This is a genomic window from Rhizobium sophorae, from assembly GCF_013087515.1.
In the GTDB taxonomy this organism is placed as follows: domain Bacteria; phylum Pseudomonadota; class Alphaproteobacteria; order Rhizobiales; family Rhizobiaceae; genus Rhizobium; species Rhizobium sophorae.
This window is the reverse complement of record NZ_JABFCN010000012.1, coordinates 1-57,671: the sequence shown is the minus strand read 5'-3', so window position 1 is coordinate 57,671 and position 57,671 is coordinate 1. Positions and strand designations below refer to the sequence as shown.

At 60.0% G+C, this 57,671-nt stretch carries 50 protein-coding genes and 4 pseudogenes (1 of these 54 running past the window's edge); 28 read left to right on the top strand and 26 right to left on the bottom strand.

Features of this window, described 5'->3' with window-relative positions; all coding sequences use genetic code 11:
* From G9X64_RS07450 to G9X64_RS07435, 4 genes are all read left to right on the top strand, one after another.
* A protein-coding gene (locus G9X64_RS07450; RefSeq protein WP_168315114.1) for a GNAT family N-acetyltransferase crosses the window boundary here: on the top strand, positions 1-397 show its 3' portion. 137 nt of this gene lie to the left of the window's left edge; 397 of the gene's 534 nt are visible here — the last part of the coding sequence; its start codon lies beyond the left edge, outside the window; the stop codon is at positions 395-397.
* A 256-nt stretch (positions 398-653) separates the two neighbouring features.
* Positions 654-1,538: a DUF1206 domain-containing protein gene (locus G9X64_RS07445; protein ID WP_171376286.1), complete on the top strand. Its 885-nt coding sequence runs from the start codon at positions 654-656 to the stop codon at positions 1,536-1,538.
* A gap of 113 nt (positions 1,539-1,651) precedes the next feature.
* Entirely contained in the window at positions 1,652-2,578 is a 927-nt protein-coding gene (locus tag G9X64_RS07440) for a TIGR02587 family membrane protein (protein ID WP_171376285.1), read from the top strand.
* A 6-nt stretch (positions 2,579-2,584) separates the two neighbouring features.
* Positions 2,585-2,995 carry a TIGR02588 family protein gene (locus G9X64_RS07435; RefSeq protein WP_168313088.1) on the top strand — a complete coding sequence of 137 codons (411 nt, stop codon included), beginning with the start codon at positions 2,585-2,587 and terminating at the stop codon, positions 2,993-2,995.
* Between the two features lie 142 nt (positions 2,996-3,137).
* Here the strand turns inward: G9X64_RS07435 and G9X64_RS07430 are convergent, their stop codons facing one another.
* The gene (locus G9X64_RS07430; RefSeq protein WP_018483477.1) at positions 3,138-3,356 is read right to left on the bottom strand and encodes a hypothetical protein; all 219 of its coding nucleotides are present in this window, start codon (positions 3,354-3,356) and stop codon (positions 3,138-3,140) included.
* A gap of 60 nt (positions 3,357-3,416) precedes the next feature.
* Positions 3,417-4,262, bottom strand: coding sequence for a pirin family protein (locus G9X64_RS07425; protein WP_171376284.1), 846 nt, complete (start codon positions 4,260-4,262; stop codon positions 3,417-3,419).
* 230 nt (positions 4,263-4,492) lie between these two features.
* Between G9X64_RS07425 and G9X64_RS07420 the strand changes: the two genes are divergently transcribed.
* Together G9X64_RS07420 and G9X64_RS07415 are read left to right on the top strand one after the other, a co-directional pair.
* Positions 4,493-4,975, top strand: coding sequence for a DMT family transporter (locus G9X64_RS07420; protein WP_171376283.1), 483 nt, complete (start codon positions 4,493-4,495; stop codon positions 4,973-4,975).
* Positions 4,972-5,412, top strand: coding sequence for a DMT family transporter (locus G9X64_RS07415; RefSeq protein WP_171376282.1), 441 nt, complete (start codon positions 4,972-4,974; stop codon positions 5,410-5,412). Before G9X64_RS07420 ends, G9X64_RS07415 begins: the two co-directional genes overlap by 4 nt.
* A gap of 126 nt (positions 5,413-5,538) precedes the next feature.
* Here G9X64_RS07415 and yghX read toward each other — a convergent pair whose 3' ends face one another.
* Positions 5,539-6,426 carry a YghX family hydrolase gene (gene yghX, locus G9X64_RS07410; RefSeq protein WP_171376281.1) on the bottom strand — a complete coding sequence of 296 codons (888 nt, stop codon included), beginning with the start codon at positions 6,424-6,426 and terminating at the stop codon, positions 5,539-5,541.
* Positions 6,427-6,746: 320 nt separating this feature from the next.
* On the opposite strand from yghX, the gene G9X64_RS07405 reads away from it, so the two are divergent.
* The 5 genes from G9X64_RS07405 (at position 6,747) to G9X64_RS07385 (ending at position 12,161) form a co-directional block, all read left to right on the top strand.
* A complete protein-coding gene (locus G9X64_RS07405; RefSeq protein WP_171376280.1) occupies positions 6,747-7,904 on the top strand; it encodes a Gfo/Idh/MocA family protein in 1,158 nt (385 codons plus the stop codon).
* 13 nt (positions 7,905-7,917) lie between these two features.
* A complete protein-coding gene (locus G9X64_RS07400) occupies positions 7,918-8,802 on the top strand; it encodes a carbohydrate ABC transporter permease (protein ID WP_168313094.1) in 885 nt (294 codons plus the stop codon).
* Entirely contained in the window at positions 8,799-9,656 is an 858-nt protein-coding gene (locus G9X64_RS07395; protein WP_171376279.1) for a carbohydrate ABC transporter permease, read from the top strand. Before G9X64_RS07400 ends, G9X64_RS07395 begins: the two co-directional genes overlap by 4 nt.
* 73 nt (positions 9,657-9,729) lie before the next feature.
* Entirely contained in the window at positions 9,730-10,935 is a 1,206-nt protein-coding gene (locus G9X64_RS07390; RefSeq protein ID WP_168313103.1) for an ABC transporter substrate-binding protein, read from the top strand.
* A 92-nt stretch (positions 10,936-11,027) separates the two neighbouring features.
* Complete coding sequence (locus tag G9X64_RS07385; RefSeq protein WP_171376278.1) at positions 11,028-12,161, top strand: ABC transporter ATP-binding protein; 1,134 nt, start codon at positions 11,028-11,030, stop codon at positions 12,159-12,161.
* A gap of 80 nt (positions 12,162-12,241) precedes the next feature.
* On the opposite strand, the pseudogene G9X64_RS07380 reads toward G9X64_RS07385, so the two are convergent.
* Positions 12,242-12,786, bottom strand: a pseudogene (locus tag G9X64_RS07380) (transposase); the annotation flags it as partial.
* A 329-nt stretch (positions 12,787-13,115) separates the two neighbouring features.
* On the opposite strand from G9X64_RS07380, the gene G9X64_RS07375 reads away from it, so the two are divergent.
* The 4 genes from G9X64_RS07375 (at position 13,116) to G9X64_RS07360 (ending at position 19,131) form a co-directional block, all read left to right on the top strand.
* Positions 13,116-16,262, top strand: coding sequence for an ATP-binding protein (locus G9X64_RS07375; protein ID WP_171376277.1), 3,147 nt, complete (start codon positions 13,116-13,118; stop codon positions 16,260-16,262).
* 187 nt (positions 16,263-16,449) lie between these two features.
* Positions 16,450-16,824, top strand: a complete 375-nt coding sequence (locus G9X64_RS07370; protein ID WP_171376276.1) for a hypothetical protein — start codon at positions 16,450-16,452, stop codon at positions 16,822-16,824.
* A 54-nt stretch (positions 16,825-16,878) separates the two neighbouring features.
* Positions 16,879-17,136: a hypothetical protein gene (locus G9X64_RS07365; RefSeq protein ID WP_210259633.1), complete on the top strand. Its 258-nt coding sequence runs from the start codon at positions 16,879-16,881 to the stop codon at positions 17,134-17,136.
* A 171-nt stretch (positions 17,137-17,307) separates the two neighbouring features.
* Positions 17,308-19,131: a peroxidase family protein gene (locus G9X64_RS07360; protein WP_171376275.1), complete on the top strand. Its 1,824-nt coding sequence runs from the start codon at positions 17,308-17,310 to the stop codon at positions 19,129-19,131.
* A 455-nt stretch (positions 19,132-19,586) separates the two neighbouring features.
* Here the strand turns inward: G9X64_RS07360 and G9X64_RS07355 are convergent, their stop codons facing one another.
* A complete protein-coding gene (locus tag G9X64_RS07355; protein WP_376766390.1) occupies positions 19,587-21,089 on the bottom strand; it encodes an ABC transporter substrate-binding protein in 1,503 nt (500 codons plus the stop codon).
* Positions 21,090-21,226: 137 nt separating this feature from the next.
* Positions 21,227-21,874, bottom strand: a pseudogene (locus tag G9X64_RS07350) (proline iminopeptidase-family hydrolase); the annotation flags it as partial.
* Between the two features lie 218 nt (positions 21,875-22,092).
* On the opposite strand from G9X64_RS07350, the gene G9X64_RS07345 reads away from it, so the two are divergent.
* Positions 22,093-22,392 (top strand): hypothetical protein, encoded by a 300-nt coding sequence (locus G9X64_RS07345; RefSeq protein ID WP_168313101.1) that lies wholly within the window; start codon positions 22,093-22,095, stop codon positions 22,390-22,392.
* Positions 22,393-23,184: 792 nt separating this feature from the next.
* Here the strand turns inward: G9X64_RS07345 and G9X64_RS07340 are convergent.
* The 3 genes from G9X64_RS07340 to G9X64_RS07330 are packed head-to-tail and all read right to left on the bottom strand — an operon-like array spanning position 23,185 to position 26,274.
* Positions 23,185-24,285: a D-TA family PLP-dependent enzyme gene (locus tag G9X64_RS07340; protein ID WP_171376273.1), complete on the bottom strand. Its 1,101-nt coding sequence runs from the start codon at positions 24,283-24,285 to the stop codon at positions 23,185-23,187.
* A complete protein-coding gene (locus tag G9X64_RS07335) occupies positions 24,286-25,761 on the bottom strand; it encodes a M81 family metallopeptidase (protein ID WP_171376272.1) in 1,476 nt (491 codons plus the stop codon). It abuts the gene before it with no gap.
* A gap of 30 nt (positions 25,762-25,791) precedes the next feature.
* On the bottom strand, positions 25,792-26,274 hold the full coding sequence (locus tag G9X64_RS07330; protein WP_027665498.1) for a hypothetical protein: 483 nt from the start codon (positions 26,272-26,274) through the stop codon (positions 25,792-25,794).
* Between the two features lie 111 nt (positions 26,275-26,385).
* Between G9X64_RS07330 and G9X64_RS07325 the strand changes: the two genes are divergently transcribed.
* The 5 genes from G9X64_RS07325 to G9X64_RS07305 all read left to right on the top strand — a co-directional run bounded on the left by G9X64_RS07325 (position 26,386) and on the right by G9X64_RS07305 (position 30,976).
* Positions 26,386-26,775, top strand: a complete 390-nt coding sequence (locus G9X64_RS07325; RefSeq protein ID WP_027687538.1) for a RidA family protein — start codon at positions 26,386-26,388, stop codon at positions 26,773-26,775.
* Positions 26,776-26,796: 21 nt separating this feature from the next.
* Positions 26,797-27,660: a MurR/RpiR family transcriptional regulator gene (locus G9X64_RS07320; protein WP_168313590.1), complete on the top strand. Its 864-nt coding sequence runs from the start codon at positions 26,797-26,799 to the stop codon at positions 27,658-27,660.
* A 25-nt stretch (positions 27,661-27,685) separates the two neighbouring features.
* Entirely contained in the window at positions 27,686-28,462 is a 777-nt protein-coding gene (locus tag G9X64_RS07315; RefSeq protein ID WP_168315126.1) for an SDR family oxidoreductase, read from the top strand.
* A 15-nt stretch (positions 28,463-28,477) separates the two neighbouring features.
* Positions 28,478-29,677 carry an MFS transporter gene (locus G9X64_RS07310; RefSeq protein ID WP_168315127.1) on the top strand — a complete coding sequence of 400 codons (1,200 nt, stop codon included), beginning with the start codon at positions 28,478-28,480 and terminating at the stop codon, positions 29,675-29,677.
* A gap of 96 nt (positions 29,678-29,773) precedes the next feature.
* Positions 29,774-30,976, top strand: coding sequence for an ROK family transcriptional regulator (locus G9X64_RS07305; protein ID WP_168313593.1), 1,203 nt, complete (start codon positions 29,774-29,776; stop codon positions 30,974-30,976).
* Between the two features lie 15 nt (positions 30,977-30,991).
* Here the strand turns inward: G9X64_RS07305 and G9X64_RS07300 are convergent, their stop codons facing one another.
* Positions 30,992-31,906, bottom strand: coding sequence for a DMT family transporter (locus tag G9X64_RS07300; protein ID WP_171376271.1), 915 nt, complete (start codon positions 31,904-31,906; stop codon positions 30,992-30,994).
* 154 nt (positions 31,907-32,060) lie between these two features.
* Between G9X64_RS07300 and G9X64_RS07295 the strand changes: the two genes are divergently transcribed.
* Positions 32,061-32,924, top strand: a complete 864-nt coding sequence (locus G9X64_RS07295; protein ID WP_512700251.1) for a helix-turn-helix domain-containing protein — start codon at positions 32,061-32,063, stop codon at positions 32,922-32,924.
* A 206-nt stretch (positions 32,925-33,130) separates the two neighbouring features.
* Here G9X64_RS07295 and G9X64_RS07290 read toward each other — a convergent pair whose 3' ends face one another.
* Positions 33,131-34,132, bottom strand: coding sequence for an NADP-dependent oxidoreductase (locus G9X64_RS07290; RefSeq protein WP_171376270.1), 1,002 nt, complete (start codon positions 34,130-34,132; stop codon positions 33,131-33,133).
* A 48-nt stretch (positions 34,133-34,180) separates the two neighbouring features.
* The gene (locus G9X64_RS07285; protein WP_171376269.1) at positions 34,181-34,996 is read right to left on the bottom strand and encodes an oxidoreductase; all 816 of its coding nucleotides are present in this window, start codon (positions 34,994-34,996) and stop codon (positions 34,181-34,183) included.
* A 90-nt stretch (positions 34,997-35,086) separates the two neighbouring features.
* Here G9X64_RS07285 and G9X64_RS07280 point away from each other — a divergent pair, with 90 nt between their 5' ends.
* A complete protein-coding gene (locus G9X64_RS07280) occupies positions 35,087-35,563 on the top strand; it encodes a winged helix-turn-helix transcriptional regulator (RefSeq protein WP_171376268.1) in 477 nt (158 codons plus the stop codon).
* An 86-nt stretch (positions 35,564-35,649) separates the two neighbouring features.
* Here G9X64_RS07280 and G9X64_RS07275 read toward each other — a convergent pair whose 3' ends face one another.
* Together G9X64_RS07275 and G9X64_RS07270 are read right to left on the bottom strand one after the other, a co-directional pair.
* The gene (locus G9X64_RS07275) at positions 35,650-37,671 is read right to left on the bottom strand and encodes a beta-N-acetylhexosaminidase (RefSeq protein WP_171376267.1); all 2,022 of its coding nucleotides are present in this window, start codon (positions 37,669-37,671) and stop codon (positions 35,650-35,652) included.
* 54 nt (positions 37,672-37,725) lie between these two features.
* Positions 37,726-37,884 carry a hypothetical protein gene (locus tag G9X64_RS07270; RefSeq protein WP_246270929.1) on the bottom strand — a complete coding sequence of 53 codons (159 nt, stop codon included), beginning with the start codon at positions 37,882-37,884 and terminating at the stop codon, positions 37,726-37,728.
* A 406-nt stretch (positions 37,885-38,290) separates the two neighbouring features.
* Here G9X64_RS07270 and G9X64_RS07265 point away from each other — a divergent pair, with 406 nt between their 5' ends.
* Both G9X64_RS07265 and G9X64_RS07260 read left to right on the top strand, forming a co-directional pair.
* Positions 38,291-39,199, top strand: coding sequence for a flagellin N-terminal helical domain-containing protein (locus G9X64_RS07265; RefSeq protein ID WP_168312548.1), 909 nt, complete (start codon positions 38,291-38,293; stop codon positions 39,197-39,199).
* Between the two features lie 286 nt (positions 39,200-39,485).
* A complete protein-coding gene (locus tag G9X64_RS07260) occupies positions 39,486-41,027 on the top strand; it encodes a DHA2 family efflux MFS transporter permease subunit (RefSeq protein ID WP_171376266.1) in 1,542 nt (513 codons plus the stop codon).
* Between the two features lie 179 nt (positions 41,028-41,206).
* On the opposite strand, the pseudogene G9X64_RS07255 reads toward G9X64_RS07260, so the two are convergent.
* The 4 genes and pseudogenes from G9X64_RS07255 to G9X64_RS07240 form a co-directional block, all read right to left on the bottom strand.
* Positions 41,207-42,519 (bottom strand): annotated as a pseudogene (locus G9X64_RS07255) (MFS transporter).
* Positions 42,520-42,841: 322 nt separating this feature from the next.
* On the bottom strand, positions 42,842-43,102 hold the full coding sequence (locus G9X64_RS07250; protein ID WP_168315135.1) for a hypothetical protein: 261 nt from the start codon (positions 43,100-43,102) through the stop codon (positions 42,842-42,844).
* Between the two features lie 47 nt (positions 43,103-43,149).
* Positions 43,150-43,938, bottom strand: coding sequence for a DNA polymerase III subunit epsilon (locus G9X64_RS07245; protein WP_168312544.1), 789 nt, complete (start codon positions 43,936-43,938; stop codon positions 43,150-43,152).
* 407 nt (positions 43,939-44,345) lie between these two features.
* On the bottom strand, positions 44,346-45,014 hold the full coding sequence (locus G9X64_RS07240) for a hypothetical protein (RefSeq protein ID WP_168312543.1): 669 nt from the start codon (positions 45,012-45,014) through the stop codon (positions 44,346-44,348).
* A gap of 342 nt (positions 45,015-45,356) precedes the next feature.
* Here G9X64_RS07240 and G9X64_RS07235 point away from each other — a divergent pair, with 342 nt between their 5' ends.
* Positions 45,357-48,644, top strand: a complete 3,288-nt coding sequence (locus G9X64_RS07235; protein WP_171376265.1) for a GH36-type glycosyl hydrolase domain-containing protein — start codon at positions 45,357-45,359, stop codon at positions 48,642-48,644.
* Between the two features lie 21 nt (positions 48,645-48,665).
* Here the strand turns inward: G9X64_RS07235 and G9X64_RS07230 are convergent, their stop codons facing one another.
* The 8 genes from G9X64_RS07230 to G9X64_RS07195 form a co-directional block, all read right to left on the bottom strand.
* Positions 48,666-49,406, bottom strand: coding sequence for a FadR/GntR family transcriptional regulator (locus G9X64_RS07230; protein ID WP_168312541.1), 741 nt, complete (start codon positions 49,404-49,406; stop codon positions 48,666-48,668).
* A 42-nt stretch (positions 49,407-49,448) separates the two neighbouring features.
* Positions 49,449-50,213, bottom strand: a complete 765-nt coding sequence (gene kduD / locus G9X64_RS07225) for a 2-dehydro-3-deoxy-D-gluconate 5-dehydrogenase KduD (RefSeq protein WP_312864031.1) — start codon at positions 50,211-50,213, stop codon at positions 49,449-49,451.
* Positions 50,210-51,046 (bottom strand): 5-dehydro-4-deoxy-D-glucuronate isomerase, encoded by an 837-nt coding sequence (gene kduI, locus G9X64_RS07220; protein ID WP_168315138.1) that lies wholly within the window; start codon positions 51,044-51,046, stop codon positions 50,210-50,212. The genes kduD and kduI overlap by 4 nt, the downstream gene beginning before the upstream one ends.
* A 621-nt stretch (positions 51,047-51,667) precedes the next feature.
* Positions 51,668-51,814, bottom strand: a complete 147-nt coding sequence (locus tag G9X64_RS07215; RefSeq protein WP_003548073.1) for a DUF1127 domain-containing protein — start codon at positions 51,812-51,814, stop codon at positions 51,668-51,670.
* A 160-nt stretch (positions 51,815-51,974) separates the two neighbouring features.
* Positions 51,975-52,955, bottom strand: coding sequence for a 3'-5' exonuclease (locus G9X64_RS07210; RefSeq protein ID WP_171376264.1), 981 nt, complete (start codon positions 52,953-52,955; stop codon positions 51,975-51,977).
* A 12-nt stretch (positions 52,956-52,967) separates the two neighbouring features.
* Complete coding sequence (locus tag G9X64_RS07205; RefSeq protein ID WP_171376263.1) at positions 52,968-54,368, bottom strand: sensor histidine kinase; 1,401 nt, start codon at positions 54,366-54,368, stop codon at positions 52,968-52,970.
* A complete protein-coding gene (locus G9X64_RS07200; RefSeq protein ID WP_011655266.1) occupies positions 54,365-55,039 on the bottom strand; it encodes a response regulator transcription factor in 675 nt (224 codons plus the stop codon). The genes G9X64_RS07205 and G9X64_RS07200 overlap by 4 nt, the downstream gene beginning before the upstream one ends.
* A 138-nt stretch (positions 55,040-55,177) precedes the next feature.
* Positions 55,178-55,777 carry a class I SAM-dependent methyltransferase gene (locus tag G9X64_RS07195; RefSeq protein ID WP_168312536.1) on the bottom strand — a complete coding sequence of 200 codons (600 nt, stop codon included), beginning with the start codon at positions 55,775-55,777 and terminating at the stop codon, positions 55,178-55,180.
* A 256-nt stretch (positions 55,778-56,033) separates the two neighbouring features.
* Here G9X64_RS07195 and G9X64_RS07190 point away from each other — a divergent pair, with 256 nt between their 5' ends.
* Together G9X64_RS07190 and G9X64_RS07185 are read left to right on the top strand one after the other, a co-directional pair.
* Complete coding sequence (locus G9X64_RS07190; protein ID WP_171376262.1) at positions 56,034-57,290, top strand: flavin monoamine oxidase family protein; 1,257 nt, start codon at positions 56,034-56,036, stop codon at positions 57,288-57,290.
* A 238-nt stretch (positions 57,291-57,528) separates the two neighbouring features.
* Positions 57,529-57,671: pseudogene (locus G9X64_RS07185) on the top strand (aldo/keto reductase); the annotation flags it as partial.

Below are 57,671 nucleotides of genomic sequence, written 5' to 3'. Positions count from 1 at the left end.
CGACCGCATCGACCGGCACTTCGAGGATCATGGTTGGGGATTCTGGGCGCTGGAGGAGAAGGCAAGCGGCCAGTTGATCGGCATGTGCGGCCTCGCCAAGGTTTCAGCTACTTTGCCATTTGCCCCGGCAGTCGAAATCGGTTGGCGGCTCTCAGCGTCGCGGCACGGTGCCGGCTATGCGCGCGAGGCCGCGGGGCGGGCCCTCGACTTTGCATTCAACGAGCTGAAGCTTGACCGCATCGTCAGCTTCACAGTGCCCGCAAACAGCAATTCCTGGGGTTTGATGAGGCGACTGGGGATGAACCGGATCGGTGAGTTCAATCATCCCAATTTCGCCGAGGGGCATCCATTGCGTCATCACGTGCTCTACGAGCTGCGATCACCAAACGGTATTTGACCCTCCCACACATCGGCTTAAGCCTAGAGGTGGTGAATTAATAACTAAGCAATTTATGATTGTAAAAGTGGCGTAATCTATCTTATGGAACTGACAAAGATTTAGCCGCGTTTCTGGCTCAGCACACTTCTGCTTCGTCGCTTCATGCTGTTTCTCGTGGCGGCCATCCGGGCGACCTTCGTACTCTCGAATTTGCAGGCTGCGGTGGGCGTCCGACAATCAAAATTGCGATAAAAAGTTCGAGGCGCTTGCCTCGTTGCAGACATTCATCGCGGAGAAGTCGGAACTGTTTTGCTGGGCGCTCGTTAAATCCGCGGCGGGGGAACCAGAGATGACCAGGTCGAAGTTTGAATGGCTTGCGCGGGCTGGATATAGCGCCCGAGGCATTGTGTTTTTGCTCATTGCTGCGCTGGCAGTTTTTTCGAGCTTCGGCGGAAAGGCCGATACCAAATCAGCGCTCGACGCTGTCTTGGAACAGCCATTGGGCCGGGTGTGGCTGGGCTTGATAGGGCTCGGGCTACTCGGCTTTGTAGCATGGCGGCTTGCCCAGTCCATCGCGAACGCGGATAACCATGACCACAGTGTGAAAAGCTACCTGATCCGTGCAGCCCTTCTCGGGAGCGCCGTGACGTACATGGGGTTGGCGATATACGCCTTTCAGGGCGCCCTTGGTTTTGGATCCGGTGGCGACGGCGGAGAAAAGGGCTTGGCAGCCTTGGCCATGTCGCAACCGTTTGGTCGATTTCTGGCTGGTGCGATTGGTCTCGGGTTTGTCGTTGGTGGTGCTGTTACCGCGCTGAAAGGTATCACACGGCGATTTGAGCGATATCTCACGCTCGGTCAAAGCCGACCTCTGCTATTGATTTGCGTCTATGGCCTGGTTTCCCGTGGGGTCGTTTTCGTGATCGTCGGCATCTTCTTTTGCTATGCGGCCTTCACCGTCGATCCGGGCCAGGCGGGAAGCATAAGTGATGCCTTGACCTTCGTGAGACAGCTTCCTTTCGGAGCTGTTCTCTACCTCGTGGTGGCTATCGGCTTGGCGGCGTTCGGGATCTATAATTTGGTCGAGGCACGATATCGAACCGTGTCGACACCAAAACTGTCGCAGGTACGGTCGGAACTGCCACTATCTCGCAACTGAGAAGCATTTGAGAAAAGTCATGTCAACCTTGATGTCCATGACGGCTTTCGCTTCGGCGGCGCTGGTGCTCATGCGCCCAACCCGCGCTTCTGCAGCGAGCGCGTGCGCTTTGAATGCCGCTGCCTCGGTTTACGGGTGGTGGCACTTTTTCATTTAGGGGGAGATCTAACTTGAGTGTCGCGACCACACGCAAGGATTTCGACAGCAGCAGATTTCTTGCAGGGATTGCACGCGGTATTGCTGGAGCATTGCTTTTCGCGCTGCCCATGTTCATGACCATGGAAATGTGGGAGCTCGGCTTCTACATGGACCGCAGCCGCCTGTTTTTCTTGCTGATCGTCAATATTCCCCTCCTCGTTATTCTCTCGGACCGGATCGGATTTGAGCGGACGTCCACCTGGCGACAAGCGATCCGTGACGCAAGCATTGCCTACGGCCTTGGGGTTCTGGGCAGTGCACTGATCCTCATGGCCATGGGGGTTCTGAAATACGACCAATCTCCGCACGAGATTATCGGAATCATCGCCATCCAAGCCATACCTGCCAGCATTGGTGCGATGCTAGGTAGGAGCCAGCTCGGCGGACAATCGGACGGTGGTGACGATGCCAAGGAAGGCGACAGTGATGACCCAGTCCACGAACGGGAAACGAGCTACGCCGGTGAACTATTCCTGATGGCGGTCGGCGCCCTGTTCCTCAACCTCAACGTCGCGCCCACCGAGGAAATGATCTTGCTCTCGTACAAGATGACGCCGTGGCATGGCCTGCTCATGATCGCAGCCTCGCTGGCAGTCATGCATGGGTTCGTTTACGCCCTTTCTTTCAAGGGGAGCCACGATCTCGCCGAGGGTATGCCAAGCTGGCACGCTTTCCTTCGCTTCACCCTGCCGGGCTACGTGATTGCCGGTCTGATCAGTGCCTATTGCCTCTGGACGTTCCACAGAACCGATGACATCGGGTCGACCCAAATCCTTATGGCCGTTGTCGTTCTGAGCTTTCCCGGTGCCATTGGCGCGGCAGCAGCGCGCCTGATCCTGTGAGGCACCATGACAAAAATCTTCAACGACAAAAATGTGGAAGCAGGCGAACCGCATTGGATTGAATGGGCAACGGGCGTCGTCTCGGCCGTAATTGTCCTTGGCGTGATTGCTTGGATTGGCAAGGATGCATTGGTAGACCGTGACTCTTCGCCGAACCTGGTCGGGGTCGTGCTGCAGACCGAAAAGCGCGACGGCGGCTTTCAGGTCCTGTTCGAAATCCGAAACGATTCAAGCGCGACCGCGTCGCAGGTAACCGTCCAGGGCGAGATACGAGAACAGGGTGCGGTGCTTGAAAACGTCGAGACCGTCTTGGACTATGTCCCAGGACACTCGAAAGCCAAAGGTGGGCTGATATTCCAGCAAGACCCCGCCGGGAAAACGTTGACGGTCAGAGCGTCCTCATTTGATGAGCCATAGTCGATTTGTTAGGTTTCGACTTTCATTCAGCGCCCGCGATATCTCCGTAGCCGCCATGCTAGTCAGCACGCCGCGCGACACCGTTCAGTAACTGATAGTCGGCATTCCGACAGGAGACGTCGATTATTCTCGGAGTTTTCGGTCAGTCCGTTCGTCCAAGGGTGGAAAGTGCATCCTGTAGTCTAAGCGCCGCCAACGCCTCGGTTGCCTCATCCGAAGACCATCCCGCTTCCAGCGCCGCAGACAGGACCAGCGACTCCGTTTGAAGCTCAAGCTTTTCATAAAGAGGCTCGATGGCTTCGCGGGCTGTTACAACATGCTGGTCTGGCGGGGTGATGGGTGTGGCGGCAACCGTAGGCATGAAATGCTCCTCCTATTGAACGCTAAGGTTCGAAACCCATTAAGGGCATCCTTGTTCCATTCATATTGCCCTTTTGGCCTTCGAGCGGCGATGCGAAAGATGACGACGCCACATATAACGAAATTTCCTCCACCTCAGAAACGCGCGAATGATGATTGCCGGCGGGATCGTCTTGTGGTCGCCAACAGTCCCCTGCCTGGTGATCGGTGCGTTCGGGTCGAGCAGAAACGCGACCAACGTGCTTGCACTCTGCGCCACTACTTCGAGCTTGTCATCCGATAAATGCAGCCCCTGCTCCCCTTCTGCGAACGTCTGGGTATCGACGACAACGGAACCGCTAAAGACGTAGAAATAGAGGTCTCGGCCTTGTTTCTGCGGGAATTCCACCCGTACCCCAGCGTCTAGCCGTATGTCGAAGAAGTCGATCGCGCTGCGGACATAGAAGGGCGCGCCCTCCCCTTCCGGCCCGACCAGGTGTCGCCAGACGTTTGCCGCGGCAGCCGGCACAGCTCCGTACTGGATCTTCGGCTCGAGATCGACGGTACGAGGGCGAACGAGGATCTGCAGCATTCGCAGGGGCGGATCGGATGCCAGCGTCTCTTCGGAATGCCAGAAGCTGACCCCGGCATTCATCACCATCAGATGATCGGGGTCGATCACCAACCGGCCTGCGGCCCTGTCGTCGTGACGCATGACACCTTCTGGCACCCAGGAAATGATCTCGTCGTTCCGGTGCTCATGCATCGCAACCAGGCGGCCAGGGTCGAGCATGGATTCAACGACCATAGCGAGAGGGCCTTGGCCGTGATCGGTCGGCTTCGGCTTCAACCAGCCCGGCATGTTGACATGCGCGACGAAGCCTCCGGCATCCCGCACCACGAAAGTTCGTGCGCCCTTGATCAGCATCGCATCCTCCATGCTTGCAAGGCAGTGACGGCACCAGACTATTAGCCATCTGCTGGAAGGGCGCGTCAATGGAACAGAGTTTGGCGGACTACGATTGATGCCAGGCGGGAAATCCGATGCGACGTAAGACGCAGACACACAGTGCTATCTCTTGCTGAAAATGCCGATGAATGGCCTTAGTGGCAATTTGAAAAATATCGGGCGCAATCGATTCTTTGACAGGATCTGCAATGACCACCGAGGCACGTAATTCGCATCCCATCTACTTCGTCGGAGCTTTTGCCACGGGCGGGCTCCTGACTTTCATGGTGCACCTCAACGGGGAATTGGCCCGTTATGGCAATCCCCTGTTCTCATCTTGGACCGCACACGGCACCGGCATCATCGCAGCTGTCATTCTTCTTTTGGTGGTCCACCGCCGGCGCAGGCCGACGGTAGGAAAAACCCCCAACGCGCCGTGGTGGGCCTATTTCGGCGGGATATCCGGCGCGGCAACGGTCATTCTGACCTCGACGGCGGTCAACTCGCCGCTCGGGCTCTCCGGCACCTTGGCTTTGGGTTTGGCAGGCCAGGTCGTCTTCAGCGTCGCGGCCGACAGCTGGGGATTGTTCGGTCTGCCAAAGCGGCGCCCAGATAGACGAGACATCGCCGCGCTCGGCTTGGTCGTCACCGGGGCTGCACTCATTATACTGTTTGGGCGAGGTGCGGCGTGACGGTGTTCATTTTCTCTGCGTGCCTGGGCGGTGTGCTCGTTGGCCTCAGTCGTCAGCTCAACGGGCGGCTGAGCATATCGACGACGCCGCTGATCGCATCCTTCTGGAATCATGCCATAGGCTTTGCTGCCCTCACCTGCCTTGGTCTCTTTGTCGGAGGTCTGCTTCCTGCGGGCGTTGCCGAGGCGCCTTGGTATGCCTATTTGGGTGGTCCGATCGGCGTCATCTTCGTGGCGGCGGGCAGTTGGGTCATTGCTCGAATAGGAGCGGTGAATTCGGCTCTGCTGATCATCGGTGGACAGATGGTGACAGGGGTAGCGTTTGATTATATCAGCGCCGTTCCAACGTCGTTTTGGGCGAACGCGACCGGGATCGTTCTCATCGTCGGCGGCATGATGGTCAGCCGGAGACGACGCAAAGGTGACGGCACGCAATAGCTAAGCGCCGTGCCGCGATTCCGGTGCCATTGCTGACCGGGCAATTTCATCGGCCGGACGAAAGCCACGGGGACAGATAGGCGGCGGGAATGGCTCCCCGCCGCGGTTCGTTCAAGTCCGGCCTTCTCAGGCGAGGTATTTCGTAAACCAGTCGACCGTTCGCTGCCAGGCGAGCTTGGCTGCCGCTTCGTCGTAGCGGGGCGTGGAATCATTGTGAAAGCCGTGATTGACGTCAGGATAGACGTAGGCCTCGAATGTTTTTCCGGATGACTTCAGCGCAGCCTCATAGGCCGGCCAGCCTTCGTTGATCCCCTTGTCCAGCCCGGCATAATGGAGAAGCAGCGGCGCCTTGATCTTCGGTACGTCTTCGGCGCGCGGCTGCCGGCCGTAGAAGGGCACGGCTGCGGCAAGCTCCGGATAAGCGACCGCCGCAGCGTTGGCGACGCCGCCGCCATAGCAGAAACCGGTGATGCCGACCTTGCCGGTGGTGAGATCGCTGTGCATCAAAAATTCGACCGCCGCGAAGAAGTCGTTCATCAGCTTTTCCGGGTCGACCTTCTGCTGGAGTTCCCGCCCCTTTTCGTCGTTGCCGGGGTAGCCGCCGACCGAGGTCAGGCCATCCGGCGCAAGTGCGATGAAACCCGCCTTTGCCACGCGCCGCGCCACATCCTCGATATAGGGGTTCAGACCTCTGTTTTCGTGAACGACCACCACGGCCGCGACTTTGCCGGCGGCTTTTGCGGGGCGGACGAGATAGGCGCGGACATCGCCATTTCCCTTTGGCGAGGGATAGGTGATGTATTCGGCTGATATATCGGGATCGGTGAACTCGACCTGGGTCGCCAGCGCATAGTCAGGGCTCAGCGACGAAAGAATGGCGGCTGCCGTCACGCCGCCGACGGCGAATTTGCCGGCCCGGTCGAGAAACTCACGCTTGGTAATTCTCCCGTGGGCGTAATAGTCGTAGAGTTCGAGAAGTTCCTGAGGGAAATCCTTGGCTGTCATACGCGTCATGATGGCTCCTCCTTGCCTCTTTTGTTCTCACACCATCCTACACAGGTAAGCTCGCGACTCTTTTCAATATTTCGAGAGTTTCGCGTGAGCTTGCCGGCTGGGGCAACCGGCGCTGAGCGACTGCCTTGGCTTCGGGAGCATACGCGCTGCGTCCATCCGGCGAACCGCGTCCGGCCAGTCGCTGTAAGCAATCGGTCGCCAGCTATCGATCTATGAAAATTAATTTCATGCTCGTGCTTCGATGCCCGTTTTCTATTGACGCCTCCCGATTTTTGTCCCAACTTAAAGAAAATAAATTACTAAATGGGAACTTGATCGGCATGAAAGTGGGAATCATCGGGCTAGGATTCCGGCTCGGCTACCTCGGCTATGTTTTCAAGGCAATCGATAGCAGCTTCGACATTGTCGGCTATGTGGATCCGGAACCCGCCGGACTTCCCGGATTGACGGAAAAGGGAATTTCAGTCGGCAAGGCCTATGGTTCGCCGGAAGAGCTCCTCGCCTCCGAAAAACTCGATCTGCTGATGATCGGCTCTCCCAATCACCTGCATCTCGACCATATCAGGCTCGGGCTTCAGGCCGGACTCAAGGTCTTCTGCGAAAAGCCGATCGTCACGACCATCGCCGAAAGCATCGAACTTGCCCATCTGATGGCAAAATTCGGCCATGAGCGACTGATGGTCGGTCTCGTGTTGCGCTATTCTCCTCTTTATAAGGATCTCCGCGCCATCCAGGCCGAGGGTAAGCTTGGTCAGATCGTGTCGATCGAGGCCTCCGAACATATCGAGCCTTATCACGGCGCCTTCTTCATGCGCGACTGGCGCCGCTATGAGCGTTATTCCGGCAGCTTCATGCTGGAGAAATGCTGCCACGACCTCGATCTTTACAATGGCGTCGCCGGCGCACGGCCGGAGCGCGTCGCAAGTTTCGGCGGCCGCAAGAGCTTCATTCCGGCAAACGACCCGGCGCGCGAGGGCATCAACGACCTCGAGCTCTTCCACCGCAAGCCGAGCGGATGGATGGGATCGGACAAGGTCTTCGATAGTGATGCCGATATCATCGACTATCAGGTCGCGATCGTCGAATATGCCAATGGCGTCGGCATGAACTTCCACACCAACCTGAACGTGCCCGACCAGTTCCGCCGTTTTGCCATCATGGGGTCGCGCGGCATGGCCGAAGGCGATTTCGTGCGCGGTTATCTCGACGTTCACGAGCAACTGACCGGCAACAAGATCGTCGAAAACAAATATGCCGCCACTGAGCTCTCCCAGCATTACGGCGCCGATGAACAGATGGCGAGCGACCTGCTTGAAAGCGTACGCAGCGGGCTCGAACTTCCTGTTTCCACGCTGAATGCGCTCGAAGCCGGCATTCTCGCTTTGGCGATGGACGAAGCGAGGATGAAGAAAACCGTCGTCGATCTCAGACCGATCTGGGACCGCTTCGACGAAGCCCTTCACGCAAGAGCGGCTTGAGGAGAGCGGCAAGATGAGTGTTCAAAGAAGCACGGTCATCTTCGCCTGGATCCTTCTTCTCCCGGCTGTCCTCTATGTCCTGGCGATCGTCGCCTATCCGTTGGTCGATACGTTCATTCTCTCCTTCACCGATGCGTCTCTCAGGAAGACCACCAATTGGGTCGGCTGGATCAATTACGAGAAGATCTTCAATGAGCGGTTTGCGGAAGTCATCTTCCGGACCTTCATCTGGACGTTCTTCTCGGTCGCCCTGAAAATGGTGATCGGCACCTTCGGCGCATGCATGCTGAATGCCGCCGTACCCGGCCGCTCCTTGTTCCGGCTTTTGACGATGCCGCCATGGATCGTGCCGATGGCCATCGGCATCTTCATGTGGGGCTGGATGTATAATGGCCAGTTCGGCATGATATCAGGCATGCTGCAGCGCTTCGGTCTCGCCGACGGCCCTGTCGCCTTCCTCGCCTATGGAAACACCGCCTTCTGGGCAACGATCATCACCGACGTGTGGATCGGCGTGCCGCTGGTGACGATCTACTTCCTGGCGGCGATCCAATCCATTCCGAAGGATCTCTACGAGGCTGCCTGGACAGACGGCGCCGGCCGCTGGTACCGCTTCCGCCGCATCACCCTGCCACTGATGGTTCCGGCGATCATCACCATGTCGATGCTGTCGCTGATCGCCACCTTCAACTCGTTCGACATCATCTGGATCCTGACGCAAGGCGGACCGAGCGGCGAGACGACGACGATGATCATCGATACCTATCAGACCGCGATCGGCTCGAAGAAATACGGTGAAGGTGCAGCGCGCGCCGTCCTCATCTGCATCTTCCTGTCGCTCTTCTGCTTCGCCTATTTCCGCGTCACCCGCCGCCTCAATCCGGAGAAGCGCGCATGAGCAATGCAGCCATGATCGACCGTTACCGCTGGTGGGAAATCATCCTGATCTATTGTGGCATTGCGATGTTTCTTTTCTTCGTGCTGTCGCCCTTCGTCGAAGGTTTCCTGGTTTCACTGAAGCCGCTCAGCCAGCTCTTCTCCTCGCCCTATCGCTTCTGGCCGGAGAACGGCTCGTTCGAAGCCTACCGGACGATGTGGATCAGCGTGCCGGGCTTCGGGCGCTATATCTTCAATTCGTTTTTCATCTCGACCGTGGTCACGCTGATCGTGCTCTGCCTCGTCATTCCGGCGGCCTATGCCTTCGCGAAGTTCGAATTCAGGGGCATGGGCATCCTGCTCGGTGCCTTCCTGACGGTGAACATGTTCTCCGGCGCCGTGCTTTTGATCCCGCTCTTCCGGCTGATGCGCAGCATGGGCGTGCTCAACACCTATCTCGCCATGATCGTGCCGGGTGTCGCCTTCCTGATCCCCTCGGCGATCTGGCTGCTGCGTACTTACATGATCCGTATTCCGCAGGAACTCAACGAAGCGGCCTACATGGATGGCGCCAGCCATTTCTACACGCTGCGCCGGGTCATCCTGCCCATTGCGATGCCGGGGATCATCGTCGTCGCCATCACCACCTTCATCGGCGCTTACGCCCAGCAATTCATCTTCGCGCTGACGTTCAACTCGAAGACCGAATACATGCCCTTGCCGGTGGGGCTCTTTGCTTACTTCGGCAAGCAGGAGGTCATCTGGAACGAACTGATGGCGGCTTCCTTCGTCGGTATCGCGCCGGCGATGGTCGTCATCTTCTTCCTTCAGCGCTACCTTGTCGGCGGGCTGACCGCCGGTGCGGTGAAACAATAAGACCAAAAAACGAGTGAACAGCTAACACAAGAATGGGAGTCACGACGTGAGCATATCAATCAAGACAGGCCTGATGGCCCTCGCCTTGCTCGGTTCGACGGCATTGACCGCAGTCACTGCCCAGGCGGCCGACAAGGAAATCAGCTGGATCTATTGCGGCGACACGATCGACCCGGTCCACACCAAATATATCAAGCAGTGGGAAGAAAAGAACACCGGCTGGAAGATCGCCCCCGAGGTCGTCGGCTGGGCGCAGTGCCAGGACAAGGCAACGACACTCGCCGCCGCCGGCACGCCGGTCGCGATGGCCTATGTCGGCTCGCGCACGCTGAAGGAATTCGCCCAGAACGACCTGATCGTTCCGGTGCCGATGACGGATGACGAGAAGAAGACCTATTATCCGAACATCGTCGACACGGTGACCTTCGAGGGCACGCAGTGGGGTGTTCCGATCGCCTTCTCCACCAAGGCGCTCTATTGGAACAAGGATCTTTTCAAGCAGGCCGGCCTCGATCCCGAGAAGCCGCCGAAGACCTGGGCTGAAGAAATCGAGATGGCAAAGACCATCAAGGAAAAGACCGGCATCCCGGGCTATGGTCTCCCTGCCAAGACCTTCGACAACACGATGCACCAGTTCATGCATTGGGTTTACACCAACAACGGTAAGGTGATCGATGCCGACGGCAAGGTCACGCTCGACAGCCCTGAGATTCTCGCTGCGCTGAAGGCTTATAAGGACATCGTCCCCTACTCCGAAGAAGGCCCGACGGCCTACGAGCAGAACGAAGTCCGCGCCATCTTCCTCGACGGCAAGGTCGCGATGATCCAGGCAGGCTCTGGCGCAGCCGACCGCCTGAAGGCGACGAAGATCAGCTGGGGCATCACGACGCTGCCGCTCGGCCCCGACGCCAAGGGCCCCGGCACGCTGCTGATCACCGACAGCCTGGCGATCTTCAAGGGTTCGGGGGTCGAGGACAAGGCGACGGAATTCGCCAAGTTCATCACCTCGCCCGATGTGCAGTCGGAATACGAGCTGCAGGGCGGGGCCGGCCTGACGCCGCTGCGTCCCTCCTCCAAGGTCGATGAATTCGTCGCCAAGGATCCTTACTGGAAGCCGCTCATCGAGGGTATCAGCTACGGTGGTCCCGAGCCGCTCTTCACCGACTACAAGGGCTTCCAGAACTCGATGATCGAGATGGTCCAGTCCGTGGTGACGGGCAAGGCCGAGCCGGAAGCCGCACTTAAGAAGGCTGCCGGCGAAATCGAAGCGTTCAAGTAAACCGCTTTGGACTCTTTGGGGTCGCGGGTGCAACAGCCCGCGATCCCTCCCCGATCGAATGTGCGACGAAGGCCGCCGGTGGAGACAGATTTTTGGGACAGCTCTTTCTCAACAAAGTTCAGAAATTCTATGGCGACTACGAAGTTCTGAAGGGCGTGCAGCTCGAGGTAAAGAACGGCGAGTTCGTCGTCTTCGTCGGCCCGTCAGGCTGCGGCAAATCCACCCTGCTGCGCATGATCGCCGGTCTCGACGCGACGAGCGCGGGCGACATCGTCATCGATGGTATCAGGGTCAATGATCTGCCGCCGGTCAAGCGCGGCATCGCCATGGTGTTTCAGTCCTACGCGCTCTACCCCCACATGACCGTCTTCGAAAACATTGCCTTCCCGCTTCGCGTCGAAAGGATGGAAGAGGAAAAGCTCAAGGCCAAGGTGGAAAATGCCGCACGCATCCTTCACCTCGAACAGCGGCTGCAGCAGAAACCCGGCATGTTGTCCGGCGGCCAGCGCCAGCGCGTCGCGATCGGCCGCGCCATCGTGCGCGAACCGAAGATTTTTCTGTTCGACGAGCCGCTTTCCAACCTCGACGCGGCGTTGCGCGCCGACATGCGCATCGAGCTTGCCAAGCTGCACAGGCAGTTGAAGGCGACGATGATCTATGTGACGCACGACCAGGTCGAGGCGATGACGATGGCGGATCGTATCGTCGTGCTGGATTCCGGCGATATCTCCCAGACGGGGGCACCGCTGGAGCTTTATCACAAGCCTGCAAACCAGTTTGTCGCCGGCTTCATCGGCAATCCGAAAATGAATTTTCTTCCTGTGACTTGCAAGGGCGTCGGCGCCAATGGCGTCGAGGTTGATTATCAAGGCCAGACAGCCGTTCTTCCCGTGACGCCGCGCGACGGCATCGCCGGCAAGGCTTTGACGCTCGGCATCCGACCGGAGCATATCCAGCTTGGCGGCGGCGATATCGTCTTCAAGGTGACGCCGACTGTCATCGAGCGCCTCGGAGCAAATACGGTCGCTTACGCCTCGCTCAACGGAGAGTCCGAGAATTTCTGCGCCATGCTGCCGGGCAGCGTCGGGATCCGTGCGGATGCGCCGGTTGCGACCGGCATCAATGCCGCGGATTGCCATCTCTTCGATGAGGCGGGTATTGCCTTCGAGCGGCGCGTCGAGCTGACCGAAATCGATATGAACGTGATCAATCCGACGGCGGCTTGAACCGACTGGCTCCGTGTCGAGGTTCGTCCTATCAGGGATCGGGTCCGGGGGCGACATGACGCGCGAAGCGATTGCGGCCGCCGGAGCTGGAGGTCCATCTCCTTGTAAAGCCGATAGATTCGCTTCGGATTGACGGGCCACCCGTCGCGCTTGAGCAGGACATGAACGCGACGATAACCGTAACGCACTCGCGTCTGGCAGATGTCCCTGATCTTCAGCTTCAACTCGGCCTGCTCGCCGCGCCTGGACTTGTAGACATACAGCGACCGATCGATCTTCAAAACGGAACATGCACGCCGGATCGAGACCTTCCAGTCCACCTTGACCGTGTCGACAAGCTTGCGCTTGCGGGCAGGCCTCAGAGCTTTTTTGACAGCACGTCCTGAAGCATGGCCTTGTCCAGTGACAGGTCCGCGACGATCCGCTTCAGCTTGGCATTCTCCTCTTCGAGCTGCCGCAGCCGCTTCATCTCCGACGGCATCAGCCCAGCGTATTTTTTGCGCCAGTTGTAAAACGTCGCGTCCGAAATTCCCGCCTTGCGGCAGACTTCGCCGATCGGCGTTCCATCTTCCGCTTGCTTCAGCACGAATGCGATCTGCGCTTCCGAAAACTTCGAGGCCTTCATCGAATTCTCCTCTTCTTCCCACCAGGGATCATAAGTGGAAAATTCCAGTTCCAAATGGCCTAATTTATTGGGGGCACGTCAAACCGGACTGGCTCTCCTGCACCGGTCAAGTACTCTCGTCCACAGGAGGGTAGAACGCAGCCTCTTTGTCCCACGGCGATCGTCGCTGGAGTGCGCCTGGAACGGATGTTACTATCGTTTGCACCTGTACTTGACCGGGTGGCAAGCCTGCACGGTGTGCAACACCCTTGTGAAGTCGCTGAGTTGGGGGAATGTATATCGATCATGCATTCAAGCGCGAAGTGTAACCAGAGACGAAAGCGATGGGGATGGCCGAGGAGCCAGAGCGACAGCCGGCACAAGACGTTCGTAAGACCGTCACATTTCTCTTCGCCGATGTCGTAGATTCGTCACGCCTTAGTCTTACCCTTGATCCAGAGACGCTCCACAACCTGTTTGCCCGATACTTTGACAGAATGAACTCTGCTATCCACCGGCACGGTGGAAATGTAGAAAAGTTCATTGGCGACGAGATCATGGCCGTTTTCGGCGAGCCTATGCGTCGCGAGGATGATGCCCTGCGGGCGGTGCGCGCGGCAGTTGAAATGCGCGAAGCGCTCGCTAAGCTGAACAGTGAGCTTGAAGCAAGTTGGGGTGTTCAGCTGGCGCATCGGGTCGGCATCAACACCGGGGAGGTCATTACCGGTGACGACAACCAAGGGCAACGCTTTCTCACCGGCGAGGCTGTGCGCGTGGCGAAGCGTCTCGAAGAGGCCGCGGCGCCTGACGAGATCCTTATTGGAGAGTCGACCCATAAGCTGGTACGCGATGCCGTCTTCGCGAAGATGAGCGGCCCGCGCGCGCTCAAGCACGGCGAAAAATTCCATGCCTTCACAGTGATAAGCATCGCCGCGCATGCCCCCGGCATTCGACGTCGATTCGAGGCGCCGTTCGTCGGACGCGGGCGCGAGCGGGAAATGATCCACACCATTTTTCGCGACGTGATCAGGCACAGAGCCTGTCGCCTATTGACCATCTTGGGCGATGCGGGGGTTGGAAAATCGCGGCTTGTTCTGGAAATCACCGCAAGTCTTCCGAGCGACACACTTGTCGCGCGGGGGCGCTGCCTTCCCTACGGCGAGGGCATTACATATCGACCGCTCGCAGACATTTTCCGAGAGATCACCAACGCCGAGGGCCTGGACCTCGGCAAGCAGTCCGTGGCAAAGATCGCAGAGAACCTTGCTGGGGACAAAAAGGCTGGGCTCATCGCTGAGACCGTGGCTGAACTGCTCGGCTTTGGTGGTGGAAAGCCAGGGAGAGGCGAGGAGACTTTCTGGGCCGTTCGACGTCTGTTGGAGTCACTGGCGCGAGAACGACCGCTCGTGATCGTGGTGGATGATCTCCACTGGGCCGAGTCGATGTTCCTCGACCTGATCGAGCATCTCGTCGATTTGTCGCACGGTTTCCCCATATTGATAGTCGCTATTGCACGACCAGAACTACTTGATACACGCCCCGATTGGGGAAGCGGAAGGTCAAATGCGTCGACGGTCGTGCTTGAACCGCTGAGTGAAGCGGAATCCCGCGAAATGCTTTCAAATCTGCTCGACCATGTGCCGCTACAGCCTTCGGTGGTGTCAACAATTACTGACGCCGCGGACGGCAATCCGCTTTTTGCGGAAGAGTTTGTGGCAATGCTCGTCGATGAGAAGCTGCTTACCCGTGAGAAAGATACTTGGGTCGCGCGCGGCGATCTCTCCGATCCGCCGCGAGTCCCCGCGACAATCGACGCGCTTCTGGGCGCGCGTCTTGACCGCCTTCCAGAGCACGAACGAGCGATCCTTACGATGGCTGCCATCGAAGGCGTGGTGTTTCATCGCAGTGCGGTCGTCGAGCTTGCTCGCCCGGTGCCCAATTCGGTGGTTCATGATGGGCTGCTCGCGCTTGTCCGCCGGGACCTGATCCGTCCGGGTTCGCCGGACTTCTCCGGGGAGGAGGCCTACCACTTCCGACACGTTCTAATCCGCGATGCCGCGTATCGCTCATTGTCGAAACACTTGCGGGCCGAGTTGCATGAACGCTTCGCCGCCTGGCTCGAGATGAAGTCAGAAGGACATCTAAGGGAATTTGATGAGATCGTTGGCTACCACTTCGAGCAGGCTTTTCAGTATCGCGTCGCGCTTGACTCCCAGGATCCTCTCGCCGCTTCGCTAGCGGCCCAGGCAGCCCCGCGGCTCGAGGCGGCAGCTCGGCGGGCACTCGGCCGCAGCCACCTATCCTCGGCCATTACGCTATTGGAGCGGTTGTGCGTAGCGGTACCTCACCTGCTCCTCAAGGACGATTCCCGGCGAAGAACGCTGCTCGCGGAACTAGGCCGCGCACTGATAGAGTGTGGGCGGCTGTCCGAGGCCGAGCGCATACTGCAGGACGCGGAGCGACTTGCTACCATAGCAAACGACGAGCTCGTTGCGTCGCACGTGCTCGTTGAGCAGCACTTTCTCCGACTGCTACGTGTCGAGGAGGGCGGAACCGAGGAAGCCGCGCGGGCGACGACCTTGGTGATGCCGGTATTCGATCGCTACAAAGACAATCTCGGCCTATGCAGAGCAAGGCGGCTCGAGGCATTGCTCTATTGGAACGAAGCACGCGCCGAGGCGGCAGCAGAGGCGTGGAAGCGTGCGGCCGCTCACGCGCGGATCGCCGGCGATCAGCATTTGTACAACGAGATTCAGACGTGGATAGCATCGTCACTTTGGTTCGGTCCGACGCCGGCCAGCATTGGCATCCGCCGCTGCAAGGCAATGCTCAAGGAAGTGCACAACAGTCCCGAATCCGACGCTGCGATCCTCCGTCACCTTGCGGGCTTGTACGGCATGGTTGGCCAATTTGAGCTCGCGCGCGAACTGCTTGCGACGAGCAACGCCGCCTATGCCGAGCTAGGTTTTAAGCTCGACGCGGCAATGTCCCAGAACGAAGCCGTCGTCGAACTTCTCGCTGGTAACCCGGCCGCAGCAGAGGAAAGCCTGCGCACGGGGTATCGCGCGCTCGAGGAGATGGGCGAGAGGATGTTCCGCTCCACGACCGCTGCGTTCCTCGCGCGCGCAGTCCTGGAACAGGGGCGCGACGGGGAGGCCGAGGAGTTCGCCGAGGTGAGCGCCCAGCTGGCTGCAAAGGGCGACCTGCTTTCGCAGATCCTCTGGCGCGGCGTTCGTGCGCGGGTGCTAGCAAGGCGGGCGCAGTATCGGGAAGCCGAGGTTCTGGCTCGCGAGGCCGCGGCGCTCGCCCAGAGGACCGATTTCGTCAACCACCGGGCGGACGCGCTCATGGACTTGGCCGAGGTGCTCAAAGCGTCACTGCGCGTTGACGAGGCCGTTGTTGTCGCCTCCGAGGCGTTCCGTCTCTATGGGCTCAAGGGCAATAACGTCTCCGCGTTCACGACGCAGTCGTGGTTGGCGCAAGTCAAGGACGGCTGATATTGCAAGCAACTCGACTTCGCCGGACCCCCGACATTCGGGCGGCGCCAATCTCCATCAAGAACTTTTACAGTTTTGATAGAAAGTATCCTGCATCCAAATCTTCCTTTCTTTCCTGAGCGGCGGTGGTATTGTATTTCTGCGGCTCCAAGAGTCGTCCTCGGAGAGTAATTTGGAGGGGAAAATCATGGCAGGAGGAAAATTCAACCAGACGGCAAAGCTTAATACAACAAACTATTGGGTCGAATGGCCAGAGGGGCCGCTTTTTCCAAAATTCGACGACAAGATAGACCGCGTCGAGGTATGGCTAATGCAGAAATCCACCGGCGCTATCCAAATGACTTACCAGACCGCGGGTTTCGGACCGAACAGTTGGAGGGCGAATCGGATTTGGTGGCCACGTGTTCAGGTGGCGGGTCAATGGGTTTGGGATGGGGATGGACGTTTCAGGCCAGGGCCGGCGATGGGGTCGGCCGTTCTAATTGCAACATCTTTGTTTGGTTTTGGTAAGCAGAGTTACTTCTGGTGGTCCGAGGAAGTCGAAATTGTTATTGTTCCGTAGCCGGACGACGCATAAGGGACTGACAATCCACTATTTTCTTATGGAGATGATGGAATGAACTCGCAAACGAACGATCCCATTCTCGAATGGAGAAGCAAAGATTTCGTTGGACTTCCGCGAGATGCGGCTCAACAGATCATAGTCACTGCATGGGACGAGAAGAACCGTACTTACCAATACAACATTGTCGCCTATCACGCGCCAATGGAACTTTGGTACGGCGGCCCCGGCATCCTGGTGACGGAGGATGAGGTGCAATACTGGGCCAAGATACCAGGACCTCCCGAACCAACCGTTGATCCAGATGATTGAGAGAACGTCTGGGTTGCAGTCTCTTCAGTATACCGTATCGGGGTTGTAAAAGCAGTCGATCCGCCGTGAATGTGTGCCTAATGCAAGGGAATTCTTGCGCGAAGGGCCCGATCTCTGTCGTCTGCATTTTTGCTTCCGCTGAAACTTTGACTCCATCGACAGGACGGGCAGATGGCGAGCAAGTCTCGAGCCCCCAGCAAAACACCACGTGCGGCAAAACCAAAGAGTGTTCCGGCCTTTACGGTGAACGGCATTGAAAGTCCGCAGCCGTTTCTCGCGGTCCAGCTCTCGGACCCCGCCACTCCGTCCGGCGCCGCGAGAAAGGCCGCGATGTCGCCCGAGGAAGTGTCGGCGCGCGTCCGCGAGTTCAACCTGAAGCCGACGGTCAGCGAGGAGCAACTGTGTGACGCGGTGAACAGCATCAGCGACGCGGCGGTTCCGATCGTCGAATTGCCGGAAGACATCCGCGAGACCATCGCCACCCTCAAGCCGGCACTACGCAGCTTCCACGGCGCGAAGATGTCCCTTGCCTGGTTCACGCTTCTGCCGCTTGCCTCGCCGTGTGCGGACAAGTTCGGTTATATGTCGTCCTGGTTGACGAGGGCGGCAACGCGGCTGCAATTTACGCCGGCTAACCAGGCGCTTCTCGACACCTTGGGCGACTTGATGGCCGACCCAGGCCGCGAGACATCGCCGGATTCGGTCAATCCGGCAGGCTTCACATACGTCGGGCAGTTCATTGATCACGACATTACGCTTGATGTGTCCTCCCCCCTCGACGCCGAGACCGACGCCGAGACCATTCACAACATGCGGACGCCGGCGCTAGACCTCGATTCGCTGTACGGAGACGGACCAGCGTTGCAGCCATTCCTCTACGTCTTTCCCTCGTCCGGTCCCTCGACGGCAATCAAATTTGAGCTCGGCACGAACCGCAACGCCGGGCCAGGCGGTCCGGCCGGCAACGTAGGCGATCAAAGCGGCATGCAAGTGCAAACGGACTTCGACGTGCCACGTGTCCACAATCCGCTGAATCCCGGGGCATCTTCTAACACGGCGATCATCGGCGACCCCCGCAACGATGAGAACCTCATCGTTACGCAGTTCCATCACGCAATGCTTCGGTTCCACAATCAGGTCGTTGATTTACTTGTCGCCGCGAACTTCGGCGGAGACATCTTCACCGAAGCCAAGCGGCTCGTGACACATCATTATCAGTGGGCTGTGGTTTACGACTTCCTAACGCGGATTTGCGGCAGCGCGACGGTGACAAATGCAATCAACACCGTGAACGCGCCGATCAACAGCCCTTTCCGCATGCCTGTCGAGTTTGCCGTGGCGGCCTATCGATTCGGCCACAGTATGGTCCGTGACAATTACTGGGTGAGCTTCCGATTCCCGAACGCCACTATGGCCCAAGTGTTTAAGTTTGCGCGAAATCCGAACTTGCCAGTGCTGTCAAATTGGGTCGTGGACTTCAACGCGTTCTTCGACACAGGAGTACCCGTGCCGGTGAACAACAAGGCCCGCCGAATCGACAGCGTGCTCGCGTCCGAACTCGAGAATCTGCCCGGCTTTGCCGGGATCATGAAGGTCCTCGCACGGCGCAACCTGCAGCGCGGACTGGCGCTCGGCTTGCCGAGCGGTCAGGGCATGGCGAAACACTTTCGAGTTCAACCAATGACATCGGCGCAGCTCACGCAGGGTCTACCGGCCAACGAAATCGCTGCGCTGAATGCAGGCGGCCAAGTGTTGCTCAAGAAGACGCCGCTCTGGTACTACGTCCTGCGTGAGGCCGCAGTGCTTGGCGGCGGCGACCACCTCGGGCCAGTCGGCGGTCGCATCGTAGCACGGACATTCGTCCGGATGCTGAAGCGGGACGGCAACTCGTTCCTGAATGTGATTGGCGGATTCAAGCCAATCCTTCCGTCGAAGGTGTCAGGGACGTTTACGTTTGCAGACTTGCTTATCTTTGCAGGTGTCACGCAGCCTTGAAATGATATCAAACTTGGGAACTGCGACTAGGGAAGTCTGAAGTCTGAGATTTCGAAAGTATCCTTTGCGTCGAGTGTGGCCGCACTTTGCGCCAGTACCAAACAGCCTAACTCGCGCCATCTCCCGCGCAACGTCCGACATCAGGCGCATGGCTGGCGTGCTGCGTGCCACAATAAGCACGGGATCGAGCTGTGCCCAGCCCGGACTTATCCTTGGAGTCGGCTGAGACGGGAGCGGAGGCTGAGTGCGCGCGTGATGCCTTTGAGGCGACCGGTAGAAAGATAGAAGATAGCGCAGGTTCTGTTTTAGTTTAGGCTAAGCGGCCGCGCGACGCGCTCCCGCAGTGTTCCGCAATTGGCGTCACACTTATAGGCCAACACCCCGCTGCGATTTCTTCCGCTTCTAGCCAAGGCCGCTGCGGCGGGAATGGAACCGCCGCGCAGCAGGATGCAATCTCAGTTCTTGACCGTGTCTTCCAGGAAGAAGCGGCCGAGTGGATTCTGATAGAAGTTCTCGATGTTCTTGCGCGTTACGTTGATGAAGGGGCTGTAATAGAGGTCGATCCAGTGCACGTCGGCCTTGGCCGTCTTCTGCATTTCCATGTACATTGCCTCGCGCTTGGCCGGGTCCATCTCGAGGCGGGCATCGACAACAAGCTTCTTGACCCTCTCGTTCTGATAGCGCGTCATGTAGTTCATGTTGGAATCGTGGCCCAGCACGAAGGTAGTTTTCTGGTCCGGGTCGATGACGTCGTAGGTCCAGTACATGACCGAGAGGTCGTAATCGCCCGCGACCAGCATGTCCCAGCTCTGGCTCGCATCGACCTTCTGCAGGTTCGCCGTAACGCCGGCTTTCGCAAGCTGCTGCTGCAACAGGACCGCGATCTGCTCGTCGACCTCGTTGCCGGCGTTCACGACATAGTTCAATACCAGGTCCGCGGCACCGGCATCTGCGAGCATCTGCTTGGCCTTCCCCGGATCATAAGGGCGCTGAAGCGCCTTGTCGTCGTGATAGAGGGCGCCATTGGGGATATAGGAGTTAGCGATCTCGCCCAGGCCGAAGGTAACCGTGTCGACGATCGCTTGCTTGTCGATTGCCATATCGAGGGCCTCGCGCACCTCCTTTTTGGCTAGCGGGCCATGCTCGTGATTGATGAGCAAGTGATCTTCGCGCGTCGAAGTATCCTGCGTGACCACCAGCTCCGGATCCTTCTTCAGTTCGGCCACGCGGGAGAACGGCACGAACAGCGCGGCGTCCAGCTGTCCCGCCTGCACGTTCAGCATGCGCGTATTGTCGTCTGGCACCGAGATCCACTCCACGCCGTCAAGCTTGACGCGATTGGCCTCCCAGAAATTGGGGTTCTTCTCAAGGATGACCCGATCGCCGCGGCGCCACTCCTTGAGCTTGAAAGCGCCCGAAGCGATCGGGTTCTCGGCATAGGCTTCGGCCCCTATGGATTCGAGTCCCTTCTTTGACAGGATCGAAGCGCCTGGCATGGCAAGCGAGGCCACAAACGGTGCCGACAGCGTCTTCAGTTTTACCACCAGAGTACGCGCGTCCTCACCTTGGGTCGCGGTATCGATCACTTGGTAGGATTCACTCCAAACAGAGCCTTCATCATCGCGGATGCGCAGCAGGCTGTAGGCTGCGTCTTCGGCGGTGATGGGTGAGCCGTCCGAGAACTTGGCATCGCGGAGCTTGAAAGTGTAGGTCGTTCCGTCCGGTGAGACCGACCAGCTTTCTGCCAGTCCCGGTTCCAGCAACTTGCCGGACTTGTCGACGCGGATCAGCACATCGTAGACGTTGGAAAACACCCAAAAATCAATGTTCTGGGCCGTCTTGATCGGATCGAAGGTTGTCGAGTCCTCGCGCCGACCAATGGTCAGCACACCCGCCGCCTCTGCGATGCTCGTTCCAATCGACATGCCGGCGATCATGGCCACCAAGCCTACTTTCATCCATTTGTTCTTCATTGCTTTTTCCCCTTTTCGTCTCTGGCTTTGACTGCTTGCCGCTATGCAATTTCCCGAGCGGCTTGCGGCAGAAGTGGCTTGTCCGGGTCGATGTCGGGAATGGCATCGCCGAGGGCGTCGCAGAGAAACTCGTACGGCCCCTGCATGGCCACGTACGGCCCCATGTTCCAATCATCCAACGAGCGCTGCACGGGTGCAGGCCACTCGGGCAAGCGGCCCACGTGACGGTAGTTGAGCAATGTGACAGCCGCCATGTATTCCAGGTGATCCAGCGCACCTTCGGCCTCATGCTTCTGCATCATGGCGACGGTTTCAGAGCCGAGCGCGGCACGCAGCCGCTCAAGTTCGGAGGCCAAGTGAGGTATGCACGCGACCGTATCGGCGAGGATGAGCGAGGCAAGGTTTTCGGGATGCGTCAGCGCATAGTCGATAGCAAGCCATCCGCCCCAGGAGTGCCCCAAGATGTGCACCTTGCCGAGGCCAAGCTCACGCCGCACGATCTCGGTTTCGGCGACATAGCGGTCGATCGTCCAGAGCGAGACGTCATCCGGCCGATCCGACGCACCAGTACCTAATTGGTCGAAGGCAACGACACGACAGCCTTGATCGACCAGGCATAAATGGGCTTCACGCAGATAGTCACAAGGAAGGCCTGGCCCGCCATTGAGGCACAAAACTGTGTTCACACCCTTGCCGAAGCCGTAAGCCCTGATCCTATAGCCATCGACAGCGATGTCGACCTGATCGTCGGGGCTGATATCACGCCACATGGTTTACCCCCATTTCATGAAAGACGCATTGTATCCGCCGACGGACCGCCACGTTCGGCAGTTTATTCCAAAGCTACCCTTTCGCCAGCTATAAGAAGTGATTAAGTTGAGGTGACGACCTGCCCGATAAGTTCAAGGGTCCGGGCGGCGACGTGGCCGACGGCTAAGTGCTAGCTACGCAGACATAGGGATATTCCGACCTGGTGAGCGGCCAAGCGATGACGACGGCCACCCGGCTACCGATCTGCTCGATCAGCCAAGTGTTCACGTGCGGCCTTCTTCTGGATCTTGAGGGTGACACTGCTCGCGTCGACGACTGTCAGGGGGAGTTTCCGCCACGCCTCGAGGGCCGGTTGCCGCCGCTGGCGGACTTCTGCAACTTGCGATCGGGCCTGCGGGACTACTCGACGCTGACCGTCGTGCATGGCGGACAGCCCGAAGGCGTCTTGGGCCGCGACAAGCAATTTCCGCATCCCGTCCGACCTGCTGGAAGATTTCGCGGGCCGTTCGCTGGCTGAGCTTTACGCCGACCGATTGTGTGGACCTGCGGGCATGCAAACCGCGCTTCTGGCTGCTGACACTAGTGAGCCTGTGCATGGCATGATTGGCTACGAAGGCCCCAACTAGGTCGGCTTCTTTCGCCCGCCAAGTCGGTGCCCCGCGCTGCAGGTAAAGGCTGTCACCGAACTGCTGATAGAGTTTCTCAAATAAGCTTTGCACTTTGCGGGCGTCGGTCGCTGAAAGCATGCGACACAATAGATCATCGGCCAATGTGCGCGATCGACCATCATTTGAACGAGCGACCGCTTTCGGAATCTACAGGCAACATGCTAAGACTTGAGGACGTTAAGCGGCCGTTGAAGGCATAGATCGCAAATGTCCGCAATGGGCCGATACTGTTGAAAAACTCTGGAAGAGGCTTTGCCGCGCGCAGCCCCCGAAATGGAATTGCGGAGAGCAGCATTCATCGCTTACCCAAACGCAAGTGGGTTTCACGAAGTGGCCGTAAATGGAATTCCATTCCCAGTCATACGTCCAAAAATCACGTCGAATGCCTTGCGCTAGAGTTTTTCAACACTATCGGCCAATCCCAGACCTTGGCGGCAAGAACTCTAATGTCCGTTTTTCGTGTCGGGCGTCCTCACAGCGGACGGTCGGCCATCGGCCCCAAAGCGGACACTCGCCCGTAGAGACTATGTCTGCCATTGGCGCAACGAAGTCATCCGCCGTGTGCACATCTTGCGATACTAGCGATTACAGCCGCGGCCATCGGCGATCAAGGCCATTTCGCCCTCAATCGGAAGCGGCTCCTACCAAACGAGACCGCGGGCCGCGACATCCTCGACGCGGGTGACGATGCCGCCCCGATGGAAGACCATCGTGTCGAACAGATTGGAGATCACGCAGGTGTGGTTGGGAATGATGAAGAGCTTCTCGCCGATCTGAGGCCGGGGGCCGGTGCAATTCGAAAGATCGATCACGCCGTGTTCTTCCGAGAGGCTGCTAATCCGTGCCTCGGGATAACCGACGATCAGCCCGTAATCGCTGAAACCCTGAAGGTCCGATGTCAGAGCCTTCGACCCGGCATCGATGACGGCGCGGTCGGCGTTTGGCCGTGACACGACGGTCGCCAGCACGTGCATCGCGCAATCGTTCTCGGTGCAATGGCCCATGCGCACCATCTGGCGATCATTATAGATATAGGTGCCAGCGCGGTGTTCCGTGGCCGAGGTGACGAAATGCGCCTCGAAGAGGCTGGGCGTCCCGCCATTGCTGACGATCGGGCAGGTCATGCCTTCCGATGTCAGCTGCTCGAGCGCCTCTGTGATGAAGGCTTCCACGGCGGCGGCCGATTGCGGCTTCGGATAGGTCACGATGCCGCCGAAGGTGAGGCCGTCGGCAGCGGCGATGCGCTTGGCGAGCGATGCCGCCTCCCCCGGTGTCTGCACGCCGCAGCGGCCGCCGCCGGTATCGCATTCGACCAGCACATTCAGCGGCTTGTGGCCGGAGAAATGCGCTGCGAGCCCGTCGACCGTCACTTCGCTGTCGGCGACGACCTTGAGGGCCGAAATCCTCTCATTCAACCTGGCCAGGCGCTCGAGCTTCTGTGGGCCCAGGATGTTGAAGGTGATCAGGATGTCCTCGAAGCCGGCTTCGGCAAAGACTTCGGCCTCCGTCACCTTCTGGCAATTGATGCCCTTGGCGCCTGCGGCAACCTGCGCGACGGCCAAGGCCGGGATCTTGTGCGTCTTGATATGCGGGCGGAAATTCAGCCCGTGCTGATCCATATAGGATTGAACGCGGTCGATGTTTGCAGCCAGCCTGTCTTCGTCGATCACAGGACGCGGCGTCGAGAGATCGGCGATCCTGTCGCCTGCCCTGGCGATGACGGCAAACCGGTTGTCATGCATCTAGGCGGCTCCGCGTTCTGGTCCATGTGGATCGGCGATGATCGGCCATATGGTCTTCGGTGCTCGCCGGTACGGCGTCGTCGCCGGATTATTGGGATAGGGCGTTCCGGCGGAGCAGTAAAGGATCTCGGCCGCGATCTTCGAGAAGGACGCGAAGAAGTGGTTGGTGGATTTGATCACCAGGATCTTCTGCCGGGCGGGGTCGATGCCCATCGCCGAAAAAAGGCTCGGATCGAAGCTTTGAGCGCGTGTCGAATTGAGGATGATGTCGATGCCGTCAAGCACGATATGTGCGGCATCGCCGAAAGGTGCGAGACTCTCGCCGAACTGCATCTCGGCATTCTTCACCAGCTTGACGACCTTGACGGTGCCGTCAACAGGATTGCCGGTTCCGGGCGCCGACTTGGCGCCGAAGCGCAGCGGAATTTCTGCCCCCTCGCCCGCTGCAAAACAAATCTGGACGGCCACCGGATCCCAGATGGTGCCGATCGCGGCACTCGTGACGCCGCGGGCGATCAACTCCCCGAGGATAACCGTCGCATCCCCCGCCGTGCCGCCGCCCGGATTGTCCCAGACGTCGGCAATGACAACAGGCCATCCGGTGGCGGTCATCGCGCGCGAGACGGCTTCCTTCTCGTCGATCTGCGGGACCATGAAGGTGCCGCGCTTCGAAAAGAGCTCGAGGCCAAGTTCGCGCGCCAAAGCCGCGCCCTTTTCCGGCTTATTATCCGTCACGACAAGCAGCTTCGTTCCCATTTCGGGAACGTCGCCCACCATGAAACCGTGGATCACCGAGATCGACAGGACGTCCGGATCATCCTTCTCGATCTGCATGATCTTGTCGACGAAGGAACGCATGGGTTCGCGCGATGTCGGAAAGACGTCGATCATCCGGCAGTCGAACACTGACATATCAGGCTTGATCCGGCCTTCGAGCGTCTCGACCGCAATGCGCCAGAGATCCTCGGCGCGGTCGACGAAGTCCGTATGCGGAAATTCTTTGAAATAGACGGCGAAATTGAGCGCAGCGACACGTTTTGCCGTGAGATGGCTGTGCGGATCAAGCTCGGCACAGATGAGGACATCGGGCCCGACGATCTCGCGGATGCGCGACAGGAGATCGCCTTCGGTATCCTCGTATCCGGCGGCCACCATGGCGCCGTGCAGGCCCATGACAACGGCGTCGACAGGCATTGCCGCGCTGAGTTGGCCGAGGATTTCGTCACGCAATTCCTCGTAGGTCACCCGGTTGACGAGGCCTGCGGGGTCGGCCCAGGTGGCGGTTCCCTCAATCAGTTCCCAACCCTTTTCTCGGGTGACGCGCCTGCCAACGGTGATCGGCGCGGTGCAGAGCGTTGGTGTTTCGGGATGCTGGCCGGGCGGGGCATAGAGAGAGGCTTCGAATGCGCGACGATCCACGCAGATCGGGGAAAAGGTGTTGGTCTCCGTCGCCAATGCTGCCGTGAAAATGCGCAAGAAAGTGGCCTTCGTGTTGTCGGCCCCGCGTCAACCCATCGGGTTTGGCAGGTAGCCGGTGAAACCTGAGATTTTCCAGCGTCCTTGGTGAAGCCTGCAGTAATAGAGCGTCTGCCATTGCAGGACGTCCCGTGTATCGTCGCTCTTGGTAATGCCGCCGTCGAATTTCTTGCGAACGAGGGCCATTTCGCCCTCGATTTCGATGTCCTCAAGCGTCGTCGTGGTGAAGATCGCCGTGCGCGCATCTTCTGCGAAACTCTGCTCGGCGAAATCCTTTGCCTGCCTCAGCCATTCCTGGCGGTAGGCCGACAGCGTCGGAAATGCCAGACGCCACCTGTCGGGGCTGACCTGCTTCTGGGCATCGATACCGATAAAGCCCTCTTCGACGAAGTCATGTTCCACCATCGACCAATCGGCCGCCAGAAACGCATCGATATCGCGCGGAACGAGCATTTCCCAGATGGCATGCCGGGCGCTGTCTGACGGAAAAGGATTCTGGAAAGGATCGCGCATATCAGTCCCGGATTGAAATTCTTTTCATAAATCGCGTTTTTCACTGGTCAAATTCTGCTTTCTATGGTCACTTGTCAACTTATCAAGAAAATAATTTGCAAGGACTTCAGCATGCCGATCAAGCGCTATGGCACTGTTCAAACGGGCGCCGGCGGCAAGGCGCTGCCTTTCGCACGTGCGGTCGAAGCCGACGGATGGCTGTATGTTTCCGGGCAGGTTGCGATGGAAGATGGCGAAATCATCGACGGTAACATCATTGCCCAGACCCACAAGACGATCGCCAATGTCCTGGCGATCCTCGATGAAGCCGGATATGGCGTCGAGGACGTCGTGCGTGTCGGCGTCTGGCTCGATGACCCGCGCGATTTCTGGACCTTCAACAAAATCTATCAGGAGTATTTCGGCGAACATCCGCCGGCACGCGCCTGTGTGCAATCGTCGATGATGGTTGATTGCAAGGTTGAGATCGACTGCGTGGCCTATAAGAAGAAGGATAGATAGAGAACTATCGGGGGGACGGGCTTGGATATCTTTTCGACGCTGCAGGAAGACAAGAGCAGGCTCTCTCCCTCCGAGAGCCGCATCGCGGAGATTATCGTCAACGACTTCGAGTTCGCCGTGAACGCCTCGATCATCGAGCTTGCCGAACGGGCCGAGGTATCACCGCCGACCGTCACGCGCTTTTGCCGGCGGCTCGGTTGCGAGAGTTTCTCCGACTTCAAGGTGCAGCTTGCCCGCACCGCCCATATCGGCGTTCGTTATCTGAAACCGGAATCGAAAAGCACCGATCCGGCCGATGTCGCCCAGGATATCATCACCAAGGCCCAGAACGCGCTCTTTCTCCTGCATCGGTCGCTCGATCTTGCCGCGATCGAAGCCGCCGTTTCGCATATCGCCAAGGCCGATATGATTTATGCGTTCGGGTCGGGCGGCAATTCGTCGATGATCGCCGACGAGCTCCAGAACCGGCTCTTCCGTCTCGGACTTCGCATCACAGCGAGTTCCGACCACAGCATGCAGCTGATGATGGCTGCCGCGGCAAGGCCCGGCGACGTGTTGATCGGCTCGTCCTTCTCAGGGCGCAATACGGAGTTGGTGCGCGCCTTCGAGCTTGCCCGCCAGGCCAAGGTGAAGACGATCGCGCTGACCCAGACGGCCAGCCCGGTTGCCAAGGCCGCCGAAATCGTCGTGGCGATCGACCTTCCCGAGGGCCACAATATCTATCGCCCGACCTCGACGCGCATCGCCTACATCGCGACGATCGATATCTTGTCGAGCCTGGTCGCCTATGCCGTTCAGCCGAAGGCGACGACCACGCTTCGGCGCATCAAGCAACAGCTGGTCATTCACCGTGACGGCGACGACCGGCAATTGCTTGGAGATTGAGGTTCATGAACGGGAGCGACAGGAAATGACGCAGTCGATAGCCATCGTTACCGGCGCTGCAGGCGATATCGGCGCGGCGATCGCCGCACGGCTCGCCGATGACCACGACGTCGTGTTGCTCGCCGATATTGACGGTGCGGCTGCGGCTGCCGTGGCATTGAAGCTCGGGCCGGATAATCGCTTCGTCGCCATCCAATGCGATGTAACCAGCGAGACGAGCATAGCGGAATTGGCAAGACGCGCCGCCGACGTCGGCGTGGTTCGAACCCTGGTCAACAATGCGGGTGCCGCCCGCGCGACCAGCCTGCACGACACGACGCCCGAGATCTGGCGGGCGGACAATGCGCTCAATCTCGAGGCGGCATTCTTATGTTTCCGCGCGTTCGAGCCCATGCTGACGGTTTCGAAGGGTTCCGTCGTCAACATTGCCTCGGTCAACGGCATGCATGTCTTCGGACACCCGGCCTATAGCGCCGCCAAGGCAGGTCTTCTGCATTTCACCCGGCTGGTCGCCGTCGAATACGGCAAGTTCGGCATTCGGTCCAACGCCGTTGCACCCGGCACGGTGAAGACGCAAGCCTGGGAAGCACGCGCGGCCGCCAATCCAAATGTTTTCGAGGAAGCGCGCCGCTGGTATCCGCTGCAGCGGGTCGTCGATCCGAAGGATGTTGCCAATGCCGTGGCCTTCCTCGCCGGCCCCCAGGCCGCCTCCATCACCGGTGTCTGCCTGCCTGTCGATTGCGGCCTCACGGCAGGCCAGGCCGAACTTGCGCGGACCTTCTCGCAATCGGAACATTACTGACATTCAGATGACCGCATGAGCCGCCTTTTCCCCGACGTCTTTCGCAATCCGGCGATCCGCGCCAGCATGATCGCCATTTTCACCTTCGGAATGGCGGGGGCGATGACGGCACCCTATCGTTCGGTCGTGGGTATCCGCGAATTGGGCTTGAGCGACGGCCTCTATTCGTTCCTGAGTTTCGTCTCGGCGGCGGTGAACGTCGTCATCAGCATCCTGCTCGGCAATCTCGCCGACCGGCTTGGCGAGTACCGGTCGACGATGATCGGCGCCTGCCTGTTCGGCATTTTCGGCTACGGCATGGTCTACGCTTTTCCTACAGCGGCCATATTCGTCATCAGCGGGTTGCTGCCCCTGCCGATTTACGGAGCGCTGAACTCGCTGCTGTTTGCCAATGCACGTGCGGCGATGCACGGCATGAACCGAAGCGACATGGTGACGGCCAACTCCGGCGTGCGTGCCATGATCTCGCTGTCCTGGGTGCTGATCCCCGGGATAACCGGCCTGCTGCTGTCTGGCGCATCGAGCATGCTGCCGGCCTACCTCTTTGCCAGCATCTCATGCCTGCTCTGCCAGGGGATCATCGTCTTCGCCCTGCCGAAGCGAGCAGGCACGGAGATGGCAGCAGTTCATCATCTCAGCTATCTTGGCGCGCTTCGCCAGGTGGTTTCGCCACGGATCTCGGCGCATATTTGCGGGGTGGCGCTGATCACCAGCACGCTGCATCTCAATGACGCCCTGCTGCCGTTGATCGCCACCGGTGCTGCGCATGGCAGGCTGAGCGATGTCGGCATTCTGGTCGGCATCGTCGCATTGCTGGAGGTCGTCTTCATCATCGTCTGGTCGCGGATCGCGCGGAAGGCCGGCCAGATGACGGCGCTTGCCGCCGGCACCATTATCTATGCCGTCTTCCTCAGCCTCCTCGGCTTTGCCTCCGAGCCGTGGCACCTCTATGCGCTCACCTTGCTCGCCGGAATCGGAGCGTCGGCGATCATCAGCATTCCGATCACCTATCTGCAGGATCTGATCGCCGATCGGCCGGGGCTCGGCAGCGCCCTGATCTCCGTCAATATCTTTGCGAGCGCCGGGATCGGCGCGCTGGTTTTTGCCGCCGGCACCTATGTGACGGGCTATTCGGGAACCGCGATCCTGAGCGCCGTCACCGGATTGGCGGGGATAGCGATCATCGGCCTCCTGCATAGAGGCAAAGTCCATTAGCCGACGCCATTGGCAAATAGGACGTGAAGAAGAATGGAGCTTTCATCGGTGTACGTCTTGTGACAAGGGTGACGCACCATTTCCTTTGAAGGCGACATGAAGGCGATCTCCGGCACGAATCTCGAGCAGGCCAAGTCTCACAACCGGCGTGTGGTGATCGAGGCTGTCCGCACGAACGGTCCCTTGTCGCGCGCGGCAATCGCCCGGATGACGGCGCTGACTGCCCAGACCGTGTCGAATATCGTCGAGGAACTGGAGAGATCGCACCTTCTCGTTCCATCCGAGGCGCAGAAGCTGGCGCGCGGCCAGCCGATCATCCCCTATTCCATCAATCCGCGCGGCGCCTATTCGATCGGCCTCGAACTTAGCCGCCAGCGCGCAAGCGGGGTCCTGACGGATCTCTCCGGAGCCGTCTGCGCGCGGATCGAGCGGCACGTCGAACATCCGGATCCACAAAGGGCGATGCCGGCTCTCCAAGCAATGGTCGAGGATCTTCAGCAGGCCTTCACATTCGACCGGAACAGGCTGCTCGGCGTCGGGATGGCCCTGCCCGGCCGCTATGCCGATGGCGGCACCACGTCGCTCAGCCCGCAGAGCCTCCCCGACTGGCAGGATTTTCCCGTCGGGCATGAGCTCGAACAGCGGGTCAGGGTGCCGGTGCTGGTCGAGAACGATGCGACGGCAGCGGCAATCGGCGAGCGTCTTCATGGCGTTGCCCGCGGGTTCGGCAGCTTCGTCTATCTGTTTCTCGCCGGCGGGGGTGGCATCGGTGCCGGAATGTTCCTCGACGGCCACCTCTACAAGGGCAGCCGCAACAATGCCGGCGAGATTGGGCATATCATCGTCGAACCGCATGGCAAGCTCTGCAGCTGCGGCAAGCGCGGCTGTCTGGATCGCTATATCTCGCCGGCCGTCGCTTACGAATACATGGGCATTGCCAATGCCGAGGAGCTGTCGCCTGACGAGCTCGACGCGCTAATCGCCCGGGGCGGCGAAGGTCTCGACGCCTGGCTGGATCAGGCCGTCCAGCCGCTGCGGCAGACCGTCGATTTTCTGGAACTTGCCTTCGATCCGCAGACGATCGTGCTCGGCGGCAGCATATCGACATCGCTGATGCTTCGGCTTGCAGAGCGGCTGGAGCCGCTGCACACCCCAATTGATCCCAACCAGAAGCGGACGGTACCTCGGGTGATGATCGGCATGACCGGCAAGGATACGGCAATCCTCGGCGCCGCCGCCCTGCCGATCTTTTCCGAAACTAATCCGCGCTTCGACGTCCTGCAAAAGCCGCTCGGCTAGCAGACACCGCGGCTCTCATCCGCCGGCCGGCAGCCTCGCATCTGACTGCGGCTGGCGACGGGCCAGAGGTCGCGCAAAGATGACGACGTTGCCGAGAAGCGTCAGCGCCAGGCCGATCAGGCCCAGACCGCTCCAGTGGTAGCCCTCGAAGACCGTCGACAACGACAGGGCGACGATCGGGAACAGGACGGTGGCATAGGCAGCGCGTGAGGAGCCGATGCGGGACACCAACATGAGGTAGGTGGTGAAGCCGATCACCGATCCGATTGCCGCGAGATAGAGCAGGGCTGCAAGATAGCTGATGTTGGGCGGTGCCACGATCGGCGTTTGCGTCACGGCAATCAGGAAGAGGAGGATGATCGCGCCATAGGTCATGCCCCAGGCATTGGCGGTCAGCGGTGAGATTCCGACCGCGCTGTTTCGACGCGATGCCATATTGCCCAGCGAGAAGAACAGCGTGCCGAGCGCTGCGAGCCCGATCCCTTTCAGCGTGCCCATATCGAAATCGACGATAACGTCCTGTCCGAAAAGGAGGAGGAGGCCGGTTGCTCCGAGTGCTGCTGCGAGAAGCGTGCGGCCTGTAATGCGGTCGCCGAAGAAGAGGCGCGCATTGATGGCATTGTAGATCGTTGCGAGCGAGAAGATCACGGAGATTAGCCCGGATGGGATAGAGGCGGCAGCGTAGTAGAAACAGATGAAATTGAGGCTGAACAGGCAGAGCGCTTGCGCAAGGATGAAAGGTTGATCGCGCAAGGCAGGGAGCTTGAGCTGCCGCATGACAGCCAGGATGGCGACGAGGATCACGGCTGCGACCGCAAATCTGTAAAAGACAGAGACCAGGACCGGCACGGGGCCGACCTGCATCGCAATGGCGATCCAGGTCGTCCCCCATATGAGGACGGTCGCGATGAAGAGAGCGGCATTTGCCATGGAGTGATCCTCGTTTTCCCGACCAATAGGCAAACCGCGCGCAGCTCTCTTGCAGATTCTTGCTGTTAAATCGATTTCCCCGGACTTCCTGCTCGCCATGCGGGTCGTCCACCAGTATTGTTCGCAAGGCGTGGCCGGGCATGGGGAAGAATTGGTGAAAGATAGCCGCCTTTCGGTTTTCAGGTTTTTGTCGGCATCTCCCCATGCGCGGATGTCGCAATCCATCGATTTGGGTTTCGGGCGATCAGCTGCCATCTGGAGCAATGCACACGACAGGATGAGCTATGAGCGGCCGAACGGTCATACGTTCAGCCTCTATCTCAGAGGTGGCGCCGGAACGCGTCGTCTGGATGGCATCTCCGCCGCGTGCGGCCGTCCCGGAGTCCTGTGCATCATGCCACAGGGGCACTCGTCCGAATGGGAAATCACCGACTTCTTCGAATTCGTCCATCTGTATGTTCCCGACGATCAGATGCGCCGGATGTTTGCCGAGACGTTTGACCGCGATGCTCGGCTCATGGCTCTTCCCGAAGTGACCTTCGCAGATGCACCCGCCCTGGCACACACGCTTCGGCGGATGACGAAAGCGATGTTGGCGGGCGGTCATCTGCTGGCTGAAGAAGCGATGACGCAGGCGATCAACGATTTTTTCGTCGATCCGCGTTTTGGAGGAATGCGTCCCTGCGCGATCAGCGGCGGGCTCGCTCCTCATGTGCGGCGCCGGAGTCTGGAGTATATCGAGGCCCATCTCGGTGGGACAATCCGCTTGCAGGATCTGGCGGCGATCGGGCAGCTTAGCGCGTTTCATTTTCAGCGGATGTTCCGGGCAAGCTACGGCGTGTCCCCGCATGGCTGGGTGGCCCACCGGCGCGTCGAGCGCGCCAAATCGATGTTATCAGGCATGGACCCAATCGCGCAGATCGCTTCGGCCTGCGGCTTCAGCAGCCAGAGCCACATGACGCGGGCATTCAAGTTGGGTACAGGCATCACGCCCTCTGCCTACCGGCAACGACAGTGAAGCCCCTTCGTTCGACCGCACTTGTCTTTTCCGAAACCAATCCGCGCATCGACGTTCTGCAAAAGCCGCTCGGCTAGAGCATTTCCGTTTTTCTTCGAATCACGAAAATGCTCTATCTCTTTGTTTTCACGCAATTCCGAACGCAAAACCGCTGCACACTTTTGCTGGAATTGCTCTCAACCGAGGGCTCTTCGGTCTTCCAGACCTCACTTCACCGCGATGACGACCTTGCCCTTGACGCGTCCCTTTTCCAAATAGTCCAGCGCCTCGTTGGTCTTCTCGAACGGGAAGGCCCGGTCGATGACGGGGCGGATGGCGCCCGCCTCGATAAGCGCGGTGATCTTGCCGAGTTGCGCGCCGTTTGCCGTCATGAAGAGGAAGGAATAGCTGATCCCCCGGCGTTTCGATTTCCGCCTGATGCCGAAGCTCAAGAAGCGCATGACCTGTTGCATCAGCCAGCCGAAACCGTTTTCCCTGGCGAAATCGGGATCGGGCGGACCTGATATCGAGATCAGTTTGCCGCCCGGCTTCAGGACGGCGAGCGATTTCTCCAGCGTCTCCTTGCCGAGGCTGTTCAGCACGACGTCATAACCCTTCAGAACCTTTTCGAAATCGTCCTTCTTGTAATCGACCACCGCGTCGGCGCCGAGGCTTTTCACCAGATCGATATTTGCCGTGCTTGCCGTTGTCGCCACGTGGGCGCCGAGATGTTTGGCAAGCTGGATCGCGATGGTGCCGACGCCGCCGGAGCCCGCATGGATCAGCACCCTCTGCCCCTTCTGCAGCTTGGCGCGCTCGACCAGCGCCTGCCATGCGGTCAGCGCCACAAGCGGAATGGATGCGGCCTCTTCCATGGTGAGATTGGCGGGCTTCAGCGCAACATCGGCAGCGTCGATGGCGATATACTCGGCGAAGGTGCCGATGCGATCCTGGTCAGGACGCGCATAGACCTCGTCACCGGGTTTGAATTGCCGGACATTGGCGCCCACCCGGACCACGACACCAGCGACATCATTGCCGAGCACCAAGGGAAGCCGGTAAGGCAAAATCAGCTTGAACTCTCCGTCCCGGATCTTGGCATCCAGCGGGTTCACGCCAGCGGCATGGATCTCGACCATGACGTCATTCTCGCGCAGCTGCGGTTCAGGGCTCTGGCCGAGCCTGAGGGCGCCGCCCTTCTTGTAGCGATCGATCAGGAATGCTTTCATGAGGGCGAACTTTCGTGTTGCGATGAGCCGACAATGCGGCAGGCAGGATCAATCGGGAAGTTTGTTGAATTTCCGGAGGCTCTTGTCGACGAAGGACTCGGGCAGAAAGCGGCGGATGAAACGCACCTGTCCTGCGGCCTTCCCCGCTGTGTAGCGTCGCTTGGGCGAGGCCGCATTCGCAGCCCGGATGACGGTTGCGGCGACCACCTCGGGCGCGTCGCCTTTTGAGACGATCTCGCGCATCAGCTTCTCCGCGTCGGCGCGCACCGCATCATAGACGGCAAGCGGTCGGTCGGGGCGCGTGATGTTTTCCTCGAAGGAGGTGCGGGTGACGCCTGGTTCGACGAGCACGACGCGGATGCCCTGTGTGCGCACTTCATGATCGAGGGATTCCGAATACCCTTCGATCGCGTGTTTGGTCGCTGCGTAGAGCGCGTTGAAGGGCGCCGGGATCAGCCCGAGGATCGAGCTCAGGTTGACGATCCGGCCGCTCCGCTGCCGCCGCATCACCGGCAACACTGCATTGGTCATGCGCATCGTGCCGAAGACGTTAACGTCGAACACGGCTTTGGCCTGCGCCGTCGTCGATTCCTCGGCGCCGCCGAGCAGGCCGATCCCGGCATTGTTGACGAGAAGATCGATCCGTCCCGTGCGTTTCAGCACCGCGTCGACGACGCCCTGCACGGATTGATCGTCGATGACGTCGCAGACCAGCATGGTGATCCCATCGGCAGTGTCGGCCATCGGCTTTCGGCTGGTGCCGAACACCCGGTAACCGTCGCGCCGCAGCGCCTTCGCCGTCACCAGCCCGATGCCGGAGGAAGCCCCGGTGACCAGGGCAATACCGCGTTCTCTCTTGCTCATTGACGTCTGCCTTCGTTTTTGTCGTGGAACATCGATGCGCATTCTGTTACTATCAAATCGATAGCGAGTCACTACTAAAAAGATATCGACATGAAGAATCTTTCCGAACAGCCCTGCCTGATCGCCCGCAGCCTGGCGCTCGTCGGCGATGCGTGGAGCATGCTGATCATGCGCGACGCCCATGCGGGGCTGACCCGCTTCGATGAATTTCGGAAAAGCCTCGGCATCGTCCCGACAATGCTGACGGGGCGGCTGTCATCGCTGACCGAGGAAGGATTGCTGGAAAAGCGTCGCTATTCAGAGCGTCCGCCGCGCGACGAATATGTGTTGACGGAAGCTGGCCGCGACTTTCTGCCGGTGCTGTTTGCAATCGGCGCCTGGGGCCGCAAGCACCGCGGCGGCGGTGCGGTCACCCGCTTCTTCGACGCTGAGACCGGTACGGAGATTGATCCTGTCACCATCGACCGCGAGACCGGCGCGCCGATTGGAACACGTCCTATTCGTATCGCCGCACCCGAATGCGAGCTGCCCGCGGCAGATGAAGCGGCACCTGATAACGCCCTTTGAAAGCGATGTCAGTATCCCCCGCCATCACCGTCTCCGGCGATGGCAAGGGTAATCCTCAAATCAAAACCCGTGGCCCAATCCGGGCGCTACGACTGCTGCAGCCCGTAGAGCAGCGGCATCAGTCCTGCGAGCGCCCTGAAACGCTCCCACGACTTGGACGAAGGCTTCGTCCAGCCCGTTTCGGCAAGCGCGGAAAGGCGCGGGAAGACGAGGCGGTCGAAAACCGCACGATCCGTCATCGGCTCGGACCAGATGCAGGCCTGGATGCCGAGGAGTTTCTGTTTCTGGCTCGCCGTCCAGCCACCGATGGGGTCGAAATTGTAGAGCTTCTCCGCGTCGGAGGTGCCTGCCCAGCTGGCGCCAGGCTCATCCCAGTCAGGCCTGAGCGCCATGTCGAGGTAGTAGACCTGTCCGGGGCAGACGACGATTTCGTAGCCACGCTCGGCAAGTTCGGCCGAGATCTCGACATTGCGCCAGCTGCAGAGATAGCTTTTTGCCTTGTCGATGACATCGCCATGGGCCGCCTCTTCCCAGCCGCCGGTGATGCAGCCCTTGCTCGCCAGGAAGCGCTGGACGCGGTTCAGGAACTCCGCCTGCAGGATGGCGGCACCCGAGCCGTGGATATCGTCTGCACCGTGGGTATTGGTCACGACGTTCAGGCGCTTGGCATGCGCATCGGCAACCTCGTCGCCCGCCACGCTGCGCAGGCGCTCGAGCGCTTCCGGCGAGCCGGACCACGCGCCGAGCGGTACTTCGTCGGCGCCGAGATGGATGATCTTGAACGGAAAGAGCTCGATGAGTTCCGAAAGGATCGTCTCGATGATCTCATAGGTCTTCTCGCGGGCCGGATTGATGCAATTGTCGGGAAAGCCCTGAACCGAATAATAGCTGCCGACCTCCGCAGGATCGCGCAGCTCCGGTATCGCCTGCAGCATGGCGTAGCAATGGCCCGGGACATCGATCTCCGGCACGATCTCGACGCCGAAGCTCTTGGCATGGGCGACGATGTCGCGGATGGCAGCCTTGGTGTAATAACCGCCGGTCCGGGCCGGGCTCGAACCGAGCAGCGGCGGAACGGCCATACCGTGGCCGCGCCAGGCGCCGATTTCGGTCAGGGCGGGATAGGCGCCTATCTCGACGCGCCAGGCCTCGTCGTCGGAAAGGTGCCAGTGAAAGCGGTTGAGCTTGTTCCAGGCAAGCACCGCCATCAGCTTCTTGACCTCGGCCGCGCCATAGAACTGGCGGGCGACGTCGAGATGCAGGCCGCGCCAACCCATCGACGGCTCATCGATGATCTCGCCGGATGCCGGAAACTGGAAGGCCCCGGGATGCAGCCTTGCACCGCGCCAGATCTGGCCGAGTGTGACGAGGCCGTAGAGGAAGCCAGTCTGGCTGCTTGCCTTGATCGTAATCGTCTCACCCTCGAAGCTCAGCCGATAGGCCTCTGGCCCGAAGCCGGCGGCATCCTTCAGGGCAACCGGTACCGCGCCTTCCGCCTCGCTCCGCACGATGCCTTCGACGGCGAAGAGATGTTCGACCAGCGCTGCGAAACTTCTTGATGCCGCCTCCCCTTCAGCGCTCTGCGCCTGCGGCGCAAAGCCGGCCGGCAAGGGCCGACGGGAAGTGACCGCCACATGGTTCGGCCAGGGGATGATCGATACCTGAACGGGCGCATTGACGGGAACCGGATAGATCTCGGCGCCACGCTTCAAGGGCGCGTTGCTGACCGAAGATCGCGTCGGCTCGATGGTGAGCACGATCGTGCTGCCGTCGGAAAGCGCGAGATAGCCGCTTGTCGCTCCGTCCGTCCAGTGACGGAACTGCCAGCTCAGTGCGTAGACCGAGATCGTCCACGTCTCGCCGGCGCCGAGAACGAAATTGGCCGGCGGCTGGAATTCGGTGAAATTCGAGAGCCGCTGCGAAACCGTGGCGCCTTCGACGCGCCCGGCGGGGTCGACGCGACCCGGGCCGCTGACGCAGAGGGAGAAATTCGAAAGCGGTTCGGTGCCGAGGTTCTTGAGGCGCAGGATGTAGGAAAATTCCTTGCCGTCCGCAGGCGGGTTCCAAAGGGTTTCAAGCCGCAGGGTTTTCGGTCGCGGTGTGGACATGGTCACTCTTTCCTTTTGAAGATCGGGCCTCTTGAAGATCTGGCCTCTTGAAGATCAGGCCTTTTGAAAATCAGGTCTGGAGTATTCCGGCGTAATACCGGGAGCGGAATTGGGGATCGGCATCGCGCCGGCGGCCTTTTCGTAGAAGGCCGAACGCGTGACGTTGCCGATGATCGCGTAGGCCCAGCCTGGTTGCAGCGGTTGCTGCCGCAAAGCCGGCTCCGATGGGGCGGGGTGCATCCTCGCTCAACCTCATCCCGCGATCCCGTTTTTTGAAGTCAATCAAATTGATTTAAGATTGATAGTCAGTTTCCCGCCGACACGTCAATTGCCGATTGGAAATTTCTGTAGCGCCCTCCGGATCGGCTCGACTGGGCATGACCTTCACCGAAAAAATGGCCGGCAAATCGCGCAGCCGAGCCTTCGCCTCACATTTCTGCAAAAAATATCGACGCGTCCCTTCGTGTTAACGATTAAGGTACTTTTAAGTACCATAATTGGCCCAACGATGGCGAATTGACCTTCCCGAACACGGGTCGATAAGCATGAGGCTGCTCGCCACGGCCCGGATTCACCCGGGATGCAACACATCCACCTTCATGAACGGGTCGAATTTCCAATGACGAGCATCAATACGAACAATTCCGCGATGGCTGCCCTTCAGACGCTGCGCAGCATCAATTCCAATCTCGAAACGACACAGAACAGTGTCTCTACCGGCTATCGGGTCGACAGCGCATCCGACAACGCTGCCTATTGGTCGATCGCCACCACGATGCGGTCCGACAACAAGGCGCTTTCGGCTGTGTCCGATGCCCTTGGCCTCGGCGCGGCAAAGGTCGATACTGCCTATACGGCAATGGACAATGCGATCGACGTCGTCGACGAGATCAAATCCAAGCTTGTGGCAGCGACTGAAGACGGTGTGGACAAATCCAAGATCCAGGAAGAAATCACGCAGCTTCAGAATCAGCTGCTGAGCATTGCCCAGTCGGCGTCGTTCTCTGGCGAGAACTGGGTCGCGGGCGAGGACGGCACGAAAAGCGTCGTATCGTCCTTTGTTCGTGACGGCTCCGGCGCCGTTTCCGTCAAGGTGACGGACTATGCCCTGGATACCAGCTCGGCGGGCAATGTGCTGTTCGGCATGAGCGGCGGGTCGATCGAAACCTCCACGGGTATCCTCGGCACCTCGTCGGGCGCGACCGGTTCGGTCTATTCGCTCGACATTACCGACTTCACCACTGGTCAGATCCAGTCGGCGCTCTCGACCGTCGAAGACGCGCTGTCGGCGATGACCTCCGCCGCTGCACAGCTGGGTTCGATCTCGACACGCATCGAATTGCAGGAAGACTTCGTCGGTGCGCTGTCCGATTCAATCGAGTCGGGCGTGGGACGGCTGGTCGATGCCGACATGGAGGAGGAGTCGAGCAGGCTGTCTGCCTTGCAGACACAGCAGCAGCTTGCGATCCAGTCGCTATCGATCGCGAATTCGTCGTCGCAGAATATCCTGTCGCTCTTCCGCAGCTAATCGTCCTGGCTGACGCAAAGTGAGCCGGGCGCATAGCACGCCCGGACCACATTCGCTGATGAAACACCGAGCCTGGCCTTCCCGGTCAGGCCCGGTCGCGTTGGTGACGTATTTGTGTTGGCAGATCCCTATCGCTTCCGTCCTCATCCGAACTATGGTGTCGGCATCGGCGGAATTGCCGCTCCACGTCTTTGTTTGCGGCATGCCGTCGACCGTCTCGATCGTAAACAGGATCGGCCTTAGTCTTCGCACCCTGGGCGGAGAATGCAGCGCGCGGGATCATCGCATGTCGGAACGACTTGAATCTGCCCGCTCTGACGAAACACCCGCCATCGTCTGGCTCGGCTTCATGGCGATGTGCGTCGGCATGTTCATGGCGATCCTCGACGTCCAGGTGGTGGCGACCTCGCTGCCGACCATCCAGTCGGCGCTGGGCATCGATCCGGATCAGATGAGCTGGATACAGACGGCCTATCTCATCGCCGAAGTGGTGGCGATCCCGCTCACCGGCTTCTTGACGCGGTTGCTGACGATGCGATGGCTGTTCGTTAGCGCCATCAGCCTGTTCGTCGCGGCCTCCGCCGGCTGTGCGATGAGCGGCAGCTTCGGGGAGTTGGTCGCCTGGCGGGTGCTTCAGGGCTTTTCCGGCGGAACCCTGATCCCTTCGGTGTTTTCCGCCGTGTTCATTCTCTTCCCGAACGAGCGGCAGGCGCTTGCGACGACGATCGCCGGCGTTCTCGCGGTTTTGGCCCCGACCGTCGGCCCGATCGTCGGCGGGTGGCTGACGCAGACCTACTCCTGGCACTGGTTGTTCCTGATCAACATCCTTCCGGGCATTGCCTCGGCAATCCTGGCGGCACGGTCTTTGCCAAGGCAGGCGACCGATCCGTCCGAACTCAGGCATCTCGACGGTCTGTCGCTTCTGCTGATGGCAACCGCACTGACCACCCTGGAACTCAGCCTGAAAGAGGCGCCGACGAGCGGCTGGATCTCGGCCTATGTCTTAAGTCTGCTGGCCGTCTGTCTTGCATCCGGAGCTGCCTTCGTCTGGCGAACGCTCCGCAGAAACCGTCCGATCGTCGATCTCGGCAATTTCGGCGATCGAAACTTTCTCGTCGGATCGGTTCTGAGCTTCGTGCTCGGCATCGGCCTCTTCGGTTCGGTCTATCTCATGCCGGTCTTTCTCGCTTTCATCAGGGGACACGACGCCCTCCAAATCGGCATGACGATGCTGGTGACCGGCATTGCGCAGCTGATCACGGCGCCGATCGCGGTCGCGCTGGAGAAGCGGATGGACGCGCGATTGCTGTCGGCGGCCGGCTTCGCGCTGTTTGCGATCGGTGTCGGAATGAGCGCTTTTCAGGATCCTCGTTCGGATTATGACGCGATGTTCTGGCCGCAGGTCGTGCGCGGAGTCGCTATCATGTTCTGCCTGCTGCCGCCGACGCGGCTGGCGCTCGGCACTCTGCCGCCGGACCGCATCCCCGACGCGAGCGGTCTTTTCAATCTGATGCGCAATCTCGGCGGCGCTATCGGCATCGCTCTCATCGACACCATCATCTACACGCGCTCGGAACCGCTGGGACAGGGCCTCTGGACCCGTCTTCAAGCCGGCGACGTCGAGGCTGCGACATTCGTCGGCGCACCGCTTCAGACCATATCGGGGCACAGTGGCGGTTTCGACGCGGATACCACCGCGATGCTTGATCCGCTGGTCCAGACCGCGGCAAGCGTCCAGGCGATCAACGAGGCCTGGATGGCAATTGCCGTCCTGACCGGCTGCGCCCTGCTCTCCGTGCCCTTTGCCAGGCGGCCAACGTCGACGTGAAACCAAGGTTGACGAAACCGCTTTAAGGAGAGTCAACTAAGTTGTTGGAAAACCTGGAGCCGAGACTGCGATAGCGCCGCCAGCTGGCAGTCTTCGCCACAAACGCTTATTCTGCGACAAGGTCAGAACCCTACCCTCCGCGATCCTGAGATGGAAGCAACGCATCGGTCAAACGGCTTCTAGGCTAGCTTAGCACTGCGCGTCTCGGCATCGATGAAATAGGCTGCAGCACCTGCCAACAGCAGCAAAGCAGCGAAAATCCCGATGACCAGGCCGAAATCTTCAGTCACAAAAAGACCGATCAACGACGGCGCGAGCAGTCCGCCAAGCCGAGCCATAGCACCGGCGGCACCCATTCCGGTTGCCCTGGACGCAGTAGGATAAAGCTCTGGCGTATAGGCGTAGAGTGCACCCCACGTACCAAGTAGCGCGAAGCTCATGATCAGCAGTGACGACGCTACCAAGAGTGCGGATGAGCCGATGACAAACAAAATGGATCCGATCGCGGAAAGGATGCAAAATGCCACAAGCGTTGGACGCCGCCCCCACTTTTCAACGCCGTAGGCAGCGAGCGCATACCCGGGAATCTGGGCAAGCGCGATCAGCACAAGAAAACCGTAGCCTCGAACGAACCCAAAGCCGTCCCCGGCAAGTTTCGGAGGCATCCAAGTGAAGACACCATAGTAAGAAATGGACACCAGAAACCAAACCGTGAGGATCAGAAGGGTTCGACGCCGGAGAGCGCGGGAGAATATTCCGATACCACGGGTCGGTGTCGCAGGCGCGATATTAACCTCTTGTCCCAGAGCATCGCGGCCATTCACCAGGGCCATCCGGTCGATGATCGCCTTTGCTTCTTCACCCCTCCCATTGCGCAGAAGATAGAGCGGTGATTCCGGCACGAAGAACCGCAGACTGACCCCGATAATCGCCGGAACCGCTGTTACGGCGAAGATAAACCGCCAGGCTTCTGCCACGTTCCATAGACTGAGCAGCCAGGCTGTAAGTGCGACAACCAGGGTTCCGACGGCCCAGAAACCCTCCAGCAGCACCAGCCACCTGCCTCGGTTCTTCGCCGGCAGGAATTCGGCCATCATCGCATAGTCCACTGGCAAGGTCCCGCCGACCGCTGCTCCGGTCAGGAAGCGCATGAACAGGAGGAAGGTGAAGTCTGGCGCGAATATCGACAGGGTGCCAAAGACCGCATCACAGGAGACAGTCGCGATCAGAACGCCGCGGCGGCCGATCCGATCGGCAAGCCTGCCAAATCCCATTGCGCCCAGAAACATGCCAAGAAAAAACACCGTGCCCGTCTGAAGCGCCTGCGGCACCGTAAGTTCGAAGCTCGTGGCAATCGAAGCCGCTGTGAAGCCCACTGCGATGACCTGCATGGCGTCAGCTGCCAGACCAGGCCGAAGATGGCCATCAGCCGTTGCTGATATCGTCCTGCCCCCGCGTGGTTGAGTGCATCGTCGATTGTGATTGTGGTCATTTGTTTTCCATACCCGGCTGCCGTGGTCCGCTCATAGCGCATTCAGCCCAAAAGATCACAACCGCAAGCCGCGATGCCCATTTGCCAGCTTTACCTGGCGTTTTATGACACTCTGCAAGGTGATCCGTTCGTACATCTGATCTGAAGCTTAAGGCCGAAGCCTGAGAGGCCGCTGCCAAGGTTGGGAGGAAAGTGTGTGAGAGGTTTTGGACTGCTTTTTGCGGCAATCGCGCCGTTCCTGCGATGCCAGCAAATCTCGCTCATGCACAAACGAACATTGGCGATGCGACTGCCATGGGCCTGACGGGTTGATGCGGCAGGCCTATGACTTCGGCTTAAAGAACCTATCGGCTTCCTTCATCGCATTCTGCGCCGAGCGGTACAGCGCGCTTACGGCATCGCGCATTTCGGCAAACGCCTGCATGGTTCGTGGCGAAATGTAATCGCCTCTTGCTTCAGCATTGAGCCGCAAAGCCTTCTCGCAATCGGTGGCAATTCTATCCAGCTCCGGGGAAACCCGATAGAGCCGTTCCAAAATCGCGTCGATGTCACCCTTGGCGCGTTCAGACATTCGTTCTGCCATCAAACCCTCACTGCTGTGTCTCTTCCCCTGCCGGAGCCGAAGAACTCCTAAAGCAATGTTCCCTGCTCGGCTTCGTCAGCCACTTTTACGTCCGCGTCGCCACGGCGGCGAAGTTCCGTTTCCGCGCTGAAGCGGACGTCGGCATCCCGATCGCAGGCGAACGCCTGCAATGCGGCAATATCCAGCCGATCCCAGCTTTTGCCACGCGCGGGGCCTGAAGGTACTCGTGGCAAGAGGCCCGGCTCGCTGCTCCATTTCACCAGTTGCTCGAAGGTGGATTCATTCAACATGTCCCGCAAATGGTGTGCGGTTACGTACGCATCGGGCATTGCGCGGTGGGCGGGAAGGCCAATCGCGTGCACCAGTCCCTCGGGCATACGCAGATACCGGAGCATCTGGTTGGAGAACCTCGGCAGTTCAGGCCACAGCCGAAGCGCGCATTTCCACGTACATATCCAGGCCGCTCCGCCGGCAAATCTGGGGGTGCAGTAGCGCTGCTCGAAACTTGCCCTATGTGCAGCCAGTGCCATCACTCCACCTTCCGGTTGTAAGACGCTGGAGGCGATTTCTTTCCAAAAAGGTGCTGTCGCGACCTCCGCGTCGAGGATGTGATGTATTGCCATCGTCTCAGGAGAGATCGGTCGCCCTGGATTTATAAGCAATGATCCGCGCTCATCATCAACCCGCCATCCCCCGTCATGGCTAAGCACGACGTCCTGCCATCCGATCTCGCAAACATCATTCGGGCCATTCCCGGCTGTTTCGAGGTCAACGACCCGGATGCGAGTTTTATGAGCTACAGGTTTTACTAGGATCCCACTGCTCTCAATCAACATATTTGTCTATTCGGCCCCGTGCCGTAAAAGTCCAGATATCACTCGGATACGATGCGACAGGCTTGCCGACGATTGTCGACACCCTCAAGCTATCACATGGCCCATTTAAGATTTCAGCTCGAATTCGCTGACCAGTATTGGTCCGCAATCGACATTTTCATCGGATGGCAGTCCGCAGACAAAAAAAGAGGGCCGACGGAGAACCGTGGCCCATTAATTGTGAAGGTGTAAACCTCCAGAGGGGAACAGCTGAAACGACGGAACTGGGAGGAAAGCCGTCGTGTTGCATCAGCTGTCAACACCATGCTCCTTTTTTGACCAGTTGGAAAACATTTTTTGTGCAATGCAGCTATGCAACGGCGGATCATCCAGCCGAAAGTAGTCCGTGTCAGAGGTTTCGCTCGATTTTACTCGGCGTCGTCGTTCGCCTTTGGGAACAGTTGCAGCACATTTGACCCACTCGGGTGCGCGAGAGTGCGAGCCTTTGGGTGCCGCGAGTTGTTTTCTCCAGCCTTTTGGATAGCTGAAACGAGACCTTCCCGCCGGCGATAATATTCTGGCTTGGCAGGCAGGGTGAGGTCAAACTCTGCAAGCATACGCTCAATAATGTCCATCGCTTCAGCCGCCAGACCAGCATAACCTTCTTGGCGTCGCTCGAAGAAGCCATCGTATCCAGGCCTGGAAAGGTCGAGACTATCCAACGCATAAGAAAGGGTCTTCACCCGGTTCGACAACCACAAAATTTCTTCTGAAAGCTCGGCACTAAAAAGCCCCCAGTTTGCGTCCTGCGGAAGTGCAAGGGTTGGATCGCGAACGTGAAACGCGAATTCGCCTTCATCCATAGGATTGAATTCGGGCATGTCGTGAACGGCCGCATAGCTGGCTCCGACAAAATCGTCCAGGGCCAGCACCGTCAGCATCGCTAGGTTTCTAACCTCGGCTTTCGGGCGCCGGTTGATCCCAGACTTCGCAAGTCGAATGACGATGGGAAGCAAGGAGCCAGCGGCGAACCCGCCAGCGCCGATGAACGCTCCCATTGCCATGATCCCTTGAGTGGTTTCGAAGAACTGCGTCAATAGTCACCTCGTTGAATGGGAGCTGCGAGTTGCGTCGAGAAGCATGCACGGACGGAATCAGCGCTTTCCGTCCCAGTTTGCCTTGAACTTAAATGTTAGGGAACTCCGTTCCCGCCGTGTGGCGCCATGAGCAATCTGACGGCATCATCGTCACCGGCGAGCTCAGTTCCCTTGACGCCTTGGCAATGACCTCTCGGTGCAACTTTCGAATTGAAACATCAAGTGATATCGGCTGGCCCGTCTTTCAAGGACCTAATCGAGATCCGACGATAGTAGTAAGATTTCTCTCAACCATTTGCGTCATCCTCCAGTTCCCTTCTGAAGCCAATCGACGAGATCTCAATGGCCACGGACCTTGACCGCAGTTTTCAAATGCCCCGACGCGATGAGCTTAGCCTCTTCACGATCAGCAACGGTTCCGGCCTGTCGATATCGGCCCTGCCGAACGGCACCCTTTTTGCCATCGAATATAACGACGACAAGGGATCGGTGCAGATCAACCAGATCCAGGGCTCGCCGCTCGCCGGCGGCGTCGGTCGCCTTTATCTGCGCATCGGCGGGGCCGCGCCCGAGGTGGTGGAGCTTGTCGGGCCACGCGCTGTTGGCAGCTTCGGGCACGATGCGACGAGCCTCTCCTGGAGCGGCAAAACGGGCGATATCGGCTACACCGTCCGCCTCGAGCTTCATCCCTCCGAAACGGCCTGGTTCTGGCGTGCCTCCATCCGGCATCTGAAGGATGGGACGCTACCGGTCGATCTGGTGCTGATCCAGGACGTTGGTCTCGGCGATCGCGGCTTCCTGATGAACAGCGAAGCCTATGCCTCGCAATATGTTGATCATCATATCGCCGGTCACGAGACTTTCGGCCCTGTCGTGATGAACCGGCAAAATCTCAAGCAGTCGGGCGCCCGCAACCCCTGGCTCGTGCAGGGCTGTGTCGATGGGGCGGCTGCCTATGCCACCGATGCGATCCAGATGGTGCAGGCGAGCGACCGCCTCGACGACCGGCTGGTCGGGCCTTTCGGCACCAGCCTGCCGAGCAAACGGCGCCAGCAGGAGACGGCGTGCCCCGCTATTCAGTCGAAACCGTGCTCCGCTTCGGCAAAGGGGGCGACCGCGACCTTCTTTGCCGTGTTTGCCGCCGATCATCCCGAGGCGTCGAGCGATGCTGACCTTTCACGGCTTGACGAGCTCGCGGCGACAGACAGTGCGGCCGCCGATATCGAGGAGGTCGCGCCGGTCCGCAGCCTTCTCCAGGATGCTGCTTTGCTGAAGGCCGAGGCGCTGGACAAAAAGGCGATCGGCAAGCTCTATCCGGAGCGGAGCCTGGAAGAGCGCGTCGACGGAAAGCTTCTTTCGTTTTTCGTCTCCGACGGCGTTCTGAACCGTCATGTGGTCCTGCGCGACAAGGAGCTGATTGTGGCGCGCCGTCACGGCGCGATCGTCAGAAGCGGTAAGAATATGCTGCTCGACGATGCGACGCTTGCTTCGACCTGCTGGATGCAGGGCATTTTCGCGGCCCAGCTGACGATCGGCAATACGTCTTTTCATAAGCTCTTTTCCGTCTCCCGCGACCCCTACAATTTGACCCGCGCCAGCGGGCTGCGCATCATGGCGGATGTCGGCGCCGGCTGGCAGCTTCTGGCGGTGCCGTCGGCTTTCGAAATGGGGCTCAGCGATTGCCGCTGGATCTATCGTTGCTCCAAACGCACGATCATCGTGTCGGCAATCGCCTCCGGCGAGGATGCGGCGATGCAGTGGACCGTCACCGTCGAGGGCAAACCGTGTCGCTTCCTGGTGTTCGGCCACGTCGTGCTTGGCGAGCGCGAATATGATGCGGGCGGGAAGATCGAATTCGACACGTCGGGCAAACGCATCCTTTTCCGGCCGGACCCGGCCTGGCTCTGGGGCGAGCGTTATCCCGATGCCGGTTATTGGCTGGTGACCTCGACGCCCGATGCCATCGATGAGATCGGCGGCGACGAATTGCTCTACAATGATGGGATTGCGCGCAACGGCCCCTTCGTGGCGCTTAGATCCAGGCCGACGCAGGCGATCTGCTTCGCCGTCGTCGGCTCGATGACCGATGCGGCGGAAGCCGAGCGACTGGCGCAACGTTATGAGGCCGGCGTCACCGATGAAGCCATGCTTGCACCGGCATCAAAATTCTGGCGGAACACCGTGCGCGGCCTGACGATCGCCAACACCTCACCCGACCTCGTCGCGCAGACGACCCTGCTGCCGTGGCTCGCGCATGACGCGATCGTGCATCTGAGCGTACCACACGGCCTCGAGCAATATACGGGTGCGGCCTGGGGCACACGCGACGCATGCCAAGGCCCCATCGAATTCCTGCTCGCCTATGAGCATGATCGCGAAGCCAAGGAGGTGCTGAAGACCGTCTTCAGCGAACAATACATGGAAAAAGGCGACTGGCCGCAATGGTTCATGCTGGAGCCCTATGCCAACATCCGGGCGGGCGATAGTCACGGCGACATCGTCGTCTGGCCGCTGAAGGCGCTCTGCGACTATATCGAAGCGACCGGCGATCTCGCCATCCTCGACGAGAAGGTCTCCTGGCGTGACGAAAAGACGATGGCCCGGGCGCCGAAGCTCGACACCATTGCGATCCATGTCGAGAAGCTGCTTGATACCGTTCGCGAAACTTTCATCCCGGGAACACACCTGATCCGTTATGGCGAGGGAGACTGGAACGACTCGCTGCAGCCGGCCGATCCGCATCTGCGCGACTGGATGGTCAGCAGCTGGACCGTTGCCCTGCTCTACGAGCAGATCGTCCGTTATTCGGCGATCCTGCGCCGCCTCGGGCACGGCGACAAGGCCAAGGGCTTGAGGAGGATCGCAACGGCGATGCGCCGGGATTTCAACCGCCATCTCGTGCGTGACGGCATCGTTGCCGGCTACGGCATCTTCGATCCAAGCCATGACGGCGTCGAGTTGCTGCTGCATCCGAGCGACCGGCGCACCGGCCTGCATTTCTCGCTGATCTCGATGACGCAGGCGATGCTCGGTGGCCTCTTCACGCCGGTTCAGCGACGCGATCATATGAAGCTGATAGAAGAACATCTGCTCTTCCCCGACGGCGTGCGGCTGATGGAAAAACCGGCGACCTATGCCGGCGGGCCGGAGACGCTGTTTCGGCGGGCCGAATCCTCTTCCTTCTTCGGCCGCGAGATCGGGCTGATGTATGTGCATGCGCATCTGCGCTACTGCGAAACGCTGGCACTGGAAGCCGAGGCGGAAGAGCTCTGGAAGGCGATCGCCGTCGTCAATCCGATTTCGGTCACCACGGCGCTGCCGCATGCATCGCTGCGCCAGCGCAACACCTATTTCAGCAGCAGCGACGCGGCTTTCCATGATCGTTATCAGGCAGCGGCCGAATGGGAGTGCGTCAAGGCGGGAGAGATCGCGGTCGACGGCGGATGGCGCATCTATTCAAGCGGCCCCGGGCTCTACACCAGGAGCTTTGTCGAAAATATCCTGGGCTTCAAACGGCGCTTCGGCCGGCGCAAACGCAAACCGCTCCTGCCCGCGATCCACGCCTCTGCCGATCTGCAAACGGATCACGCCGCCTGGCGGCGGCTGATGACGCCGAAATCTGAGGCGTAACAGTTCAGGACGAGGCGCTGTCTATGCAGTGGCGTCGCGCAGCTCTTCGAAGCGCGCGGCGCTTTTCGACAGGTGGGTTCGGATGGCGCGGCGGGCAGCGGCTTCTTCCCCGTCGCGGATCGCCGTGAATATGGCATGGTGCTCCCGGCGCATGCGCGCCGCATGGCGCTTGCGCTCGGCCGCCGTCATCTTGTCCAGGCGCGCCCATTGCCGCGGCACCATGATGTTGCCGAACGTGTCGAAGAGGCGGCCGTAATAGGAGTTTTGTGTCGCGACCAGAATGGATCTGTGGAAGGCGTAATCCTCTTGCGCGCCATATCCGCCCTCCTCGAGCGCCTTGTCGAGGTCATCGAGACGGTCCTGCATACGGTCGATATCCTCCTGTGTGCGCCGCAGCGCGGCAAGACCGGCGGCTTCGCATTCGACTCCCATGCGCAGCTCCAGCACGCGCAGAACCTCGTCGATCGACTGCAGGTCATTGGGAATGATGGAGAAGGATCTGGGCGTCGGATCGTTCGAGACGAAAGCCCCAAGGCCCTGCCGCGTGGTGATCAGCCCCTTCGCACGCAGCGTGGCGAGCGCTTCGCGAACGATCGTCCGGCTGACGCCGGTCGCCGTCATGATCGCCTGTTCGGTCGGCAGGCGCTGGCCGGGCTTCAGGTCGCCGGACTCGATTCGCGCCGTCAACATATCGGCAAGGTTGCTGCGCAGGTTCGGCGCCTGCTGAAAGGTGTTGAAGACCGCGTTGTCCTTGTCCGTCATCCTGTTTCGATCCTGGTGTCGGGGCGGCTGCGCCGAAACCGATTACCGCGCCAGCCAGCCGCCATCGACGGGCAGCACCGTTCCGTGCACGTAGTCGGACGCCGACGATGCCAGGAAGACGGCGGCACCGCCGAGTTCGGACGGCGTTCCCCAGCGGCCAGCTGGAATGCGGGCGAGGATGGCGGCGTTGCGGTCCGGATCCTCACGCAGCGCCGTCGTGTTGTTGGTGACGAAATAGCCGGGGGCGATGGCGTTGACGTTGACGCCCTTGCCGGCCCATTCGCAGGCCAGCAGCTTGGTCAGTCCGGCGAGGCCACTTTTCGAGGCGGTATAAGACGGAATGCGGATGCCGCCCTGGAAGGAGAGCAGCGAGGCGATGTTGATGATCTTGCCCCTGCCCTTGTCGACCATATGGCGGCCGGCCGCCTGCGACAGGAAGAAGGCGGTCTTCAGATTGACGTCGATCACCGCGTCCCAGTCTTCCTCGGTGAAGTCGAGCGCATCAGCGCGGCGGATGATGCCGGCATTGTTGACGAGGATGTCGAGGCCGCCGAAGGTCTGGATGGTCTCAGTGACGATCCCCTTGACCGGTTCGATGCTGGCGAGATCGGCCTTGACGACATGAAAGCGGCTTCCCGCCTCCTTCACCAGTGCCTCGGTTTCATCCATCGAGGAACGGCCGACTGCGACGATCGATGCACCGGCCTCAGCCAGTGCGGCCGCGATCGCCTGGCCGATACCGGTATTGGCGCCGGTGACGACGGCAGTCCGGCCGGAAAGGTCGAAGGGATTTGCCACGGTGCTCACCTCAGATCCGCGATGGCGATATGGTCCATGTCGGTGAAGCTCTTATTGTCGCCGGCCATCGCCCAGATGAAGCTGTAATTCTTGGTGCCGGCGCCCGAATGGATCGACCAGGGCGGCGAAATGACCGCCTGCTCGTTGGCGACAAGCATATGTCGGGTCTGCTGCGGCTCGCCCATGAAGTGGAAGACGCGCTGCTCGGCTTCGAGATCGAAATAGAGATAGGCTTCCATGCGGCGGTCATGCGTATGGGCAGGCATCGTGTTCCAGACGCTGCCCGGCTCGATCATGGTGAAGCCGAGCGTGAGTTGGCAGGACTGGCAGACGTCCGGATGGATGAACTGGTAGATCGACCGCTTGTTGGCCGTCGCGGCTTCGCCCGGCGTCAGGTGACGGGCCTTTTCGCGGGTAAGCAACACGGTCGGGTGCGCTTGATGCGCCGGCGTCGAGACCAGATAGAACTTTGCCGGATTGGCGGCATCCGCGCTCTCGAACCGGATGTCCTTGGCACCCTTGCCGGCATAGAGGCAATCATATTTGGCAAGATCGTAGCGCGTGCCGTCGACAATGATGCGGCCGGCGCCGCCGATGTTCAGGGCGCCGAGTTCACGCTCGGCAAGGAAGGTTTCCTGTCCGATCGCCGTCGGCGCGGTCAGCGTCAGCCCCGGGCCGAGCGGCGTCGCGCCGCCGATGACCATCCGGTCGTAATGGGAATAGGTGAGCCGGATCTCGCCGCTCGCGAAGACTGTTTCCACCAGAAAATGACGCCGCAGCGTCTCCGTGTCGAAATCACGCACCGCCTCGGGATGGGAGGCGTGCCTCACGTCGATCTGCATGTCAATTTTCCTTCCGCTTCATTGTCGCTACGGGTCGTCGCTATTGTGGAGCCGGTCTTGCTGGCCTGTTCCGCTGCGGCGGTATCCATTCGGTTACATAGTTGTACGACAAGTTTGGAGTCAACATGTTTGTCCGTGCGCGCTTGAGGAGACGTCAGGCCGCAAGGGCACGAAGCGAATTCGGGAATAGATAGGAGATTTCCGGAGATGATGACGCCATCACCCAAGCGATGATCGCAAGCGGACGCTTCGGCGCGGTCCGGCATTTTCTGGGGCCAAAACGAAAAAGCCTGCCGCGGGAGGAGGTGCGGCAGGCTTTCGAAAAAAACCGAACGACAGCTGGGAGGAGGAGTGCTGCCATTCCACAGACGACCCTGGGAGGAGGATGGGGCGCCTGTACATCGAAGGGACGCGGGAGGAGGTGCATCGCTTCGATAGAAATAATCATACTTATTTATTGCTCAGTTGATAGGCATTTCTTTGCAGGGCAGCTATGCGTTATGCGAAAAGCGGAAGGCTCAATCACCCTTGACCCACTTGCCGGAAGCACAAAAGCAGAGCGCCCGCTCGGGAGGAAGCAGGCGCTGGGCAAGTCTCGAAGATGCTTGGTCTAAGCTGCCGTTAGCGGGCGATGGCTGCGCGGGCGACGTTGCGGATTTCGCTGCGGCCGATGCCGAGGTCGTCCAGTTCGCGTGCGGACATACGACCCAGTTCAGCGACCGTCTGACGGTACTTGCGCCAGTTATTGAAAGAGCGTGCTACGTTCATGATGATCCCCTTTCGTGGGCTTTCGAAGCTTAGCTGCCAGTCCTTGGCGCTTCGTTCGCTTCGATGAGATGTATATAGTATGGGACATCTGATTATTGCAGCGCCAATGCATCACTGCACCTATGCGGCGCTTGCATGGGTCGCCGTATCTAGTAGCCAATCAGGATTTGAAACGATCGAAGGCCGTCAGCCGCACGACCGGCGGCTCCGCCTCGGCCCATCGGTAAATATCCGATCGCAGATAGGAGAGTTCGTCGTCGAGATCCTCCTCGCCGACTTCGATCCACCAGGACTTCAGGCGGCCGTCGCTGCCGTCCGACCAGCGATAACCCCTCGCCTTCAGATGATCCTTCATCTCGAACGGGCTGTGTTCGGCAAAGATACGGATGCGCGAGCGCTGGCTGGCGCGGTAAAGCTCGGTGAACGGGCTTTCACCGTCGCGCTGCTCTCGATCGAGGATTTCCAGGAGCGCGTGGCAGTCGTCCACGGCGCGATGGCCTTCGTGAAAATATCCGGCCTGACCGACGAGGTAGCCGAGTTTCGTACCCTCGAAGCCGCGGGCGCTCCAATCGACCTCCGAAACGGAGCATGCCCAGGCTTTGCCGCTGAAAATCTTGGAAAAGGCCTCGCAGAACGGCCGGTCGAAACCGGCATTGTGAGCAATGATCAGATCCGCCGGTTCGATCAGACTGCGCAGCGATTGGATATCGATGAGCTGTCCTTCGACCATCGCATCGGTGATACCCGTCAGCCGGGTGATCTCCGGCGGGATCGGCCGGGACGGCTGTTGCAGGCCGCCGTAAATGCCGACGATATCGCCGATCGCGCCATCATCGTCAAAGGTAAAGGCGACGGCGCCGATTTCGATGATCTCGTCGCTGCGGTGGTTGAGACCTGTGGTCTCCGTATCGAGAATGACGCCGAGCCGCGAAAACCCCGGCTGTCTGACTGACGCGACCGGCCGGGCGGCCAGTTTTCTCAAGATGCGGTAGTTGCCGCTCTCTTCCAGCCTCCGCGCCATATCTTCTTGGGAAGAGCCGACCGGCCGCGACGGCGGCCGGCGCGATGGACTGCGCGCCTTGGCTATCGTAGGCGATGCCTTGGCAAACATGTCGAGTTGCGAATCTCTGTGCACGCTCATAGAATCTATATGTCACGGAGACGCGATTGAATCCATCACTCGCGCCAGCCGCCGTGGAGTATCCCCACCTGCTGCCCTCTCCAACGGAAAGGTCAGCCGGCAGACCGCGCCGGGATTGCGGTTGTCGATCGTCACCTCGCCACCGTGCAAACGCAGGATGTCGCGAACGAGATTGAGTCCGAGGCCGGCGCCGCGTCCGTCGTGATGGCGCTTGAAGAAAGGCTCGAATATCCGATCCCGGACATCGGCGGGGATGCCCGGTCCTTCGTCGCTGACCTCGATCCAGTTGCAGCCTGACGTCAGCGAGATGGTACCTTTCCTGCCGCCGTGGTTGATCGCGTTCTGCAGGATGTTCATCAGGGCGCGTTGCAGCGCCAGAGGATCGCCCTCGATCTCGCCGGCGCCGTCGACATCGAACTGCACCGTATAACCGGCGGCAAAGGCCAGCGGCGCCATCTCGATGATGACCTTCCTCGCCAGCTGGCCGAGATCGACCTTGGTGAACTGGACCTTGCCCTGTTTCAGTCGCTGAAGATCGAGCATCTGCTCGGTGAGGACCGCGAGCCTTGCGGCATCTTCCAGGAGGTCGGTCTTGATCGAACTGTGCGGCAGGGATCCAATTCTCGTATTCAGAATGGCGATCGGCGTGCGCAGCTCATGGGCGGCATCGGTCAGAAACCGTTCCTGCCGCTCATAACCCTCGTCGAGACGGCCGAGCGCGCGGTTGACGGCGTGCACCAGCGGCGCGATCTCTTCGGGAATATCGTTTTCCGACAGCCGGCCGCCACGCTGGTCGATATCGATCGTATCGGCCTGGAGCGCGGCCTGGTCGATCCCGACCAGCGACCTTCGCACGACGAGCGGCGTCGCGATCAACGCACCCAACGCCATCACTGCGACGATTGGAATAACAATTTTCGCAAGGACCAGCGAAAGCTTGAGCAGGATGAAGGTGGACGAGTTGGGGCCGTCGGTGCCTGTCAGAAACTGCACCTGTCCCCAATCCGTCGCAATCCACTTTATCCGGGCAGCCGGACGGTCGTGGTCGCCGAGATTCGAGCCGAACTTGGCCTGGCCGACATGATCGAGCGTGTTGCCGATTGCGGCATATTCTTCCGGAATTCGGCCCTCGGTCAAAACATGTCCCTGCATGTCGCGTATGGTGTACCAGAGATCGGGCGCGTCTTTGCGCAGCTGCCGCAAATCCTCGGTCTCCCTCAGGCTCAACTCTCCGGTAGGCTGGCGGAAGACGGCCTGGCGCAGGATCTCGATCGTGCCCTCCGTCGACCTGAATTCGGATATCTTTCCAACTGAAATCAGCACGATCATCACCAGGATGAGCACGACCGATTGCACGGCAAGAAGCCGCCAGAACAGGCGCTTGCGCAGCGAATAGGAGCATCGTTTGCTCATGATGCTTCACGCAGGAGATAACCCACGCCCCGGATAACGTTGATGACCACGCCTGCTTGCGATGCTGCCAGCTTGCGCCGCAACCGCGATATGTGGGAATCGAGCGCGTTCGACTGGATCTCGTCGTCGAAGCCGAAGACCGCTTCCATCAAGGCCGGTCGCGGCACCATGCGACCGGCACGGCGCATGAGGCATTCGAGCACCAGCGCCTCCCGGCGCGGCATTTCCAGACGCAGGCCGGAAACGATGATGTCGCAATAGGTCGGATCGAACGAAAGACGGCCGATCGAGATCAGCGCCGGGCGCAAGGTTTCGGAGCGGCGCATCACGGCGCGCAGCCGCGCCAGAAGTTCGTCGAAGACGAAGGGCTTGGCAAGGTAATCGTCGGCGCCGGTCTCAAGGCCGGTGATCCTGTCTGGAACCTCTCCCTTGGCGGTGATGACGATGATCGGCAACGTCAGCCCCTTCTTGCGGATCTTCGGAATGAGTTCGAGGCCATCGCCGTCGGGCAGTTGCCGATCCAGAAGGACGGCGTCGTAGGCGCCGTCGCCGATCACCAGCTCGGCGTCGCACAGGGTCGAAACGTGATCCATCACCATGTCGTGCCTGGTGAGCGCCCCCCGCAGCGCCACGGCCATTTGAGGTTCATCCTCGATCAGTAATATGCGCATCTCACATTCCTGTCGTGGGGCCTATCGGAGGCCACTATCGGGGTCCGAGGTTGAAACCATATCACCCTCGAGCAAGTCTGCGATGCCTGTTGCGCATCGAACGCCGGATTGCCGCCTCGTAAAGGATTGTATCCGTCATCATGCGCGGCGTTGCTCGATCAATATCATTGGCTGGTACCTGCGGCTGATGCGGTAGACGGCGGCCGGCGGGAGATTGCGCAACGTCCAGCCTATCCTCGTGGCGACAAGGCCGAGGGAGTCGAGGATTTCGACGGGCACCGGGCATTTCGGCCCATAGGTGAACTGATAGAAGGCACCGTATGGCCTGAGATTGGAAAAGCAGCCCTCGAGCAGCGCCCGCACATCGTTGGGCCGCATGGCAAGAAGCGGAAGCCCGCTGACGACGCCGCCGAAGAAGCTTCCGGAAAGCGCCGTCTTCCAGATCTGCCGGACGTCCAGCCGCAGCACCCTGGCGTCGGGAAAGCGGCCTTGAAGCAGCGTGGCGAAATCCCGCTCGTATTCGACCAGCGTCAGATCGCGCTCGGCAATGCCGCGTTCCAAAAGGGCTGCGGTGAAAACGCCGGTGCCCGGGCCGAGCTCGAGGACCGGCCCGGTCAGCGCAGAAATTTCCTTGGTCATCAGGTGCGCGAGGCGGGGACCTGACGGCGTGATCGAGGCGATGCGCAGCGGCGCGCGAAGCCAGGCGAGAAGAAAGCGTCGTCGATCGAAACGTGGCATGGGACCTTCACATTGATGTTCTGATCCCACCTATGAAGCGGCTCAACATTGCAGCAGTCTGTCACATCGCTGGCGGATCGCCGCTAAGGCGGATATTCATACGACACAGGCTGCAGGTGCATTTTCCAATCGAACGTGATCGGGCGGGAACTGCCGTCCGGCCGTCCCTTGCGTTCCATGGATAGGGGGCTTAGCTGTTAGATCCCGGCCCCCCCTCGAGTAGGCAAATAGGCGGCGAGCGACCGAAGGAGAATGCATGCCTGGTGACAAAAAAGGTGCCGACGAGGATGTCGTCATCATCGGCGCCGGTGCCGCCGGCATTGCCGCCGCCCGCCGCCTGCAGGCAATCCGCCCGGGTCTTTCCATCCTCCTGCTTGAAGCCGGCGACCGTCTCGGCGGGCGCGCCTGGACGGTCGGGCTGCCTGACGCCGATATCGCGCTCGATCTCGGCTGCGGCTGGCTGCATGGTGCGCGGACCAATGCCTGGACTGCAATCGCCGGCGAAGTCGGACTGACGGTCGACCGCACGCCGGCACCCTGGAATGATGGCGGACGGCGGCTTCAGCGGGATGACGCGGAGGCGCGTGCCGCAGGCCAGGCGATCGGCGCCTATTTCGAGCGCCTCGAGAGCCACGAGGGGAATGACGCAGCCATGGCCGATATGCTCGAGCCCGGCAATCCTTGGAACGGCCAGATCCGGGCGGTCGGCACCTATATCACCGGCGCCGAACTGGAGCGGTCGTCGGTTGTCGATTACAACAGATACGATCCCGGCCCTGGTCCTGACTGGCGGGTGCGCGAAGGCTATGGAACGCTGGTCTCGCTTTACGGCAAGCCGGTTCGGGCAAGGCTCGGCACCGAGGTCACGCGCATCGACCATCGTCACGCCGGCCGTATCGGCATCGAGACGAACCAGGGCGTGCTCAGTGCCCGCGCGGTGCTGGTGACCGTGTCGACGAATGTGCTTGCCGCCGGCAAGATCGCCTTCGACCCGCCCTTGCCGGAGAAGATCGAGGCAGCGGCTCAATTACCGCTCGGGCTTGCCGACAAGCTGTTCGTGAGGCTCGCAAATCAGGAGGCGTTGCCGGCGGACACGCATATGCTCGGCTCTACCCGTCGCGGCGCGACCGGCACCTATCAGCTCCGGCCGTTCGGCGCTCCCGTCGTCGAGGCCTATTTCGCCGGCGACCTCGCGCATGATCTGGAGGGGCAAGGCAGAGAGGCTGCCTTCTCCTTCGCTGGAGATGAACTGGCGGCACATTTTGGCGCGGACATCCGCAAGGAGCTATCAGTCGCCGCAATGTCGGCCTGGGCCGCAGCACGCCATATCGGCGGCTCCTATTCCTTCGCCGAGCCCGGCGCCTCCGATCAACGCGGCCGTCTCGCTGCGCCGCATGACGAGCGGATCTTCTTTGCCGGCGAAGCCTGTTCGACGTCGCGTTATTCGACGGCGCACGGCGCCTACGAGACCGGTGTCGCCGCTGCCGATCGGATCGCCGGCTCGTTTTGGTAAATCCGTGATCGTCACCGGCTGCGGCGGCAGGCAGGAATATTTTTTTCTCACTTGGTAGCGCGGGCGGGATTGGTTATGCTCCGCTTGCCCCTGCGTTATCAGCTCAGGGCGCTGTACGTCATCCGGCGGCAAGCGGCCGCCTCAAGCACAATATTGTCATTGTCATTGATTGCAGGAGCCCCGGCTTCTACCCCGACGTTTGCACGTCGGCTGCGGGTATCCGCATGAGGAGGAAGAAATGGATTATCGCAAGCTCGGTCCGAGCGGGACCGTCGTCACCGCCTATTGCCTCGGCACCATGACGTTCGGCGCGGAGGCCGATGAGGCCGCCTCGCACAAGCTGCTCGACGATTATTTCGCCTGGGGCGGCAATTTCATCGA

Excerpts from the sequence above, each read along its gene's own strand:
- G9X64_RS07440 (WP_171376285.1), top strand. The coding sequence starts at position 1,652 with ATGCCGCTGCCTCGGTTTACGGGTGGTGGCACTTTTTCATTTAGGGGG.
- G9X64_RS07435 (WP_168313088.1), top strand. The coding sequence starts at position 2,585 with ATGACAAAAATCTTCAACGACAAAAATGTGGAAGCAGGCGAACCGCAT.
- G9X64_RS07430 (WP_018483477.1), bottom strand. The coding sequence starts at position 3,356 with ATGCCTACGGTTGCCGCCACACCCATCACCCCGCCAGACCAGCATGTT.
- G9X64_RS07425 (WP_171376284.1), bottom strand. The coding sequence starts at position 4,262 with ATGCTGATCAAGGGCGCACGAACTTTCGTGGTGCGGGATGCCGGAGGC.
- G9X64_RS07420 (WP_171376283.1), top strand. The coding sequence starts at position 4,493 with ATGACCACCGAGGCACGTAATTCGCATCCCATCTACTTCGTCGGAGCT.
- yghX (WP_171376281.1), bottom strand. The coding sequence starts at position 6,426 with ATGACGCGTATGACAGCCAAGGATTTCCCTCAGGAACTTCTCGAACTC.
- G9X64_RS07405 (WP_171376280.1), top strand. The coding sequence starts at position 6,747 with ATGAAAGTGGGAATCATCGGGCTAGGATTCCGGCTCGGCTACCTCGGC.
- G9X64_RS07400 (WP_168313094.1), top strand. The coding sequence starts at position 7,918 with ATGAGTGTTCAAAGAAGCACGGTCATCTTCGCCTGGATCCTTCTTCTC.
- G9X64_RS07395 (WP_171376279.1), top strand. The coding sequence starts at position 8,799 with ATGAGCAATGCAGCCATGATCGACCGTTACCGCTGGTGGGAAATCATC.
- G9X64_RS07390 (WP_168313103.1), top strand. The coding sequence starts at position 9,730 with ATGGCCCTCGCCTTGCTCGGTTCGACGGCATTGACCGCAGTCACTGCC.
- G9X64_RS07375 (WP_171376277.1), top strand. The coding sequence starts at position 13,116 with ATGGCCGAGGAGCCAGAGCGACAGCCGGCACAAGACGTTCGTAAGACC.
- G9X64_RS07370 (WP_171376276.1), top strand. The coding sequence starts at position 16,450 with ATGGCAGGAGGAAAATTCAACCAGACGGCAAAGCTTAATACAACAAAC.
- G9X64_RS07365 (WP_210259633.1), top strand. The coding sequence starts at position 16,879 with ATGAACTCGCAAACGAACGATCCCATTCTCGAATGGAGAAGCAAAGAT.
- G9X64_RS07360 (WP_171376275.1), top strand. The coding sequence starts at position 17,308 with ATGGCGAGCAAGTCTCGAGCCCCCAGCAAAACACCACGTGCGGCAAAA.
- G9X64_RS07355 (WP_376766390.1), bottom strand. The coding sequence starts at position 21,089 with ATGAAAGTAGGCTTGGTGGCCATGATCGCCGGCATGTCGATTGGAACG.
- G9X64_RS07345 (WP_168313101.1), top strand. The coding sequence starts at position 22,093 with ATGACGACGGCCACCCGGCTACCGATCTGCTCGATCAGCCAAGTGTTC.
- G9X64_RS07340 (WP_171376273.1), bottom strand. The coding sequence starts at position 24,285 with ATGCATGACAACCGGTTTGCCGTCATCGCCAGGGCAGGCGACAGGATC.
- G9X64_RS07330 (WP_027665498.1), bottom strand. The coding sequence starts at position 26,274 with ATGCGCGATCCTTTCCAGAATCCTTTTCCGTCAGACAGCGCCCGGCAT.
- G9X64_RS07325 (WP_027687538.1), top strand. The coding sequence starts at position 26,386 with ATGCCGATCAAGCGCTATGGCACTGTTCAAACGGGCGCCGGCGGCAAG.
- G9X64_RS07315 (WP_168315126.1), top strand. The coding sequence starts at position 27,686 with ATGACGCAGTCGATAGCCATCGTTACCGGCGCTGCAGGCGATATCGGC.
- G9X64_RS07310 (WP_168315127.1), top strand. The coding sequence starts at position 28,478 with ATGAGCCGCCTTTTCCCCGACGTCTTTCGCAATCCGGCGATCCGCGCC.
- G9X64_RS07305 (WP_168313593.1), top strand. The coding sequence starts at position 29,774 with ATGAAGGCGATCTCCGGCACGAATCTCGAGCAGGCCAAGTCTCACAAC.
- G9X64_RS07300 (WP_171376271.1), bottom strand. The coding sequence starts at position 31,906 with ATGGCAAATGCCGCTCTCTTCATCGCGACCGTCCTCATATGGGGGACG.
- G9X64_RS07290 (WP_171376270.1), bottom strand. The coding sequence starts at position 34,132 with ATGAAAGCATTCCTGATCGATCGCTACAAGAAGGGCGGCGCCCTCAGG.
- G9X64_RS07285 (WP_171376269.1), bottom strand. The coding sequence starts at position 34,996 with ATGAGCAAGAGAGAACGCGGTATTGCCCTGGTCACCGGGGCTTCCTCC.
- G9X64_RS07280 (WP_171376268.1), top strand. The coding sequence starts at position 35,087 with ATGAAGAATCTTTCCGAACAGCCCTGCCTGATCGCCCGCAGCCTGGCG.
- G9X64_RS07275 (WP_171376267.1), bottom strand. The coding sequence starts at position 37,671 with ATGTCCACACCGCGACCGAAAACCCTGCGGCTTGAAACCCTTTGGAAC.
- G9X64_RS07265 (WP_168312548.1), top strand. The coding sequence starts at position 38,291 with ATGACGAGCATCAATACGAACAATTCCGCGATGGCTGCCCTTCAGACG.
- G9X64_RS07260 (WP_171376266.1), top strand. The coding sequence starts at position 39,486 with ATGTCGGAACGACTTGAATCTGCCCGCTCTGACGAAACACCCGCCATC.
- G9X64_RS07250 (WP_168315135.1), bottom strand. The coding sequence starts at position 43,102 with ATGGCAGAACGAATGTCTGAACGCGCCAAGGGTGACATCGACGCGATT.
- G9X64_RS07245 (WP_168312544.1), bottom strand. The coding sequence starts at position 43,938 with ATGTTGATTGAGAGCAGTGGGATCCTAGTAAAACCTGTAGCTCATAAA.
- G9X64_RS07235 (WP_171376265.1), top strand. The coding sequence starts at position 45,357 with ATGGCCACGGACCTTGACCGCAGTTTTCAAATGCCCCGACGCGATGAG.
- G9X64_RS07230 (WP_168312541.1), bottom strand. The coding sequence starts at position 49,406 with ATGACGGACAAGGACAACGCGGTCTTCAACACCTTTCAGCAGGCGCCG.
- kduI (WP_168315138.1), bottom strand. The coding sequence starts at position 51,046 with ATGCAGATCGACGTGAGGCACGCCTCCCATCCCGAGGCGGTGCGTGAT.
- G9X64_RS07215 (WP_003548073.1), bottom strand. The coding sequence starts at position 51,814 with ATGAACGTAGCACGCTCTTTCAATAACTGGCGCAAGTACCGTCAGACG.
- G9X64_RS07210 (WP_171376264.1), bottom strand. The coding sequence starts at position 52,955 with ATGAGCGTGCACAGAGATTCGCAACTCGACATGTTTGCCAAGGCATCG.
- G9X64_RS07205 (WP_171376263.1), bottom strand. The coding sequence starts at position 54,368 with ATGAGCAAACGATGCTCCTATTCGCTGCGCAAGCGCCTGTTCTGGCGG.
- G9X64_RS07200 (WP_011655266.1), bottom strand. The coding sequence starts at position 55,039 with ATGCGCATATTACTGATCGAGGATGAACCTCAAATGGCCGTGGCGCTG.
- G9X64_RS07195 (WP_168312536.1), bottom strand. The coding sequence starts at position 55,777 with ATGCCACGTTTCGATCGACGACGCTTTCTTCTCGCCTGGCTTCGCGCG.
- G9X64_RS07190 (WP_171376262.1), top strand. The coding sequence starts at position 56,034 with ATGCCTGGTGACAAAAAAGGTGCCGACGAGGATGTCGTCATCATCGGC.